Source organism: Acidicapsa dinghuensis (assembly GCF_025685685.1).
GTDB lineage: Bacteria > Acidobacteriota > Terriglobia > Terriglobales > Acidobacteriaceae > Acidicapsa > Acidicapsa dinghuensis.
Window position 1 is genome coordinate 57,672 of record NZ_JAGSYH010000012.1, and the last position, 49,756, is coordinate 107,427.

34 protein-coding genes and 1 riboswitch (1 of these 35 running past the window's edge) are annotated in these 49,756 nt (G+C 58.0%); of the genes, 19 read left to right on the forward strand and 15 right to left on the reverse strand.

Annotated elements, in window-relative coordinates:
• The 3 genes from OHL22_RS24415 to OHL22_RS24425 form a co-directional block, all read left to right on the forward strand.
• Positions 1–1,076, forward strand: partial view of a protein-glutamate methylesterase/protein-glutamine glutaminase gene (locus OHL22_RS24415; protein ID WP_263342465.1) — the 3' portion only. The gene continues 112 nt to the left of window position 1, outside the view; the window shows 1,076 of its 1,188 coding nt (coding positions 113–1,188); its start codon lies off the left edge, out of view; it ends in the stop codon at positions 1,074–1,076.
• A gap of 4 nt (positions 1,077–1,080) precedes the next feature.
• A complete protein-coding gene (locus OHL22_RS24420; RefSeq protein WP_263342467.1) occupies positions 1,081–1,971 on the forward strand; it encodes a CheR family methyltransferase in 891 nt (296 codons plus the stop codon).
• Between the two features lie 87 nt (positions 1,972–2,058).
• The gene (locus OHL22_RS24425; protein WP_263342468.1) at positions 2,059–7,272 is read left to right on the forward strand and encodes an Lhr family helicase; all 5,214 of its coding nucleotides are present in this window, start codon (positions 2,059–2,061) and stop codon (positions 7,270–7,272) included.
• 22 nt (positions 7,273–7,294) lie between these two features.
• Here the strand turns inward: OHL22_RS24425 and OHL22_RS24430 are convergent, their stop codons facing one another.
• The gene (locus OHL22_RS24430) at positions 7,295–7,627 is read right to left on the reverse strand and encodes a hypothetical protein (RefSeq protein ID WP_263342471.1); all 333 of its coding nucleotides are present in this window, start codon (positions 7,625–7,627) and stop codon (positions 7,295–7,297) included.
• A gap of 272 nt (positions 7,628–7,899) precedes the next feature.
• Between OHL22_RS24430 and OHL22_RS24435 the strand changes: the two genes are divergently transcribed.
• A complete protein-coding gene (locus tag OHL22_RS24435) occupies positions 7,900–8,841 on the forward strand; it encodes an Fpg/Nei family DNA glycosylase (protein ID WP_263342474.1) in 942 nt (313 codons plus the stop codon).
• Positions 8,842–8,892: 51 nt separating this feature from the next.
• On the opposite strand, the gene OHL22_RS24440 is transcribed toward OHL22_RS24435, so the two are convergent.
• The 5 genes from OHL22_RS24440 to OHL22_RS24460 all read right to left on the reverse strand — a co-directional run bounded on the left by OHL22_RS24440 (position 8,893) and on the right by OHL22_RS24460 (position 14,561).
• A complete protein-coding gene (locus tag OHL22_RS24440; protein WP_263342475.1) occupies positions 8,893–9,288 on the reverse strand; it encodes a GlcG/HbpS family heme-binding protein in 396 nt (131 codons plus the stop codon).
• A gap of 47 nt (positions 9,289–9,335) precedes the next feature.
• The gene (locus tag OHL22_RS24445; RefSeq protein ID WP_263342477.1) at positions 9,336–11,750 is read right to left on the reverse strand and encodes a transglycosylase domain-containing protein; all 2,415 of its coding nucleotides are present in this window, start codon (positions 11,748–11,750) and stop codon (positions 9,336–9,338) included.
• A 91-nt stretch (positions 11,751–11,841) separates the two neighbouring features.
• Positions 11,842–13,623 carry a proline--tRNA ligase gene (locus tag OHL22_RS24450; RefSeq protein WP_263342478.1) on the reverse strand — a complete coding sequence of 594 codons (1,782 nt, stop codon included), beginning with the start codon at positions 13,621–13,623 and terminating at the stop codon, positions 11,842–11,844.
• 66 nt (positions 13,624–13,689) lie between these two features.
• Positions 13,690–14,013 (reverse strand): hypothetical protein, encoded by a 324-nt coding sequence (locus OHL22_RS24455; RefSeq protein WP_263342479.1) that lies wholly within the window; start codon positions 14,011–14,013, stop codon positions 13,690–13,692.
• A gap of 53 nt (positions 14,014–14,066) precedes the next feature.
• Positions 14,067–14,561: a hypothetical protein gene (locus OHL22_RS24460; protein ID WP_263342481.1), complete on the reverse strand. Its 495-nt coding sequence runs from the start codon at positions 14,559–14,561 to the stop codon at positions 14,067–14,069.
• A 185-nt stretch (positions 14,562–14,746) separates the two neighbouring features.
• On the opposite strand from OHL22_RS24460, the gene OHL22_RS24465 reads away from it, so the two are divergent.
• The 4 genes from OHL22_RS24465 to OHL22_RS24480 all read left to right on the forward strand — a co-directional run bounded on the left by OHL22_RS24465 (position 14,747) and on the right by OHL22_RS24480 (position 19,478).
• The gene (locus tag OHL22_RS24465; RefSeq protein ID WP_263342483.1) at positions 14,747–16,381 is read left to right on the forward strand and encodes a GH35 family beta-galactosidase; all 1,635 of its coding nucleotides are present in this window, start codon (positions 14,747–14,749) and stop codon (positions 16,379–16,381) included.
• Positions 16,382–16,714: 333 nt separating this feature from the next.
• A complete protein-coding gene (gene pstS, locus OHL22_RS24470; RefSeq protein WP_263342484.1) occupies positions 16,715–17,806 on the forward strand; it encodes a phosphate ABC transporter substrate-binding protein PstS in 1,092 nt (363 codons plus the stop codon).
• A 32-nt stretch (positions 17,807–17,838) separates the two neighbouring features.
• Entirely contained in the window at positions 17,839–19,353 is a 1,515-nt protein-coding gene (locus OHL22_RS24475; protein WP_263342485.1) for an MFS transporter, read from the forward strand.
• On the forward strand, positions 19,350–19,478 hold the full coding sequence (locus OHL22_RS24480) for a hypothetical protein (protein WP_263342487.1): 129 nt from the start codon (positions 19,350–19,352) through the stop codon (positions 19,476–19,478). The genes OHL22_RS24475 and OHL22_RS24480 overlap by 4 nt, the downstream gene beginning before the upstream one ends.
• Positions 19,479–19,574: 96 nt before the next feature.
• On the opposite strand, the gene OHL22_RS24485 is transcribed toward OHL22_RS24480, so the two are convergent.
• The gene (locus OHL22_RS24485) at positions 19,575–20,582 is read right to left on the reverse strand and encodes a KpsF/GutQ family sugar-phosphate isomerase (RefSeq protein WP_263342488.1); all 1,008 of its coding nucleotides are present in this window, start codon (positions 20,580–20,582) and stop codon (positions 19,575–19,577) included.
• A 104-nt stretch (positions 20,583–20,686) separates the two neighbouring features.
• Between OHL22_RS24485 and OHL22_RS24490 the strand changes: the two genes are divergently transcribed.
• Together OHL22_RS24490 and OHL22_RS24495 are read left to right on the forward strand one after the other, a co-directional pair.
• Positions 20,687–21,319, forward strand: a complete 633-nt coding sequence (locus OHL22_RS24490; RefSeq protein WP_263342490.1) for a TlpA family protein disulfide reductase — start codon at positions 20,687–20,689, stop codon at positions 21,317–21,319.
• A 52-nt stretch (positions 21,320–21,371) separates the two neighbouring features.
• Entirely contained in the window at positions 21,372–21,872 is a 501-nt protein-coding gene (locus tag OHL22_RS24495; RefSeq protein WP_263342491.1) for a protein-disulfide reductase DsbD N-terminal domain-containing protein, read from the forward strand.
• A gap of 74 nt (positions 21,873–21,946) precedes the next feature.
• Here OHL22_RS24495 and OHL22_RS24500 read toward each other — a convergent pair whose 3' ends face one another.
• The 3 genes from OHL22_RS24500 to OHL22_RS24510 form a co-directional block, all read right to left on the reverse strand.
• Positions 21,947–22,498: a hypothetical protein gene (locus OHL22_RS24500; RefSeq protein WP_263342493.1), complete on the reverse strand. Its 552-nt coding sequence runs from the start codon at positions 22,496–22,498 to the stop codon at positions 21,947–21,949.
• A 200-nt stretch (positions 22,499–22,698) separates the two neighbouring features.
• Positions 22,699–24,456 carry a M48 family metalloprotease gene (locus OHL22_RS24505; RefSeq protein ID WP_263342494.1) on the reverse strand — a complete coding sequence of 586 codons (1,758 nt, stop codon included), beginning with the start codon at positions 24,454–24,456 and terminating at the stop codon, positions 22,699–22,701.
• 132 nt (positions 24,457–24,588) lie between these two features.
• Complete coding sequence (locus tag OHL22_RS24510) at positions 24,589–25,500, reverse strand: energy transducer TonB (protein ID WP_263342495.1); 912 nt, start codon at positions 25,498–25,500, stop codon at positions 24,589–24,591.
• Positions 25,501–26,287: 787 nt separating this feature from the next.
• On the opposite strand from OHL22_RS24510, the gene galE reads away from it, so the two are divergent.
• On the forward strand, positions 26,288–27,313 hold the full coding sequence (galE, locus tag OHL22_RS24515) for a UDP-glucose 4-epimerase GalE (RefSeq protein ID WP_263342496.1): 1,026 nt from the start codon (positions 26,288–26,290) through the stop codon (positions 27,311–27,313).
• 130 nt (positions 27,314–27,443) lie between these two features.
• Entirely contained in the window at positions 27,444–27,986 is a 543-nt protein-coding gene (locus OHL22_RS24520; protein ID WP_263342498.1) for a GNAT family N-acetyltransferase, read from the forward strand.
• 3 nt (positions 27,987–27,989) lie between these two features.
• On the opposite strand, the gene OHL22_RS24525 is transcribed toward OHL22_RS24520, so the two are convergent.
• From OHL22_RS24525 to OHL22_RS24545, 5 genes are all read right to left on the reverse strand, one after another.
• Positions 27,990–29,909 (reverse strand): glycoside hydrolase family 15 protein, encoded by a 1,920-nt coding sequence (locus tag OHL22_RS24525; RefSeq protein ID WP_263342499.1) that lies wholly within the window; start codon positions 29,907–29,909, stop codon positions 27,990–27,992.
• A 58-nt stretch (positions 29,910–29,967) separates the two neighbouring features.
• Positions 29,968–30,861, reverse strand: a complete 894-nt coding sequence (gene serB / locus OHL22_RS24530) for a phosphoserine phosphatase SerB (RefSeq protein WP_263342500.1) — start codon at positions 30,859–30,861, stop codon at positions 29,968–29,970.
• A 155-nt stretch (positions 30,862–31,016) separates the two neighbouring features.
• On the reverse strand, positions 31,017–33,296 hold the full coding sequence (gene metE / locus OHL22_RS24535; protein WP_263342501.1) for a 5-methyltetrahydropteroyltriglutamate--homocysteine S-methyltransferase: 2,280 nt from the start codon (positions 33,294–33,296) through the stop codon (positions 31,017–31,019).
• A 144-nt stretch (positions 33,297–33,440) separates the two neighbouring features.
• Positions 33,441–33,643: riboswitch (cobalamin riboswitch) on the reverse strand.
• A gap of 48 nt (positions 33,644–33,691) precedes the next feature.
• A complete protein-coding gene (locus OHL22_RS24540) occupies positions 33,692–35,224 on the reverse strand; it encodes a glycoside hydrolase family 1 protein (RefSeq protein WP_263342503.1) in 1,533 nt (510 codons plus the stop codon).
• A gap of 90 nt (positions 35,225–35,314) precedes the next feature.
• Complete coding sequence (locus OHL22_RS24545; RefSeq protein WP_317890922.1) at positions 35,315–36,199, reverse strand: aldo/keto reductase family oxidoreductase; 885 nt, start codon at positions 36,197–36,199, stop codon at positions 35,315–35,317.
• A 90-nt stretch (positions 36,200–36,289) separates the two neighbouring features.
• Here OHL22_RS24545 and OHL22_RS24550 point away from each other — a divergent pair, with 90 nt between their 5' ends.
• The 7 genes from OHL22_RS24550 (at position 36,290) to OHL22_RS24580 (ending at position 49,627) form a co-directional block, all read left to right on the forward strand.
• Entirely contained in the window at positions 36,290–36,931 is a 642-nt protein-coding gene (locus tag OHL22_RS24550) for a TetR/AcrR family transcriptional regulator (RefSeq protein WP_263342505.1), read from the forward strand.
• A gap of 139 nt (positions 36,932–37,070) precedes the next feature.
• Positions 37,071–38,228 carry an FG-GAP repeat domain-containing protein gene (locus OHL22_RS24555; RefSeq protein WP_263342506.1) on the forward strand — a complete coding sequence of 386 codons (1,158 nt, stop codon included), beginning with the start codon at positions 37,071–37,073 and terminating at the stop codon, positions 38,226–38,228.
• Positions 38,229–38,548: 320 nt separating this feature from the next.
• Entirely contained in the window at positions 38,549–42,295 is a 3,747-nt protein-coding gene (locus tag OHL22_RS24560; protein WP_263342507.1) for a chitobiase/beta-hexosaminidase C-terminal domain-containing protein, read from the forward strand.
• Between the two features lie 142 nt (positions 42,296–42,437).
• Positions 42,438–43,784, forward strand: a complete 1,347-nt coding sequence (locus OHL22_RS24565) for a zinc dependent phospholipase C family protein (RefSeq protein ID WP_263342508.1) — start codon at positions 42,438–42,440, stop codon at positions 43,782–43,784.
• A 34-nt stretch (positions 43,785–43,818) separates the two neighbouring features.
• Positions 43,819–44,538: a LolA-like protein gene (locus OHL22_RS24570; protein ID WP_263342509.1), complete on the forward strand. Its 720-nt coding sequence runs from the start codon at positions 43,819–43,821 to the stop codon at positions 44,536–44,538.
• Positions 44,539–44,671: 133 nt separating this feature from the next.
• Positions 44,672–46,771, forward strand: a complete 2,100-nt coding sequence (acs, locus tag OHL22_RS24575) for an acetate--CoA ligase (protein ID WP_263342512.1) — start codon at positions 44,672–44,674, stop codon at positions 46,769–46,771.
• A 468-nt stretch (positions 46,772–47,239) separates the two neighbouring features.
• A complete protein-coding gene (locus OHL22_RS24580; protein WP_263342513.1) occupies positions 47,240–49,627 on the forward strand; it encodes a chitobiase/beta-hexosaminidase C-terminal domain-containing protein in 2,388 nt (795 codons plus the stop codon).
• Positions 49,628–49,756: the final 129 nt, after the last annotated feature.

The following is a 49,756-nucleotide window of genomic DNA, read 5'->3' on the forward strand; positions in this document are numbered from 1 at the left end:
CTGCATCCGATGGCGCATCCGGCCTGCGCGCTGCGGAGTTGCTACGGCCCGACCTAATCTTGCTCGATGTCGAGATGCCAATCATGGATGGTCTCAGCACCCTGCGCCAGCTTCGCGCGCGCAACAGCCGCGTGCCCGTCATCATGTGCAGCACTCTCACGCACCGCGGCGCAAAAATCACCATCGAGGCTCTTGCCTGCGGAGCCGCGGATTACGTCGCGAAACCATCGGGTCAGTCCTCTCGCGAAGCCGCAGCAAGTACGCTGGCCCACGATCTCATTCCAAAAATTCTCGCTCTCACCTCCACGGCAACCGATGTTTCCGAGCAGCAATCAACTTCTCCGGTTTTCCCCGCCGGATCGCGGGTATTCGCCCCACTACCTTCCATAGCAGCCGCTGCGATATCCGCAAACAACCCGCCGGCTCAACCCACGAACCTTTCCCCGGCCGCAGTTCTCATCGGCGTCTCCACCGGCGGCCCCGCAGCTCTCGACCTCATCCTGCCTGAGATTCCAGCAGATTTCCCCCTGCCCATCCTGGTCGTGCAGCACATGCCAGAGCTTTTCACGCGCCTGCTCGCAGAGCGTCTCAACAGCCGTTGTCCACTACGCGTTCGCGAAGCTGCAGCCGGAGAGCCGATTCGCCCTGGACACATTTACATCGCGCAAGGCGGTCGCCACATGGAAGTAGCCGCGACCGCGACCCTCACAACTCCCGTCGATATTCCACCTGCGGCCCTTCGTCTCACCAGCGATGAACCGGTCAACCACTGCCGTCCATCCGTTGACGTGCTCTTTCGGTCTGCCGTTACTGTCTATGGTCCTCGCATTCTAGCGCTCGTGCTTACTGGAATGGGCTATGACGGACTCGCAGGCAGCCGTCTCATTCGCCAGTATGGGGGCACGGTCTTTGCACAAGACCAGGACACAAGCGCGGTATGGGGAATGCCAGGAGCCATCGCTCAGGCAGGGCTCGCCAATCGCATTCTTCCTCTGAGTGCAATTGCAACGGAAATCCTGCGGTTTACCAGCCGCAGCCAACGCGAAGCCGTCGAGCTTCGAGAATCGGTTGTGTGACGCCGTGAGTTCTTCCGTCTTTACAAGACCGTTCATACCCGGCGCCGCACCATCGGTTACAGCAACCGCGCCCGCTTCGCATCTCGACCTTAGTTTCCTGCGCCAGATCGTTTACGAACAAACGCAAAACGTCCTCGATCCCTCGCGGGACTATCTCTTTGAAACACGTCTCTCCAAACTACTTCGCAGCCAGGGAATTACCGGTCTCGCTGATCTCGTCGCCTCTCTGCAGATGCGTCGCAATCCATCAATGGAGCGCGCCATCGCCGAGGCCATGACCATCAATGAAACCAGCTTCTTCCGCGACATCCGTCCTTTCGAGCTATTGCGTAAAGAGCTGTTGCCGCCGCTGATCGAGGCGCGCCGTCACGCGCGGTCTCTGCGCATCTGGAGCGCGGCCTGTTCCACAGGCCAGGAGGCCTATTCCCTCGCCATGCTTCTGCTTGAGCACTTTCCGTCTGTGAGCACACGGAACATCGTGATTGAAGGCACCGATATCTCCAGCGAAGTCGTGCAGCGCGCCTCATTCGGCACTTATCACCGTATCGAAATGAACCGCGGCTTGCCTGCGCGCAACATCGTGCGCTTCTTCACCCACGAGGGTGAAGACTGGACCGTCAAACCCGAAATACGACGCCTCTGCAACTTCCGCGAAGCCAATCTATGCGCATCGACATTGCCATTTTCAGAACCTTTCGACATCATCTTCTTGCGCAACGTCATGCTCTATTTTTCGCAGGAGACGCGCCGCAGGCTATTGTCCAATGTCCATCGTTTGCTCGCACCGCAAGGCGCGCTCTTCCTCGGCTCCAGTGAACAACCAGCAGATCCAGCCATTTGGACAGCTAACTTATCTGGAGGCACCTGTTACTACCGTCCACGACGCCTTGCTTGAGAAGGGAAGTTTGTTGTAATGCAGCGAAAATAAGGCGAAAAATATACAGCCGTCCAGACTCGTTGCGGACTATCCTGAAATGACGGGATGGCCGCACGAAAGCCCAATTCGAAAACAGCACCTGATGGTCACCCCACCGCATCGGCCATTGTTTCCCCCGATCCATTCGCCGCTTTCCACCCCGTCACTGCAGCCTGGTTTCGTGAAGTCTTCGAAGAACCCACCACTCCGCAGCGCCTCGGATGGCCAGTTATTGCCCGTGGCGAAAGCACTCTGATCCTGGCCCCCACCGGAACCGGCAAAACCCTCACCGCCTTCCTCTGGTGTCTCGACCGGCTGATGCTGCAATCACCGCCAAAATCAAAGGGATGCCGCATCGTCTACGTCTCTCCTCTCAAGGCTCTCGCCGTTGACGTTGAACGCAATCTTCGCTCCCCACTCACCGGCATTGCCAACATGGCCCGCCGCATGGGCGTGTCGGTCCACGATCCCGAAATCTCCATCCGCACCGGAGACACCACTCAGAAAGAGCGCGCCCGCTTCCGCAAAAACCCTGCAGAAATTCTCATCACCACCCCTGAATCGCTCTATCTGCTGCTCACGTCTCAGTCCTCCGAATCACTTCGTACTGTCGACACAGTCATCATCGACGAGATACATGCTCTCGTCCCGACGAAGCGGGGCGCACATCTCGCACTCACCCTCGAACGCCTCGAAGCCCTGACCAAACGCCGCGGCGGAAAGGGAATCCAGCGCATCGGTCTCAGCGCGACTCAGCGCCCCTTAGAAGAAGTAGCCCGCTTCCTCGGCGGCGTCGAAGCACCCGTACAGCCACCGCCAAAAACCGAACTTAATCATGCCGTGCAGGTAGGCTTAGATCTTGTACAAGCAGATTTGGACGCCCATCAGGTAGGCCAGGGCTTCAGCCCCGGCATTGCCCTGGCAGATACAGAAGGGGCTTCAGCCCCTGAGGCGAGCTTTACACGGCCCGTCCAAACACCCGAAGAAACCACAATCGACACCCTCTCCCCCGAAGCCACGGAATCCTGGTCCGCTGACGTCGTTGAAACCTCCAACATCCACTACCGCCCCGTCACCATCGTCAACGCCAGCGCCCCCAAGCAGCTCAAGCTCCGCATCGAAGTCCCCGTTGAAGACATGGCCCGCCTCGGCGACATCGAAGCCATCCCCTCCGGTCCAGCGTCGCAAGCTCCCAAACGCGTCTCCATCTGGAACGCCATCCATCCGCGCCTTCTCGAAATCATCCAGGAGCGCAACTCCACCATCCTCTTCGTCAACGCCCGCCAGACCGCCGAGCGCCTCGCCGGAGCCCTCAACGAACTGGCAGGCGAAGAGCTCGTTCGCGCCCATCACGGCTCGCTCGCAGCCGAGCAGCGCCTCGTCATCGAAGAACAGCTCAAAGCCGGCAAGCTCAAAGCCCTCTGTGCCACATCTACTCTTGAACTCGGCATCGATATGGGGGCCGTCGACCTCGTCATCCAGATCGAATCACCCCCATCCGTAGCCGCAGGCATGCAGCGCATCGGCCGCGCCGGCCACTCAGTAGGAGCGGTCAGCGAAGGCGTCCTGTTCCCCAAATACCGCGCCGACCTCATCGCCTGTGCAGCCGTCACCCGCGCCATGCACGAGCTGCACATCGAGTCCACCCGCTACCCTCGCAATCCTATCGACGTCCTCGCTCAGCAAATCGTCGCCATCGTCGCCCATCCCCCCAACCTGCCCCCACCCGAGAAGACGAAGAAGCGCGCGGTAAGAAAGAATGCGGGTGCCCCCGGTCTCGCCTTTGAGACCGGGGATCCAGCGGCTGCCTCAGATTCATCCCTCGAACCCACCCCCGAAGTTCCCGTAGACGATCTCTACCGCATCGTCCGCAGCCCCGCCCCCTTCGGCGCGCTCACCCGCTCCGCCTTCGAAGGCGTCCTCGACCTCCTCAGCGGTCGCTACCCCTCCGACGAGTTCGCCGAGCTTCGCCCCCGCCTCACCTGGGACCGCATCCGCAACGTCGTCTCCGCCCGTCAGGGCGCAGCTCGTCTCGCCATCCTCAACGCCGGCACCATCCCCGACCGTGGCCTCTACGGCGTCTTCCTCTCCGGCAGTGAAGGCAAAGCCCACCGCGTCGGCGAGCTCGATGAAGAGATGGTCTTCGAATCCCGCCCCGGCGAAACCTTCATCCTCGGCGCCACCACTTGGCGTATCGACGAGATCACCCACGACCGCGTCCTCGTCTCTCCCGCCCCCGGCGAGCCCGGCAAAATGCCCTTCTGGAAAGGCGACGGAGCAGGCCGCCCGCTCGAATTTGGCCGCCGCATCGGCGCCATGGTCCGCGAGCTGCAGGCCATGCCGCTGCCCGCCGCTCTCACACGTCTTGTCCGCGACCACGATCTCGATCCCGGTGCCGCAGAAAACCTCATGCGCTTCCTCGCCGACCAGGCCGAAGCAACCGGCATTGTCTCCGACGACCGCAATATCGTCATCGAGCGCGTCCGCGATGAGCTCGGTGACTGGCGCGTCTGCGTCCTCACCCCCTTCGGCCGCCGCATCCATATCCCGTGGGCCATGGCCGTCGCAGGCCGCCTGCGCGCCGCTGGAGGTCCTGACGTCGAAATGCTCTGGGGCGACGATGGCTTCGTCCTCCGCTTCCCCGACTCCGACGAGCCCCCCAGTACAGACTGGTTCATGGTCGAGTCCGCCGAAGCCATGAATCTCGTCCTCCGCCAGCTCGGCACCACCGCTCTCTTCGCCGGTCGCTTCCGTGAGGCAGCCGGCCGCGCCCTGCTGCTTCCACGCCGCCGCGCCGATGGCCGTTCCCCGCTCTGGCAACAGCGCAAGCGCGCCTACGATCTGCTCAGCGTCGCCTCCCGCTACCCCGGCTTTCCCATCCTCCTCGAAGCCTATCGCGAGTGTCTCCGCGACGTCTTCGACATGCCCGCACTCATCGAAACTCTTCGCGCCATCGAGCAACGCCAGCTTCGCGTCCACATCGCCGATACCCGCACACCGTCGCCTTTCGCCTCATCCGTCCTCTTCAGCTACGTTGCCAATTTCCTCTACGATGGCGATGCTCCACTCGCGGAGCGCCGCGCCCAGGCCCTCACTATCGACCAGGACCAGCTCCGTGAACTCCTCGGCGACGCTGACCTCCGCGAGCTACTCGACGGCGATGCGATGGCAGAGGTCGAAGAACAGCAGCAGTGCCTCGTCGACCCGTACCGCGCCCGCTCCGCCGACACCCTGCACGACATGCTCCTCCGCCTCGGAGATCTCAGCCGTGAAGAGCTAGCCTTCCGCGTCACCGGCCCCGATGTTCTCGAATTCATCGACCGCTTAATTCGCACCCGCCGCCTCCTCGAGATCCGTATCGCAGGCGAAAAACGCATCATCGCCATCGAAGACTCCGCCCGCTACCGCGACGGCCTCGGCATCCCGCTCCCGCCCGGCATCCCTGTCGCGCTTCTCGAACCCGTCGCCCAGCCCATCCTTGAGCTGACCCGCCGCTACGCCCGCACCCACGGTCCTTTCACGCTCGAAGAAGTCGCCCGCCGCTTTGCCCTCGACCCCGCTCAGGTCGAACAAACCCTCAATCAGCTCGTCGCCGAAGACCGCATCGTTGAGGGCGGCTTCCGTCCCGTCGGCCTCCATCGTGACCAAAGTCGAGAGTGGATCGACGCCGAAATCCTTCGCCAGATCCGCCGCAAATCCCTAGCCAAACTCCGCAAAGAGGTCGAGCCAGTCGAGCAGCAGACCCTAGCCCGCTTCCTCACCCACTGGCAGGGCCTGCTCACCCCGCGCCGCGGTATGGACGCCCTCCTCGATGTCATCGAAAACCTGCAAGGCGCGCCGCTCCCCGCCTCGCTCCTCGAGACCAGCATCCTCCCCGCCCGCATCGCCAATTACCAGCCCGGCGATCTGGATACGCTCATCGCCGCTGGCGAAGTCGCCTGGTCCGGCGTCGAGCCACTCGGCGAGCACGACGGCCGCATTGCTCTCTACCTCGCCGACAAGCTCCCCCTCCTCGCCCTCCCGCGCCCCAACGACACCCCCATGACCGAAAGGGAAGCGCAGCTTCTCGCCACCCTCCGCCAATCCGGCGCCAGCTTCTTTACCCAGCTTCATGACTCGGTAGGCGGCGGCTACCCCGGCGAATCCCTCGACGCTCTCTGGTCCCTCGTCTGGCGCGGCCTTGTCACTAATGACAGCTTCCACCCGCTCCGCGCCTACGTCTTCCGCCCCGACTCTGGCCGCACCCAGCGCCGCGACCACTCAAGCCAGGCACAGCGCGCCAATTTCCGCAGCCGCCGCACCGTCCCCGCTACCGCCCAGGGCCGCTGGTCACTTTTGCCGGGACTGCAACGAGTCGGAGGAAGCGCTGAGAATGCAGGCGTTACAAAACGAGCGGACTTGGTAGGCCGGGGCTTCAGCCCCGGCATCATGACAACAGTTCCAGAAGGGGCTTTAGCCCCTGAGGCGAGCTTTCCCTCCACCACCGAATCCACCCATGCCCTCACCCTTCAGCTCCTCCACCGCTACGGCATCCTCCTCCGCGAATGCGCCGCAGCCGAAAACATCCCCGGCGGCTTCTCCGCCATCTACCCTGTTCTTAAAGCCCTTGAAGAATCCGGCCGCATCCGCCGCGGCTACTTCGTCGCCGGCCTCGGAGCCACCCAATTCGCTCTCCCCGCCGCCGTCGACCTCCTCCGCTCCCTGCGCAATCCGGCCAGCGCCTTCCCCGCCGAAGAAGAAAAGCAGGAGTTCCTCCTCCTCGCCGCCACTGACCCCGCCAACCCCTACGGCTCAACCCTGAAATGGCCCGAACTCCCTCCAGAAGCGGAAGACACGGAGACAGCGCCCCGGACGCTGACACGCGCCGCATACGCCCAGGTAGTCCTCTGTGAAGGCCGCCTCGTCGCGTGGCTCCGCCGCGGCAATCCCAACCTGCTCGTCTTCCTCCCCGCCGAAGAACCCGAGCGCTCCCGCATCGCGGAAGGCCTGGCTCAGTTCCTCGCCAAAGAAGGTCTCGACCGCCTCGAGCGCGATCAATCCGGCAGCCACCACAGCGGCTACCTCATCAGTACCATCAACGGTCTGCCCGTCTCGCTGCACCCCTTCGCTCAAGCCCTCCAGAACGCAGGCTTCCACAAGAGCCCACTAGGCATGAACCTCCGCCGCCCCACCAGCCAACCCCCACGCATCGGCTACGCGACGCAGACCGGCAGCGCATCGCCGCGTCTCTCACCACAGGAAGCAGCCAAGAACCGTCCAGCGCTTACTAGGCCCGAGTAGTGAACTGGTTAAGGGACTCTAATCAACTGATGAACATGAGAATGCTGTAGATTGCAGCATATGTGAATGCAAGTTGACTAGAAACTTCTTTCTTAAGGACGGTTGCAGTTCGAGGGGCAAGTTCGTCTCCAAGCTCCAGCCCACGAATCTTTGTCCACAAAAGGTATGTAATAATCGCGGGAACCAAAAGGAAGAAATGGATGCCAAGCTCGCCGAAAAGCCCGGGGGATGTGCTAGATTTCCGAAACCAGATAATTTGACATTCAGATAGCAGAAACCAAAGCGCTGCGAAAGCCCATCTCACTGCAAAACCTGATTTGGAAAAAGAGCTTCTTGCAACGCTCAGGTCTTCCATGCGCATGGTTCCTCCGATTTCCTCGCAAGTTTCAGGTAAGTATACGCGCGGCAAGTTCGCGATAAAATCGGAAATGTTTATCAGGCGGCGCGCGTTACTCCAGTACCGAGAGGCCCTTCAGCATGACTGACTGAGGGGCCTCTTGCTTTGTGTTAAACCGCAGCTCTCATCGAGGGCACTCATCCCGCATCACAAATGTGCTTTTCTGGCTGTCATCCCCGATGGAGAATCTGTTGTACTGATCTCTGATCTCTATTCTCTGACCCCTGACTATGCCCGAAGGCGACACAATCTTCCGCACCGCCCGCACCCTAAGCCGCGCGCTTGTCGGCAAGACCGTCACCCGCTTTCACAGCGAATACGCCCAACTAGCCAGCGCCAACGACCAGCACCCCTTCACTGGCCAGATCATCACCAAAGTCGAAGCCCGCGGCAAATATCTGTTGATGCACTTCGCCGATCCCAAGGACAGCACATCCGAACGTGCCGGGTCCGAACGCATCTTAGCCACCCACATGCTCATGAGCGGCAGCTGGCACATCTACCGCCTCGGCGAGCCATGGCAAGACAGCCGTGCCAACATGCGCATCCTCATCGAGACCGCTGATTTCGTCGCCGTCGGCTTCCGCATCCCTGTCGCCCGTCTACACACGCCACAGACTCTCACCCGCGACAAGAAGATCCCCCAAACCGAGCGCGACGTCCTCAGCGAAGACTTCGACGCGAAAGCCGCCGTCGAGCGTCTGCAGAAGCACGGCAGGGAAGAGCTAGGCAACGCCCTCGTCCGCCAGGACGTTCTCGCTGGCGTCGGCAACGTCTTCAAATCTGAGATCTGTTTCCTGGAGCGCATAAGCCCCTTTCGCAAAGTCGACACCCTCACCGACACACAGATCAAAAAGCTAGTCGCCGCCGCACAGAAACTCCTCGCCGCCAACGTCCTCGAAGACTCCGGCGACCTCGTCGTCACCTTCAGCGGCAAACAGCGCCGCACCACCCACAGCGCTGATCCAGGTGACAGCTTATGGGTCTACGGCCGCAAAGGTGAACCCTGCCGTCGCTGTAGCACAACGATCCAGAGAGCGCTGCAGCAACCCAATGCCCGCAGCACGTACTGGTGCCCCGTCTGCCAGCCGTTATCTACAGCCACTCCGCAACCTGTTGGGCAAACTGCCAATCCACCACGAGACAAGAAACAAAAAGCCCCGCTGGAGTAGCTTGCTCCAGACGAGGCTTTGTAATCCGTTAGAAATTTCGGTATCGAATCGTTACAGCGCCGCCGCTCCAGCTTCAGCCACCGCATGATCCTGGTCACCGGAGCCGCCGCTCACGCCAATCGCACCCACTACCTTGCCATCCTGCTTCAGCGGAATACCTCCGGCAAAGATCATGATCTTTCCATCATTCGAAGCATGAATACCAAAGAACTGTCCGCCTGACTGGGAATGCGTGGCGAGGTCTTTAGTTGCGATGTCAAAAGCCCGCGACGTATAGGCCTTCTTGATCGAGATATCGATGCTTCCGATCCAGGCTCCATCCATGCGCGCATGGGCAATCAGGTTGCCGCCCGCATCAGCGACAGCGATGTTCATGGGTTGACCAATCTCGGCTGCTTTGACTTCGGCGGCCTCGATAATGCGTTTTGCGTCTTTCAGTGTAATCATCCATTTTCCCTCCGCTGGATTTTTACACACGCCCGCCGCCCAACGCGTTAAGTTCCTGGTTTTTTATCACCCAAACCGAAGATTTTTTGCAGGAAGTTTCGCTTATCCGGAGGATTCGGATGCGAGCAAGTCTCAGTCGGCACTGTCCCGTCTAGAAATGCCGCCGTGTACGTCTCGCCTGAACACGTTCCATCCGTCGGCAGATTCGAAATCTTGTCAACCTGCACCATCTGCACACCCGACGGCACATTGAAGTCATGCGTATCCGAGTACTGCGGCAACTGGATCGCCTTCTTCATGAACTCGGCCCAGATCGGCGCAGCAGCATGCGCGCCCTCAATCTTGATGTCGGTGTAGTCGTCGTTGCCCACCCACACCACGCACAGCAGATTGCTGGTGTATCCGGCAAACCACGCATCATGGCTCGTTCCGGTCTTGCCCGCTGCCGGAGCCATGAATCCGCGACGCCGCACTTCGTTGCCTGTTCCCGAAGCAATCACGTTCTGCATCAGGTTCGTAGTGAGATAGGCTACCCGAGGATCGAGCAACTGCTTCGATGTCGGCGAGTAGTCCTCGATCACATCACCAGACGGTGTTCTCACACTCGCCACCATCCACGGATCCAGATGCAGCCCGCCATTGGCAAAGATCGTGTACGCTCCCGCCATCTCCATCGGCGTAGCACTGTACGCGCCAATAGCCATGGCAGGTGTTGCCCGTACACTCTTCACCCCAGCCGATCTGGCCAATGCCGCGACCTTATCAAAGCCCACTAGGGAAGCTAGCCCAATCGTCGCATTGTTGAGTGACATTTGCAGCGCAAATCGCGCCGTCACATCGCCATAGTACTTATCGCCATCGTTATGCGGTGTGTACTCCTGCGTACCCACGTCATATGTCGTCTGCTCATCGTTCAAAATCGTGATCGGCGAAAACAGCTCATCATGCCCAGGCAGCATCGTTCCATCGATCGAAGTATTGAACGCCGAAGCATACACAAAAGGCTTGAAGATTGAGCCTGTCGGTCGATTGGCGACCGCGTGGTTCAACTGGCTCATGCCGTAGCTGCGTCCTCCCACCAGCGCCAGCACCTGCCCAGTATGAGGATTGAGCGCCACCAGAGCTACCTGAGGATAGGTCGGTACGCCGCCTTCCGCTTTTTCGTTCTTATGGTGTCGTGCGTACAGCTTGTCCACCTGCTCATCGACTACATGCATGGTGTTATCCACTGCCCATGTAGCTGCGCGCTGCAGGTCCGGATCGAGCGACGTGTAAATGTGCAGACCCTCGCGATTGAAGTCGCGATCGCCCAGCTTCTGGTTCAACTGCTCGTGCACCAGGTCCACAAAATACGGAGCGTCACTCGCATCCACGCTCTGCGGTGAAACCTTCAGTGACTCTGCTTTTGCAGCCTCTGCCTGATCTTTCGTAATCGCACCCGTCTCCACCATCGAGTCCAGCACTAGATTGCGCCGCTCCATCGTTCGTTCGGCGTGGCGATACGGATTGAAGTAGTTCGGTCGCTGAATGATCCCCGCCAGCATCGCGCACTGCGCAAGATCAAGCTGCTTCACATCCTTGCCAAAATACGCCTGCGCCGCCTCGCCAAATCCATCAATGGCAAAGCTGCCCTGCTGTCCCAGATTGATCTGGTTAGCATACATCTCAAAGATCTGCTTCTTATCGAAGTGATGCTCCAGATGAAACGCCACCATGATCTGGATAAGCTTGTACTTGATCGTTCCGTTGTCGGAGAGAAACAGTAGCTTCGCCAACTGCATCGTCAGCGTAGAAGCCCCACCTTTGTGCTTTCGATCGCCAATCAGATCGTGGTAACCCCAGCTCATGATGCTGAAGTAATTCACGCCGCCATGATCGAAGAATCGCCGGTCCTCGATCGCCAGTACGGCATTCACCAGGTTTGAAGGGATCTCATCAAACGTCAGCAACCGGCGTTTCGTGCGGTTCGTGTCTTCACTCAAACCCGTAATCAGCAGAGGTTCCAACTCATAGCTTGAGAGCGCTTGCCCCTTGTCATCTACCAGCGCTGAAACCACGCCGTCGCTGAAACGGATCGTCGCACTGTCTGGAGCATGGTAGCTCTGTGGTCCCGGATGCACCGCGACAGAATCCGAGCTTTCTCCAAACGTCCCCAGAGGAGAAGGCTTCGAATCGTTCTCAGGTGTATAGCCAGCCTGGCGAAGCTCGTTGACGATTTCCGGTTCATTGAGCTTCTGTCCAATGCGCACTTCACGTGGAGCAGCATAGATCTTTGCCGTCGTAGCAAAAACCGGATGCTTCAGCCGTTCATCAACGATGCTTCCGTATCGGAAGTAGTAGAAGCCAAAGACAGCAAAAAAGACTAGAGTTCCCGCCGCAATCACAGCCAGTGTCGTTCGAATCACGATTGGCTTCCATCCACGCCGCGTAGCCGGTCTTTCAATCTTGACCTTCAATGCCATACAAACTGCCTCCGCGGCCTGAACCTTTATTTCACGGTACTACCGGAAATCCACGTCTTAGCCGCTCACTTCGGCCATGACGGGTGACCGATTACTCCACAGTAAGACGCTTCAAAAGTGCGGTCAGTTCCTCCAGGGGTACTTCTTCGCTCAATGCCTTTGCGCGAGTCACCAATTCCACCTTACCCTCTGCAACCTTCTTGCCAACATTCACGCGATATGGAATTCCCACAAGATCCGCATCCTTGAACTTCACACCAGCACGCTCATCCCGTTCATCCAAAAGGACATCCAGCCCGGCAGCCTCAAGCTCCGCAGCAACTTTTTCACCCGTTTCGCGCAGCAGCGTATCGCTCACATTCGTGACCGTAACCACCACGGTGAAGGGCGCAATGCTCGCCGGCAGCCAGAACCCATTCGCATCATTCGACTGTTCAATCGCCGCCGTCAAAATACGCTCGATGCCAATACCATAGCTGCCCATGATCGGCTTCACTTCCTTGCCGTTCGGGTCCAGCACCGTCGCGCCCATCGATTCGGTGTACTTGTACCCCAGCTTGAAAATGTGCCCAACCTCAACCGCCTTGCCGACAACAAGCTTGCCCGCGCAACCTGGCGTCGGACACGCTTCACCCTCATTTACGCTGCGAATATCCGCACTCAGCGTCCACGAGAAATCGCGCCCAGGGCATACATTGCGCAAGTGATAGTCCACTTTGTTCGCACCGCATACCATGTTCCTGCGGCCCTCAAGTCCCTTGTCGATAACCACCGTAAGCCCATCCGGTTCATTCGTCGAAAGCGGAGAAGCCACATGCTTCAGCCCCACCGGCCCAAGATAGCCAGCCGGTCCGTGAATGAACTTCTCCAGCTCCTCGCCGACCATCGGCCGCAGCTCAGCGGCTCCCACTGCAGCCTGTAGCTTCGTCTCATTCACCTGGTGATCGCCACGCAGGAACACCGCCAGCCCATGCCACGTATCCGGCTTACCCTTGGTGGCGCTGCGCTTCAACGCCATGTACGCAACGCACTTGATATCGCTCGCCGGCGAAATCTTAAAGAACTCCGCAACATCCGTGATCGCCGCACAACCCGGCGTGTACTCGAGCTCCGGCGTACCATCGCCCGTCGATTCCATCTCTGTCACAGCGCCAAGCAGCGAAGTAGCCTTCTCGATATTTGCCGCGTAACCACACACCGGGCAGCTCACGATGAGGTCTTCGCCGGCATCCGTGTACACCATAAATTCCTGCGACTTCGTACCACCCATCGCACCCGAGTCCGCGTCCACGGCCACAAACTTCAACCCGCAGCGCGTAAAGATGCGCCGGTACACCACATCGTGCAGATCAAAACTCTTGTCCAGTCCCGCTGCATCCAGATCGAAAGAATAGCTATCCTTCATCGTGAACTGCCGCACCCGCAGCAGCCCCGACTTAGGCCTCGGCTCATCGCGAAACTTCGTCTGAATCTGGTACCAGATCTGCGGCAACTGCTTGTAGCTGCGCAGTTCATTCCGCGCAATCGACGTCATGATCTCCTCATGCGTCATGCCCAGGCACAGATCGGCGCCCTTACGGTCCTTCAGGCGAAACATATTGTCGCCCATCACCGTCCAGCGTCCGCTCTCTTCCCATATTTCGCGAGGCAAGATCGCGGGCAAAAAGAACTCCTGCCCGATCGTATCCATCTCCTCGCGCACAATGGCGATGACCTTGTTCAGCGCCCGCTGCCCAAGGAAGAGATAGCTATAAATCCCCGCACCGACTTGCCGAACATATCCGGCCCGCAGCAGAAATTTGTGACTGGCCACTTCGGCATCCGCCGGGGCCTCGCGCAATGTAGGAACAAACAGTTTCGACCAGCGATGCATAAAGGCGTGTACGATCTCTCCGCCCGCGATAGGGAGGCGCGGGACACTAAAGCAACATCTTCGATTTTAACCGAGGGGATCTTCCGGTAATACTTTCGCATTCCTCCGCTTGAGCCGAAATCTCTCGATGATGCCAATGGTGATCCAGACGAGACCTAAATAGAGGATCGCATTGATGAATCCTGCTACGCCCAACGAAAAGGCGTGGACATTGCCTGCGAATGCCATGGAGCCAATCAAACCTGGAAATAAGAGGGTCACAAAGCTGATTTGTATGCCACCCAGAATTGGGTTAGCACTGATGTCGGATAAGCTCTCCATGTTAAGAGTCGCAAAACCCAAAAGGCATCCCACTACTATGGCAACAGTCACTCTGGTAGTGCTGCTCATTGTCTCAGTTCCTGAAAAAATTTCGAGAATGAGGAGATTGATAAATCAAAGCATCACAGCCGTCCATGCTGCGTAAAGTGCAGATACTCCTCAATCCCCACCAACACCAGCGTCACAACCGACAACCAAAACTGCATCCGCTCGCCGCGCAGCTTTCTTGCGCTCGGCGCAGTAGTCCGCCACTGCGCAGCAGGCCGCGCCCGCAGCCGGCGAATCTGCCACAGCACCACCAGATTCAGCAGCGCCCCAGCCAATGCAATTCCATTCATCGGCCTGCGAAACCACGAAGAGTGAAACTCGCGAATAAACGCCGCCTGCCAGCTTGTCAACGCCAGCGCCCCAAGCCCAATCGCAAACCGCAGCCCATTCGCCGCCGCAAAGAACGTGCAAAGGCTCTGCAGCAAAGCAAACACAAAGCTCGTCCAGGCTATAAAGACTCGCGGTCGGCTCTTCGCTTGCAACGTCGATGAGGCTAACGATGCCGCGGACTCGCCGGGCTCCGGCGGCACACTTTGCGAGGGTAGCGAAGGTGCGGAAGTAGTCGACATAAAAGCGCGGTCTCCTTCCACCAGGAGCCTCGGTGCAGCAATCCTGATTCTGCCTCAGTCTATCGCAATCGCTAACCGTAGGTTGTCATCAAGTGGCGAGGTAAACGTATGTGAATCCTAGCCAGTTCTGCAAACCAGTTGCGCAATCCGATGTATACGATTACATTTCTCCGGAGCACAAAACCATGCCAACCAGCGCCTCGTATCTCCGACGCATCCTCGCCGCTTCGCTACTCTTTGCTTGCCTCGCAACCTTTCCAATACGCGCCGAAGAGCCGCCCAAGTTCATCCAGAAAGATGGCCGCTACGCCTTCCTCGTCGATGGCAAGCCGTTCCTTATGCTCGGCGGACAGATCCACAATTCCAGCGCCTGGCCGAGCGAACTGCCACAAGTCTTCCAGTCCATGGCCGACCTGCATGCCAACACCCTAGAAGCCCCCGTGTACTGGGAGCAGTTCGAGCCCACGCAGGGTCACTTCGACTTCACCAATGTCGATGCCCTCGTCAACGGCGCACGTGAGCATCACCTGCGCCTCATCATTCTCTGGTTCGGCACCTGGAAGAATGGTCAGATGCACTATGCCCCCGAATGGATCAAGACCGACACCAAACGCTACCCGCGCATGATCCGCAATGACGGCGTCCCGACGGATGTCCTCTCCGCCAACTCGCGCAACAACCTCGAAGCCGACAAGACCGCCTTCGTCACCCTCATGCGCCATCTGAAAGAAATCGACTCCGAAGCCCACACCGTCATCACCGTCCAGGTCGAAAACGAGTCGGGCGGCATCGGCACCATCCGTGACTACAGCCCCGAAGCCAACGCAGAGTTCGCGAAACCAGTTCCCGCAGATTTCCTCGCCATCACCCATAAGCAGCCCGGCACGGCTTCCGGAGGAACTTGGCTTCAGGTCTTTCCCGGCGACGCCGACGAAATCTTCCAGATGTACCACCAGGCCAAATACATCAACGAAATCGCCGCCGCAGGCCGCGCCGAGTTCAACATTCCGCTCTACGCCAACGTCTGGGTCGACTACCCACCTGCCGAACTCCCCGAGCGTCGCCTCGACCAACCCGGCGTCGGCTATCCCAGCGGCGGACCTGTGCAGAAGTATGTCGGCTATTGGCGCGCTCTCGCACCCTCCCTCGACCTCATCGGTCCCGATATCTATTCCGACGATCCTGGCTTCGTTACCGATCTCATGCGCATCTACAGCCGTCCAGACAATGCACTCTGGATTCCCGAGATCGGCCGCAGTGACAACTACGCCAAATACCTCTTCCTCGCCCTCGGCCACGGCGCACTCGGCTTCTCGCCCTTCGGCGTCGACCAAACCGGTTGGAACATCACCGGCGACGAAGCGCCCAAGGCTGATGCCGCCAACTTCGCTCTCCTCGGCCCCATGAGCCGCGAAATCGCCCAGTGGAACTTCGAAGGCAAACTCAAAACCTCTGTGGAAGAACACGGTCAGGCAGAGCAGGAGATCGACTTCGGCCCATGGCAGGCCTCCATCAACTACGGCTTCCCCCAGAACGACGGCCGCCACGCACCGGGCAACAGAGACGCCCACGGCACAGCCCTAATAGCCCAGCTAGGCCCCGATGAATTCATCGTCACCGGAATCGACTGCAGCGTCAGCTTCCACCTTCCCGGCAAGTTAGCCGGCCAGCGCATGCAAATCCTTAGCGCCGAACAGGGCTACTACGAAAACGGCACGTGGCACAAACTACGCCTCTGGAATGGTGACGAAACCGATCGCGGCCTGCAGTTCCACGCCAAAGAACCCTCCGTAGTCCGCGTCCACCTCGGTCAGTTCTGAGTCTGACTCAAGTCTCAGGCGGCGGTTCAAATAGAAGCTCTCGATTTACAGAGTGCCGTCGTTCGAACCAGCCACCACTGCCAGCAAGACGACTTGTCGGTATCAATTTGCGCTCGATAAGTGACTCGGCGATGATGTGCATTTCGATAGCTGCCTCTAAATTTGAATACACAAAATCATTGATCTAGGCCGCTCATTGATTGAACCGGCGAACTGCATCTCTTGACGATGTCATCATCTCGTAACATGCAGTCTGTACTGTGATCTCGCACTTCGCAAGTCCTCGTCCTCTGCAAGCCAACCGATCTTTCATATCCGAAAAGGAGTGGTCGCATGAGTGCTTGCCGCAAGAGCGCCATTTATAGAACTGGGTACATCGCCGCGATAGCTGTTGGGTTGGTAGCTTTGCCGATTGCGATAGCGCAAGCGACGGGGACGACCATTGCGGAAACGGGATCGACCTTGATCTATCCGCTGTTCAGGGCCTGGATCGATGCGTATGCGAAAGTCGATCCTGCCGTGCACATGACGGCCGGCGCCACCGGATCTGGAGCGGGTATCGCTCAGGCCATCGCAAAACAGGTACAGATCGGGACATCGGACGCATACATGTCCGACAACGAGGCGATGGCCAATCCTCAGATACTCAACATCCCCATCGCAATCTCGGCGCAAACAGTGCAGGTGAATCTGCCTGAACTGCGCGGTCGCGAGCTCAAACTCAGCGGACCGGTGCTGGCCGGCATCTATTCTGGAGCCATCCGCGAATGGAATGCAAACCCCATTGCCGAACTGAATCCCGGAGTCAGCCTTCCGCGCCATGCCATCGTGCCCGTTCGGCGCGCCGAAAGCTCGGGCGACACCTTCATCTTCACGCAATTTCTGAGCTTTTCCGCTGAAGATACGCACAATTCCTGGGGAAACACGGTTGGCTATGGCACAACGGCGAATTGGCCGTCGGTATCGGGCGAACTGACTGCAACCGGCAATCAAGGGATGGTGCAGACCGTTGCTCGAACGCCCTATGCGGTTGGCTATGTTGGTGGCAGCTTCCAGGACGATGCGGCGAAGGCTGGTCTGATCACCGCGATGCTTGAGAATCAGGACGGAAAGTTTCTGCTTCCTACGCCGGCAACGGTCACGGCAGCCGCTGCGGAATTGACGCCACGCACACCTGCCGACGAACGCCTGACGCTGGTCTTCGCGCCCGGCGTCAATTCCTATCCGTTGATCAATTACGAATACGCCATGGTCGCAGAGCAACAGTCGAACCAGCAGAGTGCGCAGGCGATCGCCAACTTCCTGCTCTGGTGCATCTCGCCGCAAGGCGGCAGTGCGGACACCTTGCTAAAACCGGTGCATTTCATCGCCCTGCCGACATCGATCCGCGCTCGCAGCGAATTGCAAATCACGAAAATTCACTAGGTTGATGCAAGTAACCGTAGAGGACATTGCTCATGCCGACTGTTACCGATTCCGCGGCGCACCAACCCCGCACCGTGCAGGACTACATTGACGAACTGCCGGTCTGGCCCGATGGCACGCGCCTTCCCTCCACGCCCATGACCAGCATGCAGCGGCTGATCTGGATGCTGGCCGCGGCGGGTAAGTTTTTCGAAGGCTTCGTCGTTTTCATGACCGGCGTGGCCTTGCCGCTCATCGCGCGCCAATTCGAAATCGGCCCCGCGCAGCGTGGACTGGTGACTGCTGCGAGCCTGTGCGGCATTCTCGTCGGAGCCGTCGGCCTGGGTACTCTGTCGGACCAATTCGGCCGCAAATCGATGTTTATTGTGGAGATGATCATCTTTACAGCATTCCTTGGCGCGGCCGTCTTTTGCACTAGCTTTACCTCATTGGTGTTCTGCCTCTTTGGACTCGGGCTGGCGCTCGGCTGCGACTACCCGACGGCGCACATGATCATCTCCGAGAACATTCCCAGTACCAGCCGCGGCAAGCTGGTCCTGGGTGCCTTCGCATTCCAGGCGGTCGGTGCTGTGGCTGGAGCGGCCGTGGGCTACGCGGTGCTGACTGTCGTTTCGAATCTCAATGCATGGCGTTGGATGTTTGCCACAGCGGTTGTGCCCGCGCTGGTCGTTACGGTGGCTCGTTTCTACATCACCGAAAGCGCTAACTGGCTGCATTCCAAAGGCTCCACCGAGCGCGCCACTGCGGCCGCCCAACGGCTGCTGGTGCGCACCCCACAATATCCGCAGAACGTGGTGCTGTTGCAAAAGGCGGCTCCAGGGGAACATGGGCATGGCGGCGGATCGTTCTTCTCTTTGTTTCAGAAGCGCTACCGGCGCGCCACTATTCTTGCGTCTGTGCCATGGTTTCTGCAGGATCTGAGCACATATGGCATCGGCATCTTTGCGCCAACCATTCTGGCCACGGCGTTCGGGCACAAGGCAGAACATGTGCGGAGCATGAGCGATCTGATCGCCAATGCTACAGAGGGCGCCAAGGGCGACGCCATGATCACGATTCTGCTGATTATCGGCATTGTCTTTGCCGTGATGCTGGCGGACAAGATGGGCCGGATCCGCTTGCAGATTATCGGCTTCATCGGCTGTGCTGTAGGTCTGCTGATCGCTTCGCTGTCAGTCGACGCGACCGGCGGCCTCAAGGTCGCGCTGATTTTCATCGGCTTTATGCTCTTCCAATTCATGACCAACCTTGGCCCCAATGCACAGACTTACCTGCTGGCCGGCGAGGTCTTTCCGACTGCTATCCGAGGCGCAGGCGCAGGCTTTGCCGCAGCCTTTGCCAAGATCGGCGCCGTTGCGACTGCGTTCCTGTTTCCGATCCTGCTTGACGTGATCGGAACGCGGATGTTGCTCTATGGCCTGATTATCAGTTCGATCCTTGGAGCCGTCGTGACCTGGTTTTTCCGCATCGAGACAGCGGGTGTCAATCTCGACCAGATCGGCGAGCTTGCAGCAGGCACACCGGAGAAATCGAAGGCAATTGCTTGAACTGGTTGGAGAGCCGTCAGCAGCCGCTGCTCGATGCTGGAATCCCCATCCTCAATTGGCGATATCAGGCCGAAGCACTCATTGAGCCGGAGCTCGGAGCATTCGAGCGAGGCTGGTACCGATAAACGCCCTTCTCGCCACTAGAACATCTAGTTTTTTCATCGCCGGAAACTTCGGATTCTAAGTGCTCCACTGCAGACATGTCTCGTCATGACCTGGTTTCAAATCAACTCCATTCCCCAAAGATCATGCAGATGCAGCACACCCTCCACGCGCCCCGCATCATCCACCACCACCAGCGAAGTAATCTTCTTCTCCTCCAACACCGCCAGCGCCCGCGCCGCCAACTCGCCCGCCGCAATCGTCTTCGGCGCTCGATTCATCGCCTGTTCCGCAGTCATCGCTAGCGCAGCACCACCCTCGCGCTCCAGCAACCGCCGCAGATCCCCATCCGAAATCACACCCAGCAGCTTTCTATCTTGCTGCACCGTCGTCAGCCCCAGCTTCTTCCGGCTCATCTCATAAATCACATCCGTCATCGCCGTAGAAGCAGCCACTACCGGTACCGCCTCACCCGCATGCATCAGCTCACGCACCAGCTTCAGCTTCTTCCCCAGTTTCCCGCCCGGATGCAGCTCCGCAAAATCCTCAGCCCTGAATCCTTTGCGCAGCGAAACCGCCACCGCCAGCGCATCCCCCAGCGCCAGCATCGCCGTCGTAGAGGCCGTCGGTGCCAGATTCATCCCGCAAGCCTCGCGCTCCACCGAGCAATCCAACACCACATCGCTCGCCGCCGCCAGCGTCGAGCCCAAATTGCAGCAGAAAGAAATCAGCGCATCACCTTTGCGCTTCAGCGTAGCCAGCAACCGCAGAATCTCTTCCGTCTCCCCGCTCGCCGAAAGCGCAATTACCACATCTCCCGGCATCAGCACGCCCAGATCTCCATGCACCGCTTCAGCCGGATGCAGAAACAGCGCCGGCGATCCGGTTGAGCTGAGCGTCGCAGCAATCTTCTGCGCAATGATCCCGCTCTTGCCCATGCCCGTAACGACAACTCGCCCGCGCCCCTCGCCGCACCGCACCACTAGCTCAATGGCCCTGCCAAAATCCTTGGCCATCAATCCAGACGCCCCATCCAGCCGCTCGGCCAGTGCCTCAAGCGCCCGCGCTTCCGTCCTCACCAGCTCCGCCGGAGTGATACCATCCGGTGCATTCCCTTTAGCTTCCATGCGCTTCCGATGGTAGCAGTTTGACGACCAGAACCTGTAACCCCCGTTGGAACGGAATCATCTAAAGCACAGCGCCTTACAATAAGCACGGGGGATCCACGCATTTGAAACGCAACGTTATTGTCATCTCTGCAGTCGTTTTTGTCCTGGCGCTTCTGGGGTTCGCCGGATGGGCCAATCATCTGAACCGTGTACACGCCGCACTCCAGGTTCAGGCTCAGCAGGATCAGGCTAACCTCGTTTCCGATGCAGCCGGTGTGGGACACCTGGCTTCTCCCATGGTCGGTAAAGCGGCCCCCAGCTTCACCTTGACCAATCTCCAGGGCAAAAAGGTCTCTCTCGCCGATTACAAAGGCAAAGCCATCCAGCTAAACTTCTGGGCCACCTGGTGCGCACCCTGCAAGATCGAAACCCCCTGGCTCGTCGACCTTGAAAAGCAATATTCGCCCCAAGGCTTCGAAATCCTCGGCGTATCCTTTGACGATCTGGATCAGGACGATACCAAGCTTCTCGCTAAGGAGAAAGTAGACATCGCCAAGGCCGCCGATCAGCTTGGGATTCATTATCCCGTCTTACTCGACGGCGACAGCATCGCTAAATCCTACGGTGATCCTGACGTCTTCCCGACCTCTTTCTTCATCAACCGAGAAGGCGAAATCACCAACGTCACCTTCGGCCTCACCTCAAAAGACGATCTCGAAAACAACATCCGCAAGGCCCTCGGAGAAGCGAAGTAGGAGAAACAAAGTAGGAAAAGTTAACTAAGAGAAGGGAAGCAGGAGAACCGCCATGATGATTCTTCGTAGTTCGGCTTTGATGCTCAGCGTAGCTCTCGCCGGTCTCGTCGCGACTGCGCAATCTCCCTTCGACAATCTCCCAAAACAGTCGAAGGCTCCGCAGTCCGTTTCCTATCTCTTTCCCGAGCAGATCACCATTCCCGCTGGCAAGCCAGCCACCGTGGATCTGCATTTCAAGGTAGCTGCAGGCCTGCATGTTAACTCGCACACGCCAGCCGAAGAGGCTCTCATCCCCACAACTCTGAAATTTCCTGAAGATTCCGCTGTCAAGCTCGCAAAGGCCGATTATCCGCATGGCGAACCGTTTACATATCCAAACGATCCCGGCCAAAAGCTCAGCGTCTATACCGGCGAGTTCACGATCCACACCGAGATTGTTGCCCCCAAAGGCGACCATCTCTTGCAAGCCTCGCTACGCTATCAGGCTTGCAGCAATGAGCTTTGCCTGCCTCCGCGTACCATCCCCATCGCCATCGACATAATCGCTAAGTAACAACAGCGAGTCCGCAGACATCGCGCCTGTGCCGATGCTCCATCCGGCAAGAGTTCTCTGACCCCTGATCTCTATCAGAAAATCCGGTAGTTCATCCCCACGCTCACGCCATAGGGATTCAGTCGATCTCCAAGAAAATCCGGCCACCATTGATATTCGAAGTCACCGCGCACGCTCCAGCGCCGGTCCAGTCGAATATCCGTTCCACCGCCAAATGCGATTGTGTTAAAACGCCCTGTCCCGATGCCCGGTCCAAAGTTCATATTGCTGAACCCACCCAGCACCTTCACATACGGCTGCGCCTTCCAGAAATGAAAGATCTTTTTCCGCGGACCGATCAGGTAGTTGTCCTGGCTTATGCCGTAATACTCATGAAAGTGCTGCCAGCGTCCCTCGGCTTCGATGCCATAGCCACGAAAGATATTCAGATCGACATATCCTCCGACACCGCCCAGCTTGTAATCCACATAGTCCGGTTGAAATACCGAAACAAAGCCGCCGGCAGTCAGCGACAAAGAGCCCTTAACCGCTGCGGGCACAACCTGGCCTCGCACCTGCTGAGCAGCCAATCCACAAAACACAACACTGATCAGGAAAAAAGCAAAACGGTATCTTCTAAGCAACATGCACATTCCAGACTTCGCAGGAGTATGACGCCCTTCAGGGGAGAAAGTATCAGGCGCTCTCAAAAGTATAGCCGGGATATTCCAGAACCCTGAGATCGTATCCCAGCGTTCGGAACCCCGGCCATGAATGAAATCGAAGTAGATCCCTGTTGAAATTCCCCACTCCAGACGTCGTGATGTCTGGAGTGGAGAATATGCGATTAGTTGGTGCCTGTCGGGTTTGCGCCCGGCTGCCCGTTACCTGGGGCAGGAGCGGTGCCTGGCTGAGCTGGCGTATTCTTCTGCGCGTCCTCGTAACGCTGTAGCCTGTAGTACACCGGCGTCACCTCAAACGGCATTTTGTCGCGGGCATTCATCGGAGCATACCGCTTCGCGTTCAACATGTACTCCTTGTCGTCCCACGGATCAGTCTTCAGCCAGCTTCCCAGCGGCAGCGCGGCCACTTGTGCTGTGTTGTCCTGATCCAGCTTCGGAGCCGTCTTCGCAATATCCGCCAGCCATGGTGTGCCGTCTGCCTTCAGCATCGAGTCGCCCAGCTTCGGCGAGTTGAGCTGCTTCAACGCCTTGTCGCGATCCTCGAGCTGCACAAAGTAAAGACCTGCATTCGCAATCTTGTCCTTGTACATCGAGTTCTGCATGTACTGGGTTGCCAGCTTCGCTGCCTGGAAGTTGTCCTCGTCCGTGTGGTTCATCTTGATCCGCTGGAACGAAGCCTCATCCGGGAAGAGCAGGCGATCGTTGAACGCATAGCGTGTATCGATGTGATGTCCCAGCGCCACGTGCGCAAGCTCCATCGCTACCACCGCTGCGATCGACTCTTCATTCGGCAGTGTATCGATCAGTCCCTTGCTGATCAGGATCGTGTTGCCGATCGTCGTCGCTTCCACTGTCGTTGTCAGCAGAATGCGGCAATGAATCGGGTCAGGGAAGTTGAGATTGTTCGGTACCGCCAGGTTTACAACAATCTGTTCCAGCGTCTTGTCAAAGTCGCTCGGCGGAGCCAGCAAACCAGCCTGCACCAACCGGTCGATCACGTTGTTCTCAGCCTGCTGCACCCACTCGCGTGTCGCCTGCAGCGGAGTCACATCCTGCGATTGGCCGCTCTGGTCAACCGCACCTTCTACCTGCACCGAAACATTTTCGCTGTCGCGCGTCGGCAGTGTCAGCGAGTAGCCCCAGAAGTGCGTCTGCGCGCGCAGGCCAACCATCTTGCCGCCTTCGATGCGCTGCGACTCTTCCACATAGATCGCCACCGGCAGCCACAGGTCCGGCTGCATGTTCATGCGCCAGCTGTCAAAGTGGAAGTACTCCTTGTTGTTGTCCTCGCTTTGGCTCTCTGTGTAAGTTCCATTGAAGCGGACAATGTTTCCGTCCTGATCCTCGATCCAGACGCGGCCAAAGAACCGGCCATACCCCTTCACCGAATCACGCGGGTGTACGTCAAACTCCCATGTACGAACCGATCCCAGGAACTCGCGCCGCACATAGCTGAACACATAGTGTTGCTGGTCGAATCCTGTCGGATCGACAAACATCATCTGCGTAAAGCCGTTGGAGTTAAAGGTTTCCTTATCCAGATGCAGGGCCTTGCCGATGTTGGTAAATGCTGACAGAGAGCCCTTGAAGAATCCGTGCTTCGAAGCGCTCCGTGCCTCGTACGGCTTATCGGTAAAAGCCTTGCGGAAATCCACCCGGTTCAGCATGTACGTGTCCGAAGTCGGCACCTGATACAGCTTGTCGTCGGGGCGCATCTCCTGAATGTAGGTCTCCACCAGCGGCGTGCGCTGCTGAATGTTCTTGATGACTACCTTCTCGCGGGCGATTGCTTTTTCTACCAGAGCAGCCTGGTCGGCAGTGAGTTGGTGCGCCTGTTCATACTTCGGTTGCTTCTTCGCTTGCGCAATTGGCACACCTAAAGTCAGGGCCAGTAGGGGGAGGGAATACTTCAACAACTTCATTGCAGGCTCCTAAGGTGAAAATCGTCTGTTCGTGCTTGGCCGCCTTCACCTGCCATTCTAAGAGGCTTCGGGGCTTGCGGCTTGCTTCGTGTGTTATCTCGTCGAATACGTCACAAGTGCGTATAGCAGCGGTTATGCGGTCTGGAACTTGATAATGATGTTCGTTTCGTAGTCCACAGCATGGCCGTTCTGCGTTGCGGGCTTAAACCGATAGCTCGGCGCCGACCGCATGGCAGATTCGTCCAGTCCATGGCCCAGACCATGAATGACGTGGTGCACCACCATCCGTCCGTCGGTGGTGATCGTTACACGCAGTACTACATCCCCCTGAATTTTTAATTGCTTCGCCTCAGATGTGTACTCAGGCTCGGCGTGGCTCAACAACACCGGCGGAGTCGTCTTCGGTTCAGCCGACATCATTGCGGAACCGCTTGAGCCCGGTGTCGAAGAGGTTCCAGGAATGCCGGCGGATCCTACGTGAGCACCGTTTCCATATGCGCCCTGCTGCGCCGTGCCATTGCCTCCCGGAATGCCGGCGGAAGCAACTCTGCCTACCGTGCCCGCATTCGATCCGGACCTCACGCCATTTCCGAACCCTGTCGATCCAACAACGCCGCGCGGAGCCTCCGCATTGCCCTGCATTCCTCCATAAGGATTGCCGAGAGCTGCAACCGTCGCTGGCCGTGCCGCATTTGGATTCGGACGTACCCCATTGAGGTCCCCAAGATGCACTGCCGCAACTGAGGGGTGCTGCTGGGGCTCAAGAGCCGGAGCAGCCGCCGCGGCCAGCGCAGCCTTAGGTTGAGGCGCAAGTATCACCTGCGGCTTCGCTGCTTCAACCTTAGGCATTGCGGGAGTCTCTTTAATTACCATCTGCTTGATCGCGGGCCGGGGCTCTGCCTTCGGGACGTTGATCTTAGGCAGGTCAAGCTTTGCCAGCTTCGGCTCGGGTGGCGGAGGAACCTTCACTTTCGGCATCGGTGGTGTCTTCACCTTGATCTCAGGTGGAGGCGTTACTGGAAATACAATCTGCGTCGACTCCATCTTCCGCACCTCAATTGCATGGTGGGCAAAACTTCCCACGACCAGCAAAAGGGCCAAAAGTGAAACGTTCAGTATCGTGCTAGTCACAAAAGATGCAGGATTTCTCTCCGGCTCGGGAAGCAATCCGAAGTGTGTCCGTCCAGCATATGAAGTCGATGGCATATTTTTCTGTCCTCAAATCGCGGTGGCTGGCCGCGGTTATAACCGATTTGCAAAAAAATGAAAGACGTCCTGGTCCGTAGCCATCCCTAACGGGAAACATGCAGGCAGCTTATGCCGTCCTGTGCTCAGACACAGATTTTTGTGCTCCGCCTCTGTGATTCGATGCAACTTCCTCGTGTTATTGTCCGCTCGCCGGGCGGAGTTTTTAGGGCCCTGCGGAGCTCCGAGGTTTCTCGTGTGGTTCCGCGCAGTGCAATTGAGTTGTTTTCTGCTTACATCTCATCTGCAAACTCATGCAAAATCCGTCCAGAATTGCTCGGATCGCCTGAATGTCAGACGAACGAAAGCCTGAATCGTTCATCGTCCAGACACCAACACCTCGGTGCGAACTTCCTGGCCAAGACAATAAGCCAGACACCTCGGTAATCGGCGTCTAAGGTTACTTCATCAACAACTTCTTTTCCGCGGTTGTCGATGTCCCTCACCGTGAAAACAACACATTTTGCTGCGGCCCGCCGTCTGGGAGACGGTCTTAGAACAGTGTAACCGGTTTATAACCAAGTCTGTTCAGCCTGTGTATTAGTTTAAACTTATCTCAAAAGCAGGTCCAAAGGGCAAAAATTTTATGAAGATCATGGTCACCGGCGGCGCCGGGTACGTCGGGGGAACGGTAGCATCCCTCCTCTTGAGCCAGGGGCACCAGGTTACCGTTGTCGACAACCTGTGCCACGCACGCCGGAATCAGGTTCCCAACGGTGTTGACTTTGTTGAGACCGATATCGCCGACCGGCCCCGCATCGAAGCCCTTTTCCGCGACGCTTCCGCCTCCGGCCAGCCCTTTGATTCCGTTCTCCATTTCGCCGCCCTGATCGAAGCCGGCGAATCGATGAATAAACCTGAAATTTATTTCAGGAATAATACAGCGTCAACCCTGGCTCTTCTGGAAGCAATCCTCGCCGCCGGCCCGAAACGTATCGTTTTCAGCTCCACCGCCGCCGTCTACGGAGAGCCCGAAACTGTTCCAATTCGGGAAACGGCTGCACTCCGCCCCACGAACGCCTATGGCGAATCCAAACTCCTCACCGAGCACATCCTCAGTTGGTTCCACCGTATCCACGGCCTCCGCTCTGCCTCGCTGCGCTATTTCAACGTTGCCGGTGCACCCGAGCAGGGAGGCCCAGGCAGCGGCGTCGTCTTGCGCGGCGAAGACCACGAGCCCGAGTCCCACCTCATCCCTCTCATCCTCGATGTCGCCCTCGGGCGCCGCGAATCCATCAAAATCTTCGGCGACGACTACCCAACCGAAGACGGCACCTGCGTCCGCGACTATATCCACGTCGCCGACCTCGCCGATGCCCACCTGCTCGCACTCAAGGCCCTCGAAACCCCAGCTGCCGCGCAATCCCGCCTCATCTACAACCTCGGCAATGGCTCCGGATTCACCGTCAAGCAGGTCATTGACGCCGCCCGCCGTGTCACCGGTCACCCAATCCCGGCAGAGATCCATCCCCGCCGCGCCGGCGACCCTGCCTTCCTGATAGCGGCCAGCGACAAAGCCATCGCCGAACTAGGCTGGAAACCCAATTACCCCGACATCGACAACATCCTCCGCACCGCCTGGCTCTGGCACCAGAAGCGATACAACTCATAGCTCTTTGCGAATCCTGTCCCGTTCTCTAGCTCTTCTTTACGTAGTTCAGCATGTACTTAGGAATGGAGAGAGCATGGCGGCAGACAACCAGAGATATGCAACTCGCTCTAAGGTCCGCTGAATCCCGCAAATGGCCAACAGCAGCATCGCGAGCGCAGAGCCTGAGGACGCAACCACATCGCATTGCCTGATTCGCCCTGCGACCCCCGCCGATATCCCCCACATCACGGCAATTTACGCCCAGTTCGTAGCCACCAGTACCGCCACCTTTGAAATCACTCCTCCTGATGAAGCTGAGATGTATCGAAGATGGCGATCCGTCCTGGATCGAGGTCTGCCATATCTCGTTGCGGAGCTCGAAAGCTACATCGTCGGATATTGCTACGCCTCGCAGTTCCGTCCCCGCGAAGGCTATCGCTTCACCGTCGAAGACTCCATCTATGTTCGCCCCGACTGCATCGGCCACCACGTCGGTACTCGCCTGTTATCGCAGCTCATTTCCGAGTGCCAGGCCAGAGGCTGCCACTCCATGGTCGCCTGCATTTGCGGCATCAATGTCCCGTCGGTTTCCTTGCATGCCTCGCTCGGATTCAGAGAAGTGGGCCTGCTGCCGGAAGCAGGCAACAAGTTCGGCGAATGGCTGCGTCTGCTCATCATGCAGCGCATGCTATAGCGATTAATGTTTTGCTTCGTACTTCTCCCGATCCAGCAAATCCAGAAGGAAAGCCCCCGCCCCATACCCCGCCATCGGCCGCGCTCCCGTAGGATCACCAATCTTCCCCGGAAACAGATCGCACGGCAGCGCCACATACATCTCTGGAATAATGTCGTGATCCTCAGCAGCCTTGTCCTCGATGCGCCGCATCATCGCAGCAGCCTCATCCCTGTGTCCCAGCGACCGGTAAACCTCCGCAAGGCTGATATCGACAAACAGAAACTCCTGGCGTTCATACCAGTACTCAAAAATCTTCGGGTCCGTGTAATTACTCCGTACCCTGCGATAGCCGCCTGAAGCGACCTTCAGCAGTTCCATCCTCGCCACGGTGTCCCGAATCACTGCCGGATCATTCACCACGCCAAGATGGATAATCGCCAATAGCGCCCCATCAATATCGTTCTTCTCGCCCTCTTCCAGCGTTCCGTGCAGCCTTCCGCCACGGATAAAGGCCGCGTCAAAGCCCGTCTGCAACTGCGCCACATGCTTCAGCACGTCCGCGCGTGCAGCCTCGTCTCCCGCCATCCGCGCAATCTCGGCAAAATTCTTCAGCCCCACAATCGCCGCCGCCGTCGAAAACGCAAAATGCTTCTGGTCCTTCTGGTGCTCCTCCCATATCGAAGTGTCCTCAGCCACAATCGATCCCGATCCATACGAATCAAAATTCGCCAGCAGCGGCTTCACCACATAATCCCGCGCGCTCTCATACAGCTTTCCCCGATAGGTAGCAGTTTGCAGCAACCCAGGATCGTCATATCGTTTCAGATACTCGCCCAGCGCCCACAAAACCTCGCCCCAATCATCGAATTCAATATTGGTAGCGCCCTCCATCGTGAAAAATGGCTCTTCCTCGCCATCCCCGAAATACCGCACCACAGAGATCTGATAATCGGCGCCTCTCGTCTCGTTCCGCATCTTGCCCGTCGGACGCGCCTGAAAGTAAGCCAGCAGCGCAGCCCGTGCCTCATCCCTGTGCCCCATCCTCGCCAGCGCCACTGTGGCATACGCCATATCCCGCACCCACGGAGTAAACCAAACCCCATCCGGCAAACTAGCAACGATAAGTCCATTGCCATAACGTCCGGTATGATCAGGCTCCCGGCTCTGTGCCATACGCAGCATCACCTCACTCTGCCGCCACAGATGCCGCTCCTTGTCTCCAGTGAATGTAACCGCAGGCTTTACACGCCAGCGCTCCACCTCCGTAACCTCGCGCGTGACAAGCTGTTCCGGCCTCAACCCCGCGCGCCATGCGTTCACCTCACGCACGGCTTCATCCAACTCATTCTCGTTTTCAATCGAAAGCAGAATCCATCCAGCATGCCCCGCAAGATCATCGACTGATCCCGCACCTGCCACTTTCGCTCCAAGCGGCAACGCCACCAGCGATTCCTCAATTCCATCGAATCGCAGCACCTCGACTTGCGCGCCATCAATCTGTACCTCTCTGCGAGCACTCACCGGCCGGTTCCATTCCACCCTCCAACCGCCTGCAATCTGCTTCGAAGAGTTCGGAAGCCAGCTAACCACCAGCGCGGCATGATGCAACCCAAAGGGCATATACACATATCCCCTCCCGGCATCGCCGCGAATCTCAATAATCTGTGAGTCGTCCTTATATTCCGCGGCAGCTTTACCAGTACCGTCCCAGCGAAGACTCTTCAGAAAGTTCGCAGTCTCCACACCTTCGCCAAGAGCATTCTTAGGATCAGGCCGCAGAAAGCTATACGGATGTGCATAGAACTTGCTGATCGTCCCACCCTGCGGCGAGACCACCGCAAATCCAAAACCATTGCCGCTCACCAGATTGGTCGCAGCAGCAGGCAGTGACGTTGCGAAGCAGAAACAAAAGAGCGCTGTTGAATATAGGCGTAAATACATGACCAGCCAGTTTCATTGCCAGCCATGCTCTTTCGCAACTCAATAACCGCAGGAAATTTTAGTTCACAATCTCCAGCAACCCATCCAGACCCACATGCGTCATCGCAACCCGAGCCTCGGCCCGCACCACCGGCTTCGCGTGGAAAGCCACGCCAACCCCCGCGATCCGCAGCATTGGCAGATCGTTCGCTCCATCGCCCACCGCGACTGCGTCGTCCAGCGCAATCCCTTCGCGTCCAGAAACCTCTTCCAGCAACGCCCGTTTCCGCGCACCATCCACAATCGCCCCGCGCACCTCGCCCGTCACGACCCCATCAGCCACATCCAGCACATTCGCTTCCAGATAATCAATCCCCAGCCGCTCCTGCACCAGCCGCCCCAAAAACACAAACCCCCCTGAAAACACGGCGGTCTTTTTCCCTCGCACCTTCAGTTCTCGAAACAGCCGCTCCGCACCATCCATCAACGGCAGCCGATCTATCACCTTCACAATCTCCGTCTCACGCAATCCCTTCAGCAGCCGCACCCTCCGCCGAAAACTCTCCTGAAAATCAATCTCACCTCGCATCGCGGAAGTCGTTATCGCGGCGACTTTTTCGCCAACCCCCGCCAGCCGTGCCAGCTCATCAATCGTCTCCCCTTGAATCAGCGTCGAGTCCATATCAAACACAAACAGCCGCCGCTCCCGCTTCAGCTCGCTCTCCGGCTGCAAAACCACGTCCACCTGCCTGTCCTCAGCCACGCGCGCCAACTCAACCCGCATCGCCTCCGCATCGACCCCGCTGCCATACCCATGCAGCCGCACATGCGTATAGCTCGCATCGGGAATCCGCTCTGGCGTAAATCCATGGTCAAACTCCAAACCCTGCTCTTTCATGATCCGGTGGGCATCATTCTCCGCCCCACCCACATCCTCACGCCCCAACAGCGTGACCACCCAGTTCCGTACCATCCCATCTCCCGTAATCTAGTCAGCAATCGCTTCTCCCAGCCTATCAGCGCAACAAAAAAGTGCCGAAGCCTGCCGTTCCGCCCAATCCAAAAGCGAAACAGCAACGACTCCGGCAAAATCTCTCTCAAACTTCAATATCCGTGTCTCGTTTTTATCTACGCAGTCATTTCCGAACGAAGCCGCCCCGCAGCCTCGCACATATTCCTCAGCGCCGCCACAGTCTCCGGCCATCCTCGCGTCTTCAACCCGCAGTCCGGATTCACCCACACCTGCTCCGGCCGCAACACCTGCACCGCCAGCTTCAGCAGTGCATGCATCTCCTCCGCATCCGGCACACGCGGCGAATGAATGTCATACACCCCCGGTCCAATCTCGTTCGGATACCCATGCGCGCCAAACGCGTCCAGCAGCTTCATCCGCGAACGCGCCGACTCCATCGAGATCACGTCCGCATCCAGCGCCGCAATCGACGGCAGCACATCTTCAAACTCGCAGTAGCACATATGCGTGTGAATCTGCATCTCGTTGCGCACGCCGCTAGTCGCCAGCCGAAACGCCTTCACAGCCCAGTCGAGATACCCATCCCAATCCCTGTGCCGCAACGGCAAACCCTCGCGCAGCGCAGGCTCGTCCACCTGAATCACCCGGATCCCTGCAGCCTCCAGGTCGTTCACCTCTTCACGCAGCGCCAGCGCGATCTGCCAGGCCGTCTGCTGCCGCGGAATATCATTCCGCACAAACGACCACTGCAGAATCGTGATCGGCCCCGTCAGCATGCCCTTCATCGGCCTGTCAGTAAGCGACTGCGCATACTTGCTCCATCGCACCGTCATCGGCTCCGGTCGCGAAACATCGCCAAAAATCACCGGCGGCTTCACGCAGCGCGAGCCATAGCTCTGCACCCAGCCATTCTCCGTAAACGCAAAGCCATCAAGAAACTCCGCAAAATACTCCACCATGTCGTTGCGCTCAAACTCCCCATGCACCAGCACATCCAGCCCAATCGCCTCCTGCTCGCGAATGCAGCTTTCCGTCGCCTTCTGCAGAAATTCTTCGTACGCCTCAGCCGTCTCATGTCCCTGCTTGAACGCCGCACGATGCTTCCGCACCTCAGCCGTCTGCGGAAAAGACCCAATCGTCGTCGTCGGAAACAGGGGCAGCCCCAGCGCATCCCGCTGCACTCCGGCGCGTTCGTTGTAAACAGCAGCCCGTGCGAAATCTCCTTTACGCAAACCATCAATCTGTGTCCGCACCTTCGCATTCACAGATGTCTCTGCAGTCTCTCGATCCGCAATCGCCGCCGCATTCGCCCGCGCGGCATCCGCATCACCACTCGCCAGCGCAACAACCTCACCAAGCTTCTCCTCCGCAAACCGCAGCCAGCTCTTCAGCCGTGGAGAAAGCTTCGTCTCTCCGCACAGATCATGCGGCACATGCAACAGCGAGCACGAAGGCGCCACCAACACACGTTCCGCGCCAAGCTTCTCCACAGTCTTCACCAACATCTCCGAAGCCTCTGCAAAGCTCGTCAGCCAGATATTCCGCCCCTCCACGCAACCCACGCTCAGCACCTGATGCGGCTTCAGTGCGGCAACCGTTTCATCCAACTGCTGCGGCGCCCGCACCACGTCAATATGCAATCCCGCAGTATCCGCCTCAATAGTCAGCGGTAGATTCTCCGCCAGCCGCTCAAAGTAAGTCGTCAGCATCAGCTTCACCGGCACCTTCGCGAATGCCGCATAAGTCCTGCGAAAAACCTCAGCCGCACCCACCGACAGATCGGTAGCCAGCACCGGCTCATCGATCTGCACCCACTCCACTTTCTCTTCCGCCAGCCGTGCCAGCACCGTGCCGTAAGCCTCAATCAGCCTGTCCGCAAGCGACAGAGAATCGAACCCATCCGCCACATCCTTCCCCAGCAGCAACAGCGTCAGCGGACCAATCAGCACCGGCCTCGTCTCAATTCCCAGCTCCCGAGCCTCACGCACTTCGTTCAATAGCTTCGTCATATCCACTACAAACGAAAGCCCCTCACTCCACTCCGGCACAAGGTAGTGGTAGTTCGTATCAAACCACTTCGTCATCTCCATCGCTGTCTGCTTGCGGCTGTTGCGCGCCATGGCAAAATAGCGCTCTAGCGTGACCTGTCCAGTGCCAAACCGCTTCGGAGTAACCCCCAGCAGCACCAACATGTCCAGCACCTGGTCATACAGCGAAAAATCATTCGAAGGAATAAAATCAATCCCCGCCGCGCGCTGCAACTGCCAGTGCTCCGCGCGAAGCCGCCTCGTAACCTCCAGCAGTTCGCCCTCCGTCCGCTTGCCCGCCCAATAACCCTCCAGCGCAAACTTCAACTCACGCTGCCGACCCATGCGTGGAAATCCAAGGTTCGCCGTCTTCAGTTCCAGAAAATTTATTGCGTTACCTGCAACCATCTGGTTCTCTCCTTAATGCTCGAAAAGAACCACCCATGCGCAGGCAGACTTACGCGCAGAACGCACGCAAGCAGGCAATGGCCGCCATTCCAATCCCCGAGAACGGCAATCCTCAGCGCACCCACGGTCAGCGTCCAGCGCTTCCATGGTGGTGGCGGCAGGCCGGTCTTCGGACTCTGGGCTGCCTACTCCGTTGCCGCTTCCCGCCGTCTACTACGGCAGTGCTTGACTCGCGCCATGCAACGTTTCGTTCCCATCACCGCTGCGGGACAGCGCTGGATTCTCACCAGCTTCCCGTTTAACAAATCGCTCATATAAGCGACTTGACCTGCACCTCACCAGTCTACTGCACGTAGTCTCATAATCATGCCGCGCGGCATCATGTGCAGTACTGCTCAAACATCCAGCCGGTTCGCCGCAATCACTCGTCCATACCAATGCCCTGAGTCCTTGATCGTCCGCTTCTGATCGCGATAGTCCACATAGATCAGCCCATACCGCTCGCTGTGCCCATTCGCCCACTCAAAGTTATCGATCAAACTCCACGCGTGAAACGACCGCACCTTCGCCCCATCCGCAAGCGCCCGCGCCAACTCCGCAAGATCTTCGCGAAAGAACGCAATCCTCCGCATATCCGGCACGCGCCCATTCTCCTTCTCATAAGGCGCATCCAGATACCCGCACCCGCTTTCCGTAATCTCAATCGCCGGATAGTCATACTCGCGTGAAATCTGCATCACCAGGTCATAAATCCCACGCGGCCAAACCTCCAGCCCCGACTCCGTCAGCGGACCCTCCGCAGGCATCTCCGCCCGGAACCGCGTCAGCGGATCGCGCCCCGTCGCCGGATCAGCCTCAATCTCCGTCCCGCTGAATCCACCACCCCCAAACGCCCTCACATCGCTCGCATCCGAGACCACCCGCCGCGTGTAGTAGTGAAACCCCACCCAATCCAGCGGAGCCTGCATGATCTTCTCGTCGCCCGCTCTGTATCCCATCCGCTCCAGCGGAGGCTCACCCACAAATGCCTTCGGATAGCGGCCCTTCATCGCCGCCTCCAGAAAGAACACATTGTTCATCGCGTGATATCGCGCCGCCGCCGCGCGATCCGCCTCCGAATCCGTCTTCGGATACGCCGGGCACATCCCATACGCGCTGCCCACAGTCGCCTTCGACGAAGCAGCCTTGATCGCTCGCAACGCCTGCCCTTGTGCCAGCGAAACCGTATGCGCGGCCTTCAAAAAATCATCAAAGTTCGCGCGCCCCGGCGGAAATGCCCCCACGCCATAACCCATGTAAGTGAACGACCACGGCATATTAAACGGAGCCCAAACCGTTATCCGGTCTCCAAGATGTTTCGCCAGTATTCCCGCGTAATCCGCGTAGTAATTCGCCAGATCGCGATTCGGCCATCCACCCTTATCTTCCAGCGCCTGCGGCAAATCCCAGTGATAGATCGTGCAAAACGGACGCAGCCCATTCTCCAGCATCGCGTCCACCACTTTGCTGTAGTGGTCAACGCCTTTCATATTCGGCGCGCCCACGCCCGTCGGCTGTATCCGTGGCCACGATATCGAAAATCGATAGCTTTTCAGATTCAGCCGCTTCGCCAGCGCCAGATCCTGCGCATACAGGTGATACTGATCGCAGGCCACATCGCCTGTCGTTCCGCCCTTCACCTTGCCAGGCGTATGCGTAAACCTGTCCCAGATGGACTCACCCTTGCCATCCTCGTTCCACGCACCCTCCACCTGATAAGCAGCAGTAGCTGCGCCCCACAAGAATCCCTCAGGAAAGCGCGCCTTCGCCACCGCATCCGAAGAAACAGCCCCAGGCGTTTGCTCGCTCATCGTCGCACGCGCATTCCCGCCAAGCAGCGCTGCTCCAGCCGCCGTCAAAGCGCCACTCACAAACTCTCGACGATCCATATCCTCCCCCTGCATACACAGGGGAAGGATACGCCCCCATCAAGGCAGCCGATGCAGCATCCGAAACAAAGCCAGCGCTGATCCCCTTAGCTATTGCACGCGAGCCCCAATCGAATCCAACTCCCGCAGCACATCCTCCGAAAGCACAATCTCCGCCGCCGCAAGATTCTCCTTCAGATGCCCCAACGACTTCGTTCCCGGAATCAGCAGCACATGCGGAGCACGATGCAGCAGCCAGGCCAGCGCCACCTGCATCGGCGTAGCATTCACCTTCGCAGCCACATCATTCAGCGTCTCCGACTGCAGCGGCGAAAATCCACCGAGAGGGAAGTACGGCACATACGCAATCCCCTTCGTCCCTAGATAGTCAATCAACGCATCATCTTCCCGATGCGCAAGGTTGTAGTGGTTCTGCACGCCCACCAGCGGCGCAATTTTCTCCGCCTCCTGTACCTGATTTAACGTCGCGTGGCTCAGCCCCAGATGTTTCACCAGCCCCTTTTCACGCAACTCCGCAAGCGCCGTCCATCGTTCCTCAATAGATCCCTCGGCAGGCTTGTGATCTCCACCACCCCAAAGCCGCAGATTCACCACATCCACCGCATCGATCTTCAGATTGCGCAGATTGTCCTCCACCCCCTGCCGCAACTCCTCCGGGCTCTGCGCCGGCAGCCACTCAGCCTTCTCGCCGCGCCGTCCACCTACCTTCGTCACAATCGTCAACCCGGCATACGGATGCAGCGCCTCACGCAGAATCTCATTCACCACATGCGGCCCATAAAAATCGCTCGTATCAATGTGGTTCACACCCGCCTCAACCGCCGCGCGCAGCACAGCCACAGCCTCAGCCCGATCCTTCGGTGGACCAAACACCCCAGGCCCCGCCAATTGCATAGCGCCGTAGCCCATCCGCTGCACCGTCACATCCGTACCTGGAAACGTAAACGTCCCACCCAGCATCTCTTTGCTCGACATTCTTCCTCCATTCACTCCATAAAAGCATCTTGTGCTCTCTTCAAGCATCCTGTCTTTGGATGAAGGAATCTTCAGTTTCGGAGTTCGCATTTGCCTTTCGCCGCCCAACCCGCTCTGCACCCGCGTAAAACGCCCATCCAGGCTCGCTCCACCGTCACCGTCGATGCCATTCTTGAGGCCACCATTCAGGTTTTGCTCACTCTCGGCAAAGAGCGCCTCACCACCACCGCCGTCGCCCACCGCGCCGGAGTCTCCGTCGGCACCCTCTATCAATATTTTCCTAACAAGCGAGCACTGCTCCAGGCCTGCCTAAAGCGCCACATGAATGAAATTGGCGAATCCGTCCTCCGAGCCTGCGAACAACATCGCAACGCCTCGCTCTTCGACATGGCAGACTCCCTCATCTACGCTTATCTCGCAGCCAAGATGCGCGACGTCAAAACCAGCGCCGCACTCTATGCGGTTGCCTCTGATATTGAAGGCCACGCAATCGCCCAAACCACCAGTAGTCGCTCCCTGCACGTCATCGCCAGCCTCTTTGCTACCGCCCGCGAGCGCCTTACCAAAGACCCCGAACTAATCGCTTCGGTCGTAGTTTCAACCCTCAACGGCATCTCCCGCCGTATCCTCGAATCCAAATCTCCCGAGCGCACCATCGGCCCTCTCCGCGAAGAACTACTGGTCCTAGTCCACGCCTATCTGCAGACCTGCATAGCCGGCGTCAACGCTTAACTTCGCTATCAAGTTACTTTGCTCGTAGGTCAAAAGAATCAGTAAACCGGAGATGGAGCTGACCGCGATATCAAAGGTCCTGTTTCGCCGATCTCTTCCCGAGCGCAGTATTTTGCGTTAACCTCATCGCCAGCGCCTCATGCGCACTCTATATCAGCTCGCGTTCTTTCTCGGCGCCAGCACACTCCTCGCGCACGCGCAGCAGTTCCGCCAGATAACCATCCCCACCGGCCCCAGCCCTCGATGGATCGCAGTCGCCGACCTGAACCATGATCACAATCCCGATATAGTTGTCGCCAACTCCGGGTCGGACAGTTCAGATTCCGGCACCATCGCGATCCTGCTCGGCGATGGCCGCGGCAGCTTTCAACCCGCCCCCGGCTCACCCTTCGCCGCCGGTCACCTCCCCAACGACATCGCCATCGCCGACATAAACAACGACGGCAACCTCGATCTCATCATTGCGAATCATCAGTCGCCCTATCTGCGCATCTTCCTCGGAGATGGCCGCGGAGCCTTCCATCTCGCTCCCGGCTCACCCGTCGATGTTCATTCCAATCCGCATCCCCACGCCGTCATCGCCGCCGATTTCAACTCCGACGGCAAACCCGACGCCGCCACCGACAGCTGGGGCAACAATCAAATCGAGATCCTTCGCGGTGACGGTACTGGACGCCTCCTCACACCCGGCACATTCTTCGCCACCGGTCACCGTCCCTACGAGCGCCTGCGCACAGCCGACTTCAACCATGACGGCCACCCCGACATCGTCACCACCAACCTCGACGATGGAACGGTCTCCATCCTGCTCGGCGATGGCCATGGAGGCCTGCACAACGCTCCCGGATCGCCTTTTCCTGCAGGCGCAAAACCATGGCAGATCGCTATCGATGACCTCAACGACGACGGCAACGCCGATCTCATCATCATCCCCTATCAGCGTGACATCAGCGGCCCGCAAGAGAATGTCGTTACCGTCCTGCAAGGCGACGGCCATGGCGGTTTTCATCCCATGCCGGATACACCGCTCTCGCTCGAAGGCTGTCGCGGCCCCAATAGCGTAGCCGCCGGTGATATCACCGGCGATGGAACCCAGACCCTTGCCATCGCCTGCGCAGAGAGCCGCATGCTCCTGCTCTACCACCGCGACACATCAGGCAAATTCACCAGTGCCACAAAGTCCATCCCCGGCAGCTGGGGATCGGTCGCCATCGCCCGTCTTACCGCAGGTCCACGCAGCGCCATCATCACCGCCAATGCCGACGCCGGTTCCATCACAATCTATCTGCCCAAATAAGAAACATCAGAGCAGAATCCACTCGTCATCCTTCGCGTATCTGCAAACCGCATGGCGTCATAGGTACTGTGTGGCGCGTATCGCGAATTAAATCCAGTACGAGATTGCAACTGATTTCAGCGAAATGAAAATGTAGTAGCTTTGCGTGGAATCGGACATCCACGATGCATTTTGATCCCTAAGATGCTGTCGAGGAGACTCAGATGGCTCTATATGGGCGTTATGAAGTCATCGGCTTGCCCAGGATCGTTCAAAACAGTTCTAGGCGAAGCATCATTGCTCCGCGGTCCTCCTGGTCGAAACATTCAGCCGTATTCTCAATGCTTGCGTTGCTTCTTCTCCTTGCTACTGGACTGCGCGCAATCTCCCAGGTCAATGTGACCACCGCCCACAACGACATTGGCCGCACTGGCCAGAATCTGAGTGAAACAATCCTCACCACCTCCAACGTCAACCCCACCCAGTTCGGCAAGCTTTTTTCGCAACCGGTAGATGGCCAGATCTACGCCCAGCCACTGTACATGTCGGGCATTACTGTCAACGGCGCAGTCCACAACGTCGTATATGTAGCTACCGAAAACGACAGTGTCTATGCCTTCGACGCCGATATGAATGGTGGCGCCAATGCCTCTCCTCTCTGGTTTGCTTCGATGCTTTCCACATCGCATGGCGCAGCCGCGGGCGCGACCGCGATCCCGTCCAGCATACTCAGTTCAGACATACAGCCGATTCTTGGAATTACAGGTACACCGGTGATCGATTCGACAACCGGAACCCTCTATGTGGTGAGTGGCTCGCTGGAATCAAACGTCGTGGTGCAGCGGCTGCATGCCCTCGACATTACAACGGGCCTGGAAAAATTCGGCGGCCCGGTTGTAATTAAAGCGTCTGTTCCCGGTACCGGTAATGGAAGCGTCAATGGTGTCCTTGATTTCGATCCCATGTGGCAAAACCAAAGACCCGGGCTTCTGTTGCTCAATGGCATTGTCTGGATGGGATTTGGTTCACATGGAGACAACGGTCCATGGCACGGGTGGATCCTCGGATACAACGCCGCTACCCTCGCACAGACTGGCGCCTTCTGCTCCACACCCAACGGCGTAGGCGGAGGCATCTGGATGGCCGGTGGAGGACTGGCCGCCGATCAACTCGATCCCGTCAACCGTCCCTACGGCAGAATGTTTGTGCCATCGGCCAACGGGGACTACAACGCAAGCGCGCCCTACACCAACCAGATGGATTACGGTGACAGCGAACTTGATCTGGATCTGACTAACGGTGTTCCTACCATCACCGATGAATTCACCCCCGGCGTCCAGACAACTCTCGACGCTCAGGATCTGGATCTAGGCTCAGGCGGTCTGTTGATTCTGCCGACGCAGATCTCCGGCAACTACCCGCACCTCGCTGTTCAGGCCGGGAAACAAGGTACGTTCTATCTACTTAATCGGGACAATCTTGGCGGTTATAGCACCACCGCCGATCAGGTTGTGCAGGAGCAAACGGCAGTGATAGGCCGTGCCGGCTCATGGAGTTCGCCTGCTTATTGGAACGGGAACATCTATTGGTGGGGAAAGTATTATTCCCTCGAATCGTACGCGCTCGTCAACGGGATGCTCTCTACCTCACCCACGACTTCAAGCGAAATCTACGGTTATCCAGGCGCGACTCTTTCGATCTCAGCCAACGGCAATACCCAGGGCATAGTTTGGAGCGTTGACACAGAAACCTACCCGTCGAGCGGCCCAGCGGTCCTCCAGGCCCATAATGCAAGCAACGTAGCCACTACCCTCTATTCGAGCGCAACCAATGCGGCCCGCGATCAGGCCGGTCCCGCTGTAAAGTTCGCTGTTCCGACCATCGCCAACGGGAAGGTGTATGTGGGCGCGGGCGGCGAATTGGATTTCTATGGATTGCTTAGCAGCCTGAATCCCGCTGCAACTCCCGTGATATCGCCCGCAGGTGAATCTTTTTCCACCAGCGTCAGCGCTGTCATCACCGATTCCACCCCCAACGCGAGCATCTACTACACCACGGACGGATCGCCGGCGACCACCAGATCCACTCTCTATTCGGGAGCGATTACGGTAAGCTCCGACGAAACTATCCACGCCGTCGCAAGCGCTACCGGCTATGACGTCAGCGCGCAGGCCAGCGCGGCGTTTACCGATCTGGAGCAGGTTCCGCCGGTAACTTTCAGTATTGCTGGCGGCACCTATACTTCGGCGCAGCCACTCACTCTTTCCGATAGCACTCCCAACGCGAGCATCTACTACACCACCGATGGTTCTACCCCCACAACGTCGTCCGCACGCTATTCCAGCCCGATCGTGATCAACACAAATGAGCTGGTGACGGCGATGGCGACAGCGCCCAGCCTGATGAGCAGCACGCCAGATTCGCAAACCTATGTCATCCAACTGGGACAGACCGGGATCAATTTCACCCAGGGCTTCTCGGCTTCGAGCGGTTTAATCATCCAAAACGGCTCCAGCCGTCTTGAGGATACGCGGATCCAACTGACCGATGGAGAGTCTTCGGAGACCGGCTCGGCGTTTTACTACACCCCCGTCAACATTCAGGCGTTCACAACCAGCTTCTCCTTCCAGCTCTCCAATCCAAATGCCGATGGATTCACCTTCACCATCCAAAACGCCCAGAGCGGGACTGCCGCTGTTGGCTCTTTGGGCGGCGGTCTTGGCTACGCCACGATTGGCAACTCCGTGGCCATTAAATTTGATCTCTACAACAATGCAGGTGAAGGCTCGGATTCCACAGGTCTTTACACCGACGGCGCAGTTCCAACCGTTCCCGCGATCGACTTGAGCTCCACTGGAATCAATCTTCACAGCGGCGACCAGATGACAGTGAATCTGGCTTACAACGGCGCCACTCTTACGATGAACATTACCGACATCGTCACCTCCGCGACATGGTCCACAAGCTGGACCGTCGACATTCCGGCCATCGTTGGCAGCAACTCAGCCTATGTCGGCTTTACGGGTGGCACCGGGGGAGAAACGGCAAGCCAAAAAATTCTTACATGGACGTATAGCGTAGCCACGCCCGTGCCCTCTCCAACCTTCTCGCCAGCCGCAGGCGCTTACAACGGCCCGCAGACCGTCAGCATCAACTACGCTACCAGCGGCGCGACCATCTACTACACCACCAATGGCTCACTCCCAACAACGGCGTCGTCCGTCTACTCCGCCCCCATCCAGGTGACCAGCAGCGAGACAATACACGCCATGGCCATTGCAAGCGGCACGCCCAGTCCCATCTCGCAGGCCGCCTACACCATAGCGCAGGTAGTCGCCACGCCAACCTTCGCCCCTGGGACCGGAACGTATTCCTCTGCGCAGTCCGTCACCATCTCCGACGCTACTGCTGGAGCTACGATTTACTACACCACCAACGGCACTGGCCCCACGACTTCGTCTGCAATCTATACTTCGCCAATCGCCGTAAACGCCACCCAGACCATCAAGGCCATCGCAGTCGAAAAGGGATTGGCCACCAGCACCGAGGGCCAAGCGACGTACACCATTTCAGCGCCACCGCCTGTGGTCGCCACGCCTACATTTTCTCCTGGGACCGGAACCTATTCCTCCGCGCAGAGCGTCACCATCTCTGATGCCACTGCGGGAGCTACCATTTACTACACCACCAACGGCACTGGCCCCACGACTTCGTCTACAATCTACACTTCGCCAATCGCTGTGAGCGCCACAGAGACCATCAAGGCAATTGCGGTCGAAAAGGGACTGGCCACCAGCACCGAGGGCCAGGTGACATACACCATTTCAGTGCCGCCGCCGGTTGTCGCCACGCCGACATTTTCTCCTGGGACCGGTACCTATACCTCCACGCAGTCCGTCACCATCTCCGACGCCACTGCGGGAGCTACCATTTACTACACCACCAACGGCACTGGCCCCACGACTTCCTCCGCAACATACACTTCACCAATCGCTGTAAACGCCACCCAGACCATCAAGGCAATTGCAGTCGAAAAGGGAATGGTCACCAGCACCGAAGGGCAGGCGACATTCACGATTAATCCATGAATGGCAAACCGCCCGATACAAGCATGTGCTTTACCGCAGCCTCAGCCTGTTTGCGTTTGTCCAAATAGGCCGCTGTAATGCGCAATTCAACACTCCCGCCAATGAGCTAAGCCCGCTATCCTTCTATCTGCAGGCCTTTTTCATGCTCACAACCCGTAACAGCGATACCACCGCGCATTTCACACAGGCCAAATCCTCCCGGCCCATCCGCGTCGCCATCTTCACATCCATCGCAGCCATTCTCCTGTTAGCCTTCGCTAGCCGCCCATCCCGCGCCTACTCCGTCCTCACCCACGAAGAAATCATCGATCTCCTCTGGCATGACGAACTCGTCCCACTCCTCCGCGCACGTTTCCCCAACGCCACAGCCGACGAACTCCACACCGCCCACGCCTACGCCTATGGCGGCTCTCTCATTCAGGACATCGGCTACTACCCCTTCGGCAGCCATCTCTTCAGCGACCTGACCCACTACGTCCGCAGCGGAGACTTCGTCATCAACCTGCTTAAAGAGTCGCAGGACATCAACGAATATGCCTTCGCCCTCGGCGCTCTCGCCCACTACGCCAGCGACACCGACGGCCACCCCGCCGTCAATGCAGCCGTCTCCTACGATTTTCCAAAACTACACGCCAAATTCGGCCCCAGCGTCACCTACGAAGATGATCCCAAAGCCCACATCCGCACCGAATTCGGCTTCGACGTTCTGCAGGTAGCTCACGACCGCTTCACCTCAGACGCCTATCACGACTTCATCGGTTTCCAGGTATCCCGGCCCGTCCTCGAACGCGCTTTCATCGACACCTATGGCATCAAGCTCACCGACGTCATCTCCGATCCCGACCTCGCCATCGGTACCTTCCGCTACACCGTCAGTACGCTTATCCCCACCTTCACCAAGGTAGCTATCGTCACCAAGCATGACGAAATCCAGCAAGCCGATCCCACCATGACCCGCAAGCGCTTCCTCTACCACATGTCCCGCCATCAGTTCGAAAAAGACTGGGGCAAGGACTACAAGCGCCCAGGCTTCTTCGCCCATTTCCTCGCCTTCTTGGTGCGCATCCTTCCCCACGTCGGCCCACTCAGTACCCTCGATATCAAAGTTCCCGACACCACCACCGAACCCCTCTACATGCACAGCCTTGAGCAGTCCACACGCACCTACAAAGCCGAGCTCAAGCTCTCCGATGCCCCCGCCTTCCATCTCGAGAACAAAGACTTCGACACCGGCAAGCCCACCGCCATCGGCGAATATCACCTCACCGACGAAACCTATACCCAGCTCCTCGACAAGCTGGCCAAATCCCACTTCGACCAGACGCAGCCCCAGCTTCGCGACAACATCCTCAACTTCTTCTCCGGTCCAAACCCCCCGGCCTACGCCATTAAATCTAAAAAGAAATGGGCCAGAACCCAGCAGGAGTTAACCCAGCTCCGCGCCTATCAACCCGCAACCGCACAAGCCGTCACTCAAACCGGCCAATAACCCCTGATTCATCCGAAAGCGTCCAAACCTCCCGATGCCATCCCCCCAAGCAATTCGCATCCTCGCCGTCATGCTCGCTGTCCCAGCGCTTGCCATGTCGCAAACATCCAGCACTCCCACACGCGACCAGATCATCCAGGGCATTGACACCGCCGTCCAAAAACGCCTCGACGCCATCTCCCGTTACACCGTTCAGGAGCAGTACAACATCTACCGCAACGGCTCCAAAACTTCCTCCGCACAAGAGACCATCCAGACCACCTACACACGCAACGTCGGTAAGGACTACAAAACCATAGCCCAGTCCGGTTCATCGCTCATGCGCTCCGCCATCATCGACAAAGTCCTCGCCAGCGAAAAAGAAATCAATCTTCCCGCCAATCGCGAAGCCGCTCTCCTTACCTCGCATAACTACGAACTCATCCCGCTGCCCGGCACCGTCGACTACAAAGGCGAAACCTGCATCATCGTCGAGCTTCACCCCCACCGCAAAAGCCAGCATCTCTTCACCGGCAAGCTCTGGGTCGATGCCACCGACTACACCATCGTCCACATCGAAGGCACCCCCTCCGAATCCCCATCCTTCTTCGCTGGCCAGACCACCGTCTCCCGCGACTACGCCAAAGTCAACGGCTACGCCATGGCCACCCACGCCGAGGCCCACTCCCACAGCTTTCTCTTCGGCGACACCCTCCTCTCCATCGACTACACCAACTACAACATCGACCTCGACCCTCAATCCCCATCCAATTAACCTCCGATTGAGCTGTCTATACTTGCCGCCTGTCCCTGCCAGCCGCTATCGTTTCAATCGGAAGCCAGCGTCAACCGTCCTTTTTCACTCGGCTCTGGCCCACGCCATTATTTCCGTCTAAAAAGGACCGCCCATGTCTTCGCAATCCATGCCGTCATCGATTTCTGCTCAAGACCTCGACTCCATCCTTCGCGAAGACCGCATCTTCCCCCCGCCGCCCGAATTCTCCTCCACTGCCCACATCAAGTCCCTCGCCGAATACGAATCCCTCTACAACCGCTCCATCGCCGATCCCGAATCCTTCTGGGCCGAGGCCGCCCGCAATCTCCACTGGTTTCAGCCCTGGACCAAGACCCTCGACTGGAACCTCCCCTGGGCCAAATGGTTCGTCAACGGCAAGCTCAATCTCTGCTCCAACTGCGTAGACCGCCACGCCCTCGGCGACAACGCCGAAAAGACCGCCATCATCTGGGAAGCAGAGCCTATAGGTGAAGACGGACAGCCCGAGATCCGCACCCTCACCTACGCCCAGCTCCATCGCGAAGTCCAGCGCTTCGCCAACGCCCTTAAATCCCTCGGTATCCAGAAAGGCGACCGCGTCGCCATCTACATGGGCATGACCCCCGAGCTTGCCATCGCCTTGCTGGCCTGCGCGAGAATCGGCGCCGTCCACAACGTAATCTTCGGCGGATTCGCCGCCCACGCCATCGCCGACCGCGTCAACGACTCCCAGTGCGTCGCCATCCTCACCCAGGACAGCAGCTACCGCCGCGGCTCCGAAGTTCCCCTCAAGCGCACTGTCGACGAAGCCCTCGCCAACACCCCATCCGTCAAGCACGTCGTCGTCCTCAAGCGCAGCGGCACGCCCGTCAACATGCAGCCCGGCCGCGACTGGTGGTGGCACGACCTCGTCGCCTCATCCCGCCCCATCTGCCCCGCCGAGCCAATGGACTCCGAAGATCCGCTCTACATCCTCTACACCAGCGGAACCACCGGCAAACCCAAAGGCCTCGTCCACACCACGGGCGGATACTCGGTAGGCACTTACCTAACCACCAGGTATTGCTTCGACCTCGACAATCCCAACCACCCAAACGACGTCTTCTGGTGCACCGCCGACATCGGCTGGGTCACCGGCCACTCCTACGTCGTCTACGGCCCCCTCCAGAACGGCGCCACCGTCCTCATGTACGAGGGCGCGCCCAACTACCCCGGCTGCGACCGTTTCTGGGACATCATTGATCGCCACAAAGTCACCATCTTCTACACCGCCCCCACCGCCATCCGCGCCTTCATCAAGTGGGGCAATGAACACGTAGAAAAGCACTCCCTCGCATCCCTCCGCCTCCTCGGCACCGTCGGCGAGCCCATCAATCCCGAGGCATGGATGTGGTACCGAGAAAAGATCGGCCATAACCGCTGCCCCATCGTCGACACCTGGTGGCAAACCGAAACGGGCGGCATCATGATCGCGCCCATCCCCGGCGCGGTCCCCACCAAACCCGGCTCCGCCACCCGCCCCTTCTTCGGAATCCAGCCGGAAGTCGTCACTCCCGAGGGCAAACCCGTACCCAAAGGCTCCGGCGGCCTCCTCGTCATCCGCAAGCCTTGGCCCTCTATGGCCCGCACCGTCTGGGGAGACCCCGAGCGCTACCAGAAAACCTACTGGTCCGACGTCCCCGGCAGCTACTTCACTGGCGACGGAGCCCGCCAGGACGCCGACGGCTACTACTGGCTAATGGGTCGCGTAGACGACGTCCTAAACGTCTCAGGCCACCGCTTAGGCACCATGGAAGTAGAGTCAGCATTAGTAGCCCACCCCAAAGTGGCCGAAGCCGCAGTAGTAGGCCGCCCCGACGATTTAAAGGGACAAGCAGTAGTAGCCTTCGTAACTCTCGAAGGCCACGTAGCCGCAAGTTACGCCAAAGCCGAGTCGTCCTCAGCAGCCGACCACGGCTCTGCTACTCCTGCGTCCTCTGCGGATTCTGCTGCCCCGGCTAACTCGCTCGAGTCCCTAAAGGATGAGCTAAAGAAGTGGGTAGCCAAAGAAATCGGCCCCATAGCCCGCCCAGACGACATAAGATTTACCGACGCCCTGCCCAAAACAAGAAGCGGCAAAATCATGCGCCGCCTGCTTAGAGAACTAGCCACCCACGGCGAAATCAAAGGCGACACCACCACCTTGGAAGACTTCCAGGTAATAGCCAAACTCCGCGAATCCGACGAGGGCTAGTCTGTCCCGACATTTCCTTCAGGTGTTCTTCTAGCAATTAACCATTCGCGGCGGCTGTTTTTCAGCTTTTAGGTTTTGTGCCTCTAAAACTGTCCGGTAACATTAAATTTTAGAAAAAATCTTTTGCTTGCACCTCCAGCGCAGTAAAATGGCTAAGCAATTTACCGTCCATCTTTATCAGTCCGATAGCATGTGCAATTTGGCTAGGCGAATGCGTCCTTGGTCATAATTTCACGCGTTCGCAGCAGTTTCGCGAAAGATGGCTATTAAAAGGAAATGGCCGTGAAGCATTGTATTTGTTTGTTTCGCCTTCTGGTTAAACTGATGTTGTCATCTCGTTCTAAGGACCCATTTGCAAAGTTATGGAGAAGACAACAGATACTTACCTCATCTTCCACAGTTCTTCTAATTTCTATGAGCTTTGGCGTTGCCTTTTCAGTTCAAGCTCAAACAAACGAGTGGACATGGATGGGAGGCAGCAATACAGATAACAAGGGCTCGCATGGCGTCTATGGAACCTTGGGCGTACCTGCAGCTCTGAATAGTCCATCAGGACGCTCGTTTGGTGTGAAATGGACTGACAGCGACGGTCACTTCTGGCTCTTTGGAGGACTGGGTTCCGATGCCGTCGGGACTCAGGGATTCTTGAATGACCTATGGGAATACGACCCCTCAGCGCATGACTGGGCATGGATGGGAGGCAGCAGCAACATAGGCGCCACCTGCATCCAGATTACGAGTCAGACCTTCTGCGGTGAATCTGGAGTGTATGGAACACTAGGAGCACCAGCCTCAGGAAATGCTCCTGGAGGCCGAGAATGGGCAACGAGTTGGAGTGATTACAGCGGCCACCTATGGCTCTTTGGGGGTTGGGGTTTCGACTCCGCCGGTACTCTCGGCTTTCTCAATGATCTGTGGGAGTTTGATCCGACGAGCAAGCAATGGACGTGGATGGGAGGAAGCAGCACCGTCCCTTCACTTTTCGACGGCGAGCCCGGTATATATGGAACGCTGGGAACGCCCGCCTCTACAAATATCCCCGGCGCCCGCTATGAGACAGCGAGCTGGACCGATCACGACGGAAATTTCTGGCTCTTTGGAGGAGTCGGTTATAACGGCACCGATATTCAGTGCTACTTGAATGATCTATGGGAATACAGTCCAACCACTCATGAGTGGACATGGAAAAGCGGTAGCAGTTCCGGGGAGAGTCCCTCATGGGGGCTTTCAGGAATCTATGGAACCATGGGCAAACCGGCAGCGGACAATGTTCCGGGATCCAGACAGTCGCCAATGAGCTGGACTGACGGCAACGGCAATCTTTGGCTTTTTGGAGGTTATGCCTTCGATGTAGATCAAAATCCGAGCCTCGCGAACGATCTATGGGAATTCAACATCTCCACAAACCAGTGGGCATGGATGAATGGATATGAATACTCGGGAATTATCGGAAGCTACGGAACGCTGGGGGAAGCTTCCTCCGGAAACGTGCCCGGGCCGCGCACCAGCGGGGCCACCTGGACGGACACCAAAGGCAATATCTGGCTCTCCGGAGGCTCGGGCTCCGCTGGAACCCTGAATACGGGCGCTCTGAACGATCTATGGCAATTCTCCCCCTCTACCAATGAGTGGACCTGGATGGGAGGTGCCGACGACCTCGGCATTAACGGATTCAAGCCCGGCGTATATGGGACGCTAGGCACGCCTGCGGCAACCAACATTCCCGGCAGCCGCGCAGGAGCTTTTAGTTGGATCGACACGAATGGCGATCTCTGGCTCTTCAGCGGCGCTGCATATGACGCGAATGGAGATCTCGGAGGGCCGAATGATCTATGGAAATATGGGCTTTCGGCAGGGTCACCATTGACGGAGGCACCTATGTTTAGCGTGCCATCAGGTACATATTCAGCGGAACAGACAGTAACGATCACGGACACAACAGCCGACTCTAGCATCTACTTCACTACGGATGGCTCGACGCCCACGACCAAATCGATGGTTTATAGCGGCCCGATCGGTGTCTCATCGAGTGAAACCATCGCGGCCATTGCCATCGCGCCTGGCTACAGCAGCAGTGTGATCGCGTTGGCTACTTACACGCTCCCGTCAACCAATCCTGCTGCCACCCCGGAAATCAGTCCAGCTTCTGGAACCTACACTGCAGCGCAGTCGGTTTCGATCAGTGATGTAACGTCGAATGCATCGATTTATTACACAATCGACGGAACCATTCCAACTACCGCTTCTACGCTGTACACAGGACCTATTTCGGTCAATTCATCGGAAACCATAGAAGCCATTGCTGTGGCCAGCGGATATGCCAATAGCCCAGTAGCTACTGCACAATATGTAATTAACCTTCCTCCGCCCACTTTCAGCCTGACTGCGTCGTTGTCTTCACTTACTGTAAAGTCTGGGGGAAGTGGCATAGTAATTCTCACTGCGACGCCTCAGAATGGTTTTAGCGCCCCAATTAACTTCTCCTGTTCGGGGCTGCCTGCGGGTGCCACTTGTAGTTTTGATCCAACGAGTGTAACGCCATCTGGAGGCGCAACTACGACTCAACTTACATTCAATACTTCTCCGCAATCTGCAAGCTCCAGTCGCTTATTTGCGCGAGAAAGCATCGCGCTCACTGCTGTTCTTTGCCTCTTTGGTGTAAAACGTCGCAGTCGTGTCTATACATGGCTTGTTGTTATAGCGGTTGCTGGAGGTATGATGTTGTTTTCCGGTTGCGGTGGTGGGGGTTCATCAGGATCTGGTTCAACTTCAACGCCTATCACATCCTCCGTTACCGTAACTGCGACCTCAGGTTCAATCCAGCAGACAGTACGTATTTCGCTGACCGAAGATTAGGCGGGTGTCTGTAGAAGCTCAAGAGGTTGTTCCATCGGCGAGCGGTATCTCGGAGCGGCTGATGGGCGGGTTGTAGTTGAGGCTACCATGAGGTCTTTCGTGGTTGTAGTAGTGAGTCCATGGCTGCAG

Coding starts and splice junctions, on each gene's coding strand:
- OHL22_RS24425 (WP_263342468.1), top strand. CDS start 2,059: ATGGCCGCACGAAAGCCCAATTCGAAAACAGCACCTGATGGTCACCCC.
- OHL22_RS24430 (WP_263342471.1), bottom strand. CDS start 7,627: ATGGAAGACCTGAGCGTTGCAAGAAGCTCTTTTTCCAAATCAGGTTTT.
- OHL22_RS24435 (WP_263342474.1), top strand. CDS start 7,900: ATGCCCGAAGGCGACACAATCTTCCGCACCGCCCGCACCCTAAGCCGC.
- OHL22_RS24440 (WP_263342475.1), bottom strand. CDS start 9,288: ATGATTACACTGAAAGACGCAAAACGCATTATCGAGGCCGCCGAAGTC.
- OHL22_RS24445 (WP_263342477.1), bottom strand. CDS start 11,750: ATGGCATTGAAGGTCAAGATTGAAAGACCGGCTACGCGGCGTGGATGG.
- OHL22_RS24450 (WP_263342478.1), bottom strand. CDS start 13,623: ATGCATCGCTGGTCGAAACTGTTTGTTCCTACATTGCGCGAGGCCCCG.
- OHL22_RS24455 (WP_263342479.1), bottom strand. CDS start 14,013: ATGAGCAGCACTACCAGAGTGACTGTTGCCATAGTAGTGGGATGCCTT.
- OHL22_RS24460 (WP_263342481.1), bottom strand. CDS start 14,561: ATGTCGACTACTTCCGCACCTTCGCTACCCTCGCAAAGTGTGCCGCCG.
- OHL22_RS24465 (WP_263342483.1), top strand. CDS start 14,747: ATGCCAACCAGCGCCTCGTATCTCCGACGCATCCTCGCCGCTTCGCTA.
- pstS (WP_263342484.1), top strand. CDS start 16,715: ATGAGTGCTTGCCGCAAGAGCGCCATTTATAGAACTGGGTACATCGCC.
- OHL22_RS24475 (WP_263342485.1), top strand. CDS start 17,839: ATGCCGACTGTTACCGATTCCGCGGCGCACCAACCCCGCACCGTGCAG.
- OHL22_RS24485 (WP_263342488.1), bottom strand. CDS start 20,582: ATGGAAGCTAAAGGGAATGCACCGGATGGTATCACTCCGGCGGAGCTG.
- OHL22_RS24495 (WP_263342491.1), top strand. CDS start 21,372: ATGATGATTCTTCGTAGTTCGGCTTTGATGCTCAGCGTAGCTCTCGCC.
- OHL22_RS24500 (WP_263342493.1), bottom strand. CDS start 22,498: ATGTTGCTTAGAAGATACCGTTTTGCTTTTTTCCTGATCAGTGTTGTG.
- OHL22_RS24505 (WP_263342494.1), bottom strand. CDS start 24,456: ATGAAGTTGTTGAAGTATTCCCTCCCCCTACTGGCCCTGACTTTAGGT.
- OHL22_RS24510 (WP_263342495.1), bottom strand. CDS start 25,500: ATGGAGTCGACGCAGATTGTATTTCCAGTAACGCCTCCACCTGAGATC.
- galE (WP_263342496.1), top strand. CDS start 26,288: ATGAAGATCATGGTCACCGGCGGCGCCGGGTACGTCGGGGGAACGGTA.
- OHL22_RS24520 (WP_263342498.1), top strand. CDS start 27,444: ATGGCCAACAGCAGCATCGCGAGCGCAGAGCCTGAGGACGCAACCACA.
- OHL22_RS24525 (WP_263342499.1), bottom strand. CDS start 29,909: ATGTATTTACGCCTATATTCAACAGCGCTCTTTTGTTTCTGCTTCGCA.
- serB (WP_263342500.1), bottom strand. CDS start 30,861: ATGGTACGGAACTGGGTGGTCACGCTGTTGGGGCGTGAGGATGTGGGT.
- metE (WP_263342501.1), bottom strand. CDS start 33,296: ATGGTTGCAGGTAACGCAATAAATTTTCTGGAACTGAAGACGGCGAAC.
- OHL22_RS24540 (WP_263342503.1), bottom strand. CDS start 35,224: ATGGATCGTCGAGAGTTTGTGAGTGGCGCTTTGACGGCGGCTGGAGCA.
- OHL22_RS24545 (WP_317890922.1), bottom strand. CDS start 36,199: ATGTCGAGCAAAGAGATGCTGGGTGGGACGTTTACGTTTCCAGGTACG.
- OHL22_RS24555 (WP_263342506.1), top strand. CDS start 37,071: ATGCGCACTCTATATCAGCTCGCGTTCTTTCTCGGCGCCAGCACACTC.
- OHL22_RS24560 (WP_263342507.1), top strand. CDS start 38,549: ATGCTTGCGTTGCTTCTTCTCCTTGCTACTGGACTGCGCGCAATCTCC.
- OHL22_RS24565 (WP_263342508.1), top strand. CDS start 42,438: ATGCTCACAACCCGTAACAGCGATACCACCGCGCATTTCACACAGGCC.
- OHL22_RS24570 (WP_263342509.1), top strand. CDS start 43,819: ATGCCATCCCCCCAAGCAATTCGCATCCTCGCCGTCATGCTCGCTGTC.
- acs (WP_263342512.1), top strand. CDS start 44,672: ATGTCTTCGCAATCCATGCCGTCATCGATTTCTGCTCAAGACCTCGAC.
- OHL22_RS24580 (WP_263342513.1), top strand. CDS start 47,240: ATGGGAGGCAGCAATACAGATAACAAGGGCTCGCATGGCGTCTATGGA.